Raw genomic sequence first — 55,527 nt, 5'->3', positions numbered from 1 at the left:
ACAACCAGTTCCGGCCTCACAGCTCATTGAAAGGACTCACACCTTGCCAGATGGACGAGCAATCGCAACTATTCAACACCGCCGATTTTTCCACTTCTGACCGGTCTTAAATTTGGGTGGACGTCATTAATTCAAATTTTCTATCTCAAACCTGTTTGAAAACAGGGGAGCCGACACAGGGATCTTCAATGAATGAAAACAATTAAAAGTTAAAATTACAAAGAGAAAGGATTCAAATCTATAATATTGAGCTTGTCAAAAATTAATCGGATAGGTGAATTTGTTCGCTGTCTGAATTTTTTTGTGGCCTTATAACACCCATGGAAGACCACATGGATATTTATCTTTCATGTACTGATTGCCCTCAAGAATATAATCTGGAGCAATTGGACCTTGTTTTTTTAATCTATAGTTTAGTGTGTACATTTTAGAAGATGAGTATTTAGGGAAATTAACAATCAATTGGTGAAAAAAATAACGATCTGCTCGTAATGGATGATACCAATAATGTGCGGTTTGAGCTATTGTATTTCTTTTAAAGGCATAACAATTAGTGTCAACATAGCTTGGCCATTTTTTCTTTATACCGGAAAATGGTGTATAATCACCAATACTTTCACAATTGTCATCGGCTACATATACTTGATCATAAGTATAAATTTTTCTCATAGAAAAGGCCCAATCTATGTTGCTGAACTCCATTAGAGTGATTAAAGAATTAGCATGATCTGATTCCCACCAATTGTCCTCATCAAGGAAAAAAATATAATCAGAGTTTACAAGCAAAGGGAATGAAGCATAGATGCGGTGTCCATTCATACCTTTTTTACCAGTATTAAATGGTAAAGTTACAATCTTACATCTCTCACTATTAAAATGACTAGAAATTAGTCTCACCTCTTGTTCATATTCTATTCCATCTACAACTATAAGATGTAAAATTTCTTGAAAGCTTTGTGCTAAAACGCTTTCAATTGCTTTGAATAAATAAGGACTACCTGTTGATGGTGTAATGACAACAGCTTTGGGCGATGTTGAATGAACAGTTCTAATAATATTGTCTACTTGTTCGTATACATTATTGATAAGTATGTCATTTGCAGAGGCCATTCTAATTTGTTATAGGTTAATTGTTGAACATACCTATATATTATAGGAATAGTATATACATTTCTAACCATCCTCTTTTCGATTATAGTAATATTGAATAGCCCACTGGTGTAGATTATATTTTGATGAGTCTTTATCATTCCATTCCCAGCAGCCCTCAGAATTTATAAATATGTCCTCATATGGATTGAATTTGAATTGAGCTAATTCTTGATTCCTTTTCAAATATTGTCTATTAATAATATCTCCATGCCACAAATGAAGAATTGTACCTGGAATAAATCCTATTTTACCTGAGATTTCTTGATAAATAGCTTGAGCCCATTCATAAAAGTGTTTAATTGCAAAATCGTTTTGTCCAAAGATTTGAGTCATACAGTCTGAATAATAGTCCCCACAAAAAGCATGTGCCATAATGTGATCACCACTACCTGATATACTTGCATCATATAGGCCATTTTTTGTTATTATTTCTTTGCGTATTGCCCACGCAAAACCTGTATGTCCATGTGAATTGAAATCGCAAGCTGGTAATTGATTAGAACGCTTTTGATAAACAGATGCAAAACTTTCCCATTGGTCACCTTTTCCTTCATAATATGAACAACCCTTAGGTAGTCTAATTACAAATTCAAAGGGTTGGACTACTGGATAGGTGTCTAAAAGCTTAGAGGTTTCTACTATCCACGATTCATTTTCAAAAAGAATATCACAATCGATCCATGCTAATTTCGTGCAATTTTTAGGTAATGCTTGTATTGCAACATTAAGCAACCTTTCCTTTTGCCATAATACTGATTTGGAACGGACTTTCAGAATATTAGGAGAATTGGGTAAGATGAAAGGCTGGTCATTGAAGGCGCATTCAATAACTAAATATTTTATACAACTTTTTTCTAAAGAATCAATAAACAGATTAAAGTTATTATGCTTTGTTACATAATTCTGAGAATTAAAGAAAGTTGTTATTACCCAAAGATCATCGACCGGCTTATAAATTTGAGAAGGTCTTATTTCATATAAAAAGCTATTTGACTGACCCATAATTCTAATTTAATTAAAAAATAATCTAGTCTAATATCCACTTCTTTTGCTTTGATATTTGCCTTCCCATTTTGGAATATTAGAAACTTTTTTACAAAAAACCGGATTCGAATTTCGATATGCTTCTACAGCAAGCCGTCTTGCAGAAAATTTCTCTTTTAGACCTTTCTGTCTTAACTCATATAATGTAATATCTGCGCCAATAGGTATAAAGCATGGTTCAAATGAACTTTCATGTTCAAAAATAGACTCAACTATTTTTCCTTTTATTATACCCCTATAAACATATATATACATGGTATCGTGATATCCTAATGAAGTTATCCAGCACGCATCACTATTATTTGGAATACTTTTTATTTTAAATTTAGTTTCAACTAATTCGTGTCCTTCTATTTCGAGAACAGTATCTTCTACAAGAGTAAAGGATACTGAATTTAATATTTTATATGTAATTACTTCATCTATAGATCCTAGGACTTCATCTACTTCTGGCCCTAATCTGACTTCTATACCAAATTCTTGGTATTCTCTAGCCTTATGAAGATTTGATGTTAATATGAACATGGTTTTAAGATATAACTCTAATTATTTGATGAAAATATATTAATAGCTTCTTCTGGGTCTTTAACTATTATGTAGTTTGCTTTATTGTTGCGATTATGACAAAAATAAGTTTGCGTTTTTTTTAATAAATCTATCAGAGGATTCCAATAACCATTTGTATTAACAATAAAAATAGGTTTTTCGTGAATACCAAGATATGACCAAGCCAGTTGCTCCGCAATCTCTTCTAACGTTCCAGGGCCACCAGGCAAGGCAATAAATGCATCTGATAATTTAAACATTTGCATCTTACGCTCATGAAAGTTGCTAACTTCGATATATTCATTGATATCATAAAGTGCATTTTCAACATTAACTAATGAAGTTGGTATTATACCAGTTACATAACCTCCTCTATTTATTACAGCTCTTGCAACTGTACCCATCAAACCACTACTTCCACCTCCATAAACTAGGCCTAATCCAGCTGCTGCAATTGCATTGCCTAGTTGACTTGCTACCATTGTGTATATTGGGTTTTTACCTGTACTTGAGCCACAGTAAACGCAAATTCGTTTTATCTCTATTTTATTTATGAATTTTATCATATTTCACAAATAATTATTCATTATCTATTAATATAGGTGCTCTGGAAAGTTGGTACAACATCAATTAAATTATTAAGTAATACATAGCGCGAATTGAAATTATATGGAAGAAATTGTTCAGTTTCCATATTCTCAAATAGTTGTATTAATAAACTCCAGTAACCATCAAGATTTATCAGATAAACTGGTTTTGACTGATAGATTCTTTGTAGCCAAGTGAGATATTCCATTAGCACTTCAAGTGTACCAACACCACCAGGTAATACAATGAGACCATCAGAGTTTTGAAACATACGCATCTTACATTCATGGAGACTATCAACAGAAAAGTATTCATCAGCTGGATCTAAGAATTTTGTATTTTGAATAGAGGTACTCAGTTCGAAATTGGTAACATGCCCACCTTGCACTTTGATAGTCTCCGCTATGAGATCTATCAAATCATTTTTGATTATATGATGCACAAGTCCAATCTCTGCTTTAATCATTTCTTTAGCGAGATGACTTACAGATTCTTTAAGATTTTGATCAATTTTGGTAGGTTGATCACCAATTACACAAAGCCGACTTCCAAATTTTCTATTAGTATCCATCTTAAATACTCTCAGATTTATATGTGAAAGAAAGCATATTCGTTATCATATTTAACTATGTTGCTCAAATTCAACGCAGTAGTTTTACCTCGTATATAGTTTGCTACTAGTTCAAGTTTTTGATTCCAGTCGCTTTCAAGTAAAGGATATCCCTGATTCTTTAAATTAGGATGTGAAATATGAAAATCTGCCATTGAAGATGACATATAAACATGTGGTTTAACGAATGACTCAGACCGCAGGAATAGGGTAATTGCGGGCTGAAGCTGGGCAACAGATGCATCAATTTGAACATCATGAATTGTATTACATGACATAAAATAACTATCACCTGCATTCAGTTCAACCCGATCTTCTAACGTAGAAACAGAACTTTTTTCAGAATAAGCATGTGGAGGCCAGACACCATGCACATGTTCAAGTATTATACCATCATATCGACCTTTTTGGAATTCAATCTTTTTCTTATCTACTAAGAGCTCTGATCTGTGTTGTGTATAGATGGATTGATGAATTTTTCCTATAACAACTACAGATGCAAAGTCAAAAGGGTGGGAATGTGGTGGTTCTGTAATTATGTTTTGCAAGGTTCGATGCCCGCATAAAAATCCTTTAGCATTTGGGTTTGGTTGCCAAATATGCATGCTAAGTGACCACGCTGAAACAGGTGTTTTACCTAATAGTTCCTGAACGCCGTGTTCAGCAGTAACTACACTGCTGTTATGTTCTGTGCTAGAAAGAATAAGCCGCGTTTGGCCACACCACCCATAAACTGCATGTTTGGATGACTTCCGTGAAGCTTCGCTTAATGCTTGTTCTTGAGTGCCTTGGCGCTGGGATGAATCACGAATCATATCTAAAAATGTTGCAAAAATTTCTGGCTGCCCAAGAACTTGAACAAATGTGTTCATACAAATTAATCGCCATTCACTTCTAGGTATAGATCGTATGGAATCTAGTATTTTACGAATTTCAGTAAGAGGTTCAACCTTATGAGGGTTATTTAACCATCGTTCTCTTATTGAGAGAATTGCAGTTTGAATAGTAGATTCTGGTATTAAATCTTTTAAATAATTACGAATATCACAAAGTGACATTCTATCAGCGCTTATGCTAGGGCATGAAGCAGGAATATGAGGGAATCCTAATCTCGTATATTGAAGCATTTTACTTATATTTAGACTAGAGATAGTATTTCTTTTGCCACAAGTACAGGACCAAGACGTGAATTTTGTAGCTTATTTTTTTCACTTTTCCAGTCAGTCTGTATTTTTCCAGTATGGAAGTCTTCGAAAATATTTAAAAATTTTTTCCATATAGGATCTTTAATAAGGAATTTATTGGTTCTTTTAACTTCATTAATCCTTTCTAGCTCCGGCATGTTTTCTCTCAAACTATGCGACATTTCTAAATTTTCAAAGTTTGCTCCTATTACTTTACTAAAATTATTTAAGATATATTTTAGCTGTAAGTATTGGCTATAACTTTGCGGTGGTAAAAACATTACATTCTTCTTTAAAAAATAATTTTCATAGAATCCGTGTAATCCAGCACTTGAAAGAACAATATCTGCAACCCTCAATTTTGACATGTATTCGTGAGGACCTAAACATGTAATTATTAGCTGTGAATTTTCATATTTTTTAAATTCATTTTCACGAAATTTATTGCCTCCACCGCAAATAAGAATATTGTATTGCTTCAATTTTTTCTCTTTCGAAATGTATTCAATTAACTTTTGATAGAACACAGGAAAATCATATAAGCTTGAGTCAATACCTCCTAATGACACCAATAAAAACGGATGCTTAACTATATGTGGTGGAACATCAACGTCAATTAAAGGTGGGACTAACATGAAAATGTCTGAAAAACCAAACCTGTCTAATTTAACATCAGTACAATGAAATTCTTCTATGAAATATTTCATTACATCTAAAGCTTTAATTGGTAATTGATTCCACATCCAGAATAATGTATCAATAAAAACGCATTTAAATTCTGCCTGTTTTGCAATTAATACCGCCTTTGGATAAGTATTGGCTATAATGAGACAATTTGTACTATTTACTTCACTATTACATTCGATAAATGAAGATTCTGACATATCCTCGACAAAATAATTTTCATCAAATATATTACTCTTGACTGCTAATTGATGAGACGTTCCAGAACCCATAAAAATGATTTTTTTTTGTGGATCAAGTATTTTTAGTTGACGAGCAATAGCAATGCTTGAAGAAATTGGTCCAAATCCAAACGGTTCTGCTAAAAAGATATAATGTTCAAAACTGGTATTCATTGAATTACTGTTAAAGTTATTTACAACTGAAAGGATGGTAATTTCTAATCTATTTTAAGTTTCCATTTATTTCTACAGTGGACTCATTTATTTTGGACTCTGCTTTTTAATTTTTATTCATCCCAATTGATAAACCTCATTAATATTAGCTTATTTCCCTATTGTCAGCAATACCTTATTTGAGGTATTTTTCACTCTAAAATGCAAAATGTTTGTACTTACAAGAAGGCAAATTTGGTAGTATCATTATTGTTGGTTGATATGATAGGTTATATGCAGTTAGTAGAGGTGAAAACAACTAAAATATCTTGAAGTCACTTTCCAGTTGATCGTTGCTGATCTTATTTAGATTTAGACGTTTCATATAAGGAATCTTACCTTCAGAGGTTAGATTATATATGGTAGAGCGGGCGAGGCCAGTGAGCTGCATGGCTAGTTCAATACCTCCTATTTACTCTTTATTTAAAGAATATTCTTTTGAGCTGATCAGCTCTTTATGTAACTCATATAACATATCTTCCAGTCGCGAAAGTCTTGCTATTAATTCCTCAAAGGATTCGGTATGGTAAAGTCAAAAGGAGGTGAAGATTATTATGGGTGTTGCCCTAAAACAAGAAATATACTTTACTACCCTGATTCCGTTTGAAGGATGGTTCATAACGGATATAGCCAAAGGCACTCAAGTCCCGAATACATTTGTGATAGGTAGCCGAAGCGGAGATTTTGGCTATATCCATAATCTGGTAGCTGAATACCTGTATAGGATTTGTATAGTGATTTATTTTCCAGAACTGAAGCAGAGCAGCATAAATCCCAATATGTGTAATGCTAATGCGTGGATCTTTTTCGATAGCTGTAAAAAAGGCAGATAATGGTTCCAATGTATCCATCCCTTGTAGGCATTAACCAAGTGAGAGTCCATTCCTCTTAGCTTTACCAGGCTGCAATTGGATCGTTTTGGCTATTCGAGCTGATTGTGTTTCTCGTTTCTCATTTTTTTGTTCCAATACAGAACTCAGGCTTACTTTTTTCATTTGGGCATCGTAAAGCGTAATAGACTTTTGTTGAGGATTGGCTTCAATGAAATACTTCTGTTCCAGATTTCCTTTCTGGAGAAAAACCATTTGTCGATTGCCATTTACTAGCTCTGTGAACAGCTTATCCATTAGCTGTTGGTTTTGCTTTTGTTCCAGAGGCAATTCTTTCAGTACCTGCTTTAAATCATAGCCATAATCTGCACGAAATTCTTTCATTCGATAATTACCCATCGCATCCTTATCTGTAAAATCAAGCTGCAGCCATTTATCTTGTTTGGCCTCTAGTTTGGACGCTTCGAGCTGAAGTGCTCTGCCTGATAAGAGATTATAGGCTTGATTAGCTGTAATAGTAGTTGTATTGTTTGGCCGGAATGTTTGCTGACGATTTTGTACAGACTTATTGTCAGATTGAAGCATCGCCTGATACTTCTCAAACTGATACTGCCCATTTGTATCTTTATGAAAGGATAGTTGGAAATTCATCCGTTCTTTTTCACTGACATAATAGGACACAGGGATTTTAAATTCGGGTAATCCCTTTTTGATACTTTCTTCTACTTGTGGAACCACCTGACCAAAGCCAGCTTTGTGAATCAGATTTTTTAAAGCTTCTGTGTTTTGAACTATCTGTTTCTCTTCCTTCTGAGCAATATATTTTTGTTGGATAGGTTCGACAGTCAGTTTTCGTAGTAAACGCAACCATAAGTTTGGATAGAGTTGTTTTTCAATACGATTTTGTTCTTGCTTTAAAATACGAATCGCCAGCTTTTCTTCCGGATTGTCAGAGTTTTTATATTTGGCTGCAATGCGATTGTAGTATTGGAGTTTCTCTTTTAAGAAATCCCGATTGCTCGTTACAGTAAAAGAAAACATCTGGCTAAACCGTTCTTCTTTCTGTTTCCACTGATTCAAGTCTGCTTCTACACGGTTTGAGACATGTTCTGTTTGCATAGTAGTAAGTGTCTGAGAGTTGAAATACTTAAGTATACATGTGTTGTTAGGCTGCTTATTTCTCTTCTAACGCTAGAGTGCTATTTGTTAGAGGAGTTGCTTTAATTGGCTATTGGGATAGCCTTTACCAAGGTTCTGTTTTTTATCCGAAGATGTAAATGTCGTCCACCATTTTTCTCACTACTCTCAATCAATACATATTTCTGATCAGGAATGGTGAATTTGTCTAATGCAATCACCCAGGTTTGTTCAGAGTGAGCTTTGATGGTCTCTGTAGAGTCAGCCCAGGAATAGATATAAATCGGAGATAATTCCTGCTCTTGTGTGGCTGTACGCTTTGCCTGTTTCTGATCGTGGATGCTAAAACGAAGCTGATCCATTGTGTAATTGATGGCGGTCTGATTGTGTAGTCGAATACGACAGTAAAGTACCTCACCCTGAATATAAATTCCTTCCAGATGAAGACTAATGCCAAAGCGACGATCCTTCTTTCGATGAAATAGTTGCTTTCTAGTCAGAATCTGCTGGCAGGTTGATTTTAACTGTGCTTGAGTGGAATGCATTTCAGAAAAATGAACCTTCTCTGATAGCTTATTGGATGCGGGATAAGAAAGCATGAGAACTGTTGGATTCGGGGCATAGTTAACGAGATAGGAATATACATTTCCATCTGTTGTAATAACAGTCAGATTGGTTTGCTCCATCTGTTTTTGAGCTGCCTTAATCCAGAGTACATTTTCAACGCCACTCGCTTTTTGTGCCAGAATATCTTGACTGCCCCGATCCACACTTTTAATTGCATAGGGAAAAATTAGTGTGGTTGTTTTTTGATGTGTGACAGAAAGTGGATACGAAGTCAGAATAGTAGGAGAGGTAGATTGACCCAATCCTTTACTAGAGATTAGTAATAGGCTAATGATAGCCAGATGAATAGTTTTCATAGTTGTTAGTATTAATAATAGTGTATTTACTTATTGTCCTTGCTTTTCATCATGCAGAAAAAGCCGATAGCCTGCTTTTACTGTGACTTTGATAAGCTTGGCTTTGCGACTTAACAGGTTCTTCGCCGCTTCAATACCTGCACTGGTTGCTTGTGCGCCCAAAGAGATGTCCATTGTATTGAGGTTAATGCCTTGCAGCATTTGATTGGTGGATTGTTTGGCTACATCTCGGGTAATGGCTCCTGGCACGTAAATACCTTTGAGCCCATCTGTGTCATAAACCGATAATTCAATTGGAAAAAGAAGGTTTTGGTACCGAAGGCTTTTGATACTTACTTCCAGCCTTTCTCCATTCAGAGAAGCTATGCCGTAGAGATATTGATCTTTGGGAATACAAATGCCATTGATATAAATCGGTTGAGTAAGCCGAAGCTTTACTGTTGAGCCATTGGTCAATTGCTGATTTTGCGCCATGATAGCTTCAATAGCTCCTGACAGAGTAGTTGAGGTTGTTGGTTGCTCCGTTAGTGGCTCTGGATTGAGAGAGTAAAATCCATTACTAGAACTAGGGGTTACTTGCTGGCTTGGTACGACATTACTTAGGAGTGAAACTGGATTTGTATCCATTGACGAAGAAACAGCAAATACCTGATTGGCCTTTTGCTCAGAAACCTGTCTGATTTTTTCCTGCATTCGTTCGGGATGTTGAATATCCAGAATCTTGTCCAGCATCCCATTGATTTGTGTCATTTCCGGATCTTCCTCTGCTGGCTCACTGACGGTTTGCATCATCTTTTCCAGTCGTTCAATATCTGCTGTATTTGTAACGGAAGATGATAGGGCTGGATTAGTAGAAACATTGTCTTGATATTCTTTACCATCCGTCATAGGTGTAGAGGCATCTTTTGCCAATACCGCATTGAGTTGATTTATCTTGTCATACACTTTAGCCTCACTAGAAGTGGGACTCATGTTTGTTTTCATGGCTTGCTGTTTGAAAGATCCCTGAATAGATGGAGACAGCAATTCTGAAGTAGTTATAGATGTATGACTATTGCTATCAGGCTTGTAGTAGGGATCGTTTTGAATCTGTTTTAACCGCTTGATAGAATCTATCTGTGCCTGATTGTAATAACTCATTTTATCCAGAGCAGAATTGGCTAGTAAAGCCGGTTCCGGTAACTGCATATTGAATCCAAAGGAATCCGCTTCTTTTTGAGATGAATCAGTCTTACCTCCTCCCAATGACCAAAACAGTAGTGTTAGAAAAGGAAAGACCAGCAAGGGTAATACAATCAGGAATTTGCGTTGTTGTAATAGATGAGAAGATGGATGTGTGGCTTTCATAGTGTTACTAGGTTAAAGGATTATAGGAAATAGAGAGTTGTTTGATAAGCTGATTGGAGATCATCAATGATTTTCGACTTTAATGTCTTTATTCTCAAGTGTTTTCCAGCGTTCAATCAGAAAGCCATGTGGGTTATTATCACTGCGGGCAACATTTCGTAGAAAGCCTTGGGTGACTAGGCTGCGATGGACTGTACTGGTTGCTCGTATTAACCGTTGAGTAGCATAGCAATGAAAAGGATACGGATGCTGCTCAAGATCTACCACTATACTATATCAGCTTGCCCAGGCTTTTCAAAAGGAAAGCCGATGTCCTCCAGCTTGAAGATGTCCGGCGTAATGAAACTATCCAAGTAGGAGCAGTTATAACTTATGATTACACAGGCAAATTTTATTATCCGGCTGAAAATGATTTTACCCTTTCAAAAGAATCAAAAACTTTTGAGATCAAAAATGGGTCCACCATCAATCAACTGATTGATGTAAGCATCTATACTGATCTGCTTGGGTTATTAGGTAGAAAACCAAATGGAATTCTACAAACGGAGATCAGTGGAAACTTCATCAGCAATACCAGCAACGTGCCAAACACAAATATTATCTTTCATAACTTTGTCAGGCCATATTTTCGTCTTACAAAGTACGACAGCCGTTTTGCCCAGTTGGATTCAACTAACGGTTTTCCTACTCCGGAGGCCCGAAACACTGTCAACCGAACTTACCTTAACCAGATAGCCTATCTGCAAGCTGGTTTAAAGACCAATATCGTCAGTTTTGGTATTGGTACAAATCAAAAAGTGCATGTCAATGCTGGAGTCGAAATGGGACTTGTCAATGCAGATAGTATCTTCAAGCGGGATATAACTTTGTTCAGTTTTTATCCAGAAGTAAGTTATTCCATTGTCCGGATGAAGAATTTCTCTATGGAATGCTCTGCTAAACTATTGCGGCAAAAGCTCACAGATGATTCTCCTTTTGAGAACAATGGATACGAGTCGCTGCTTAACACTCAAATAACCCTGTTTTATTTTCCTTTTTCGAACCCGGACAATAAGATTTTTCTTAGATTCAGTTATTTTGATAACCTGACAAGTGGTAAATATAACTTTTCTCAGTTTCAAATTGGTTGGAAAGCGACTCTTTTTACCAGGAAAAACGCCGAAAATTAGTGTATTAAGAAACTTATGCCGTTGGTTATGCCAAATATAACAGACACCAAAAACCTTCCGATCTATAATTGTCATGCACATATTTTCACTGGAAAGCATGTGCCTCCCTGGTTAGGGAAAAAGATAATTCCATGGCCTTTTCCTTATCTGATTTCGCTGCCACTGGTGCTTCCATTGATTAAGTTACTCTCACATCACCGGAAGTACCATATACCCCGTATACTCGACAAGATAGCCCGCGACTTGCCATTTGCTTTCAATCAACTATGGCTGCATCATCCGGTTACGTATTTTATTGCCCGGATGATAAGCACAATAATTACCTGTATTGCTCTATTGCTGTTAATATCGTATCTGAATTACAAGGTTACTGATATAGAATGGCTAACTATCTGCATTAATTATCCAAGGCAATATATTCCGTTCTTACTTCAGATTCTGATTGTTCCTTTTGGATTGCTGGTCATCCCTTCTGGCCGTAAATTGCTGTTGCTTTTGCTACAATTCCTACGTAAGATCCCGGGGCCTGCTACCTGGGAATTATTTCAACGTTACCACACCCTTGGGCGTTTTGCTTTACATGCTTCACAGAGAGGTATATTTGAAAAGCTGATTAGTTATTACCCTGAAGGCACCCGCTTTCTAATTCTGCCAATGGATATGACCTACATGGCAGCTGGGGGAGTTTCAAAAAGCTATTATTCCCAATTACTTGAGTTAAGAATACTTAAAAGGACTCATCCAAAAAGAGATCAATTACTTCCCTTCGTATTTGCAGACCCTCGGAGATTGGCTGAGCAACCTGCTTATTATGATATCATTCATGGGTTGTTTGATAATTGTGGATTTACAGGAATCAAGATTTATCCAGCCTTAGGATATTATCCTTTTGATAAGCATTTGCTCAAACTATTTCTGTGGGCAAGTCAAAACAGTATTCCTATTGTTACGCATGCTATACGTGGAATCATTTTCTATCGTGGGTTAAAGCAACAGACCTGGAATTACCATCCTGTATTTAAAGATTCACAAGGACAGCCTCTTAAACTTTATTCCTTCCAAAACGTGGATTTTATTAACAATTTTACCCATCCACTTAATTATATATGTTTGTTTGAAGAGCCTTACTTGAGGCAGGTATTAACTTATTACAGCTTGTTGCAACCTCTCGACGCCTTTACAGTAGAGTTACTATCCTTATTCGGATATACTAATTCGCAAACTCCTCTGAAACATGATTTAAGTCAGCTCAAGATGTGCTTCGGCCATTTTGGCGGAGAGAATGAATGGAATCGATACTTAACCAATGATAAAAGTTATTTTGACAATCTTTTTGCGTCCAATTCAGCTCAGACCTACCCTTTTATGCCTGATTATGTATCGAAGAATATACAACAGTTATGGCAAAGCACGAGTTGGTTTTCAATTATCCGCAACTGTATTATGAAATATGACAATGTATATGCGGATATCAGTTTCACTTTGCATGAACTAAACATAATAACTCTTTTGAAAGAATGCCTGACTATACCTAAGCTTCAAGACCGAATCTTATTCGGCACCGATTTTTATGTAGTCAGTCATAAAAAAGCTGATAAGGAAATATGGATAGATAGCAAAAGTGATTTTACGCCAATGGAACTGGATAGACTTGCCAGACTCAATCCACAAACTTTCTTATACTAGAGTTGCATACTAAGCTATTCCAAGGGTATAGTTAAATAAAAAGGTGCGAATAAAAGTTTCTTTGTGAACAAACTTGCTGTCTTATACTAGGAGATGTTTGCGGGGCATTTACATTGGAAGCAAAATTTCATCTTGCTTGCTGTCCTGTTTGTCCGAAAACCAAACTTTCCCAGGCTTCTGTGGCCTAAAATCTTCAGTGGCCGGACTGCATAGCCTACTTTAAATTAATCAGCTTTTCCTGAAAATACAGAACTCAGATTCATTACACGTATTCTCTTTATGTTCCTTACCTAGATTAATCCACAGATTTCCAGAAAATACGATCAACAGTCTCCTATAACCCCATGTAATAAACATCTTGCTAAACGGTATTCTCCTAAGTCGGAAATTCCCAAAAGGTAAGTTTTTAGACTGAAAAAAGCGTAAAAAATTTGTTAAAAAATATGTAAAATTTATAAGATCGGCTATCCTGTCGAAACGGAATTATGTGCTTTTACGGCTGTTGAGAAACAAAAAAGGAATCCTTGGTGAGTACTTTCCATCTACATCCGAGTTTATGAGACGGCTGAAGTTGCTCCGAAGTCGGTTTTTACAGATCATATTTTTTAAAGTAGTCAACCTCTATTTCGAATATAAAACCGCTAAAGGATGGTAGCTACTTATCTAAGGCACCGATCATAGTGAACCAACGGATTTTTATTCGCTTCGCTCTTCAGCTCTGGTGCGATCTATAGCTTAAAAATACCTCATTTGAGGTATTGGATAATAACAAATTACATCCGTTTTTGTATCCCAATATTTATCACACATTGGTGTCTGTCTTAAAATAACGTAAAAATGGTTGATGGCTGTGAGCAAAATAAGCTATTTGATTTATAACTATCTGTAACTCATAAAATAGTACAAACAGCAGAATTTTTATCTATGCCAAACTTATATGAAAATTAGAAATCTGGCTCTAATCATAGTATTAATTACTTTAGCCGCTTGCAAAACGGTAAAAATTAATAAGGACGGCTTTGCCTGGAAATCATTTGATTCATCGGAACGAGACCAGCTAGTTGATCTAAGTAACTATGCCTCACCCAATGACCGTGACAATCAAAATAAAAATAAAATAGTTATTGTTTGTGCAAGTGGTGGTGGCTCAAGAGCAGCGGCATTTACAACAGGAATAATGTTAGAGATGGAAAGAATTTCGATTAATTCAACAGATAATTATCCTGAAAGTAACGTCTTAAATGAAATTGACTATTTTTCAACTGTTTCTGGTGGGGGTTGGGGTGCGTCTTCTTATATTGCTTATCTTTATCAAAAGAATAAATATAGTACTGCAGAATATATAAAAGCAATAGCTGACTACAATAAATCTTTACCATCATGGGCTACGCAAACTCAATCAATTGAAAGTTTTTCGACTTTTAACTCTTATGAAAAATATTTAGCTAATAGGTCAGACTTTCGTTACTATAAATATCAAATACCTTTAATCTTGACTTTTCGGTTCGGAGCTGCAAAGTCAGATAAGATCATGACTAATCGTTTAAATGCAGGTTATTTAGGATGGAGCTATAGGGAGTTCATTGAATCTAGGACATGGCCTTTTTTGCATCCTGTTGATACAACATATACTACTGCTGATGAAATTATGCTTGGTGACGTTTTTAAACCAAAAGGAGAAAAATGTTATATGCCTCTTCTGATTGCCAATACAACAAATATCGATAATTATAAACTCGTACCTTTTACCCCTGATAGATTGAATTATTGGGGTGTAAATGAGTACACGCATTATTTAACTGGGTCTCAGTTACTACCATCTCCAGATGACATAAACCAAATTCCACTTGCGAGTGGAATTAAGGCAAGCAGTGGAATACCCTTTGCACTATCATCTTCTACTTTTCGTGCCCGAAAAAGAGATAATTACTCACAGCAGAGTATCAATTATTATTTGCATCTACAAGATGGTGGTATAATTGATCAGCAAGGAATGCATACTGCTAAATCAATCCTTTTAAGCTCTAATATTGACAAGAAAGAGAACCGAATTGTGTTCATTATTGATGCCTCAAGCACAGGTATCGAAAACAAGAAGAAATTTAAAAAAAAGAATGCAAGTAGATTTTATAATCTATGGCGGGTGGTAGCGCCTTTCTCTACTCCTGATGCACAGTATGCACTAACAAGAGAAAGAGTTAAATTGTTTGAGCAGGAATACAATTGTACGGTGGTTTATCTAGGAACCGAAATACTATTAGATCCATCGATAAATTATAAAAACAGAATTCAACCAAAGTCATTGCCACGAAGAAAGAAAAATGTTGAAGAGTATTTTTATTCAAAGTATAAAACGGTAAAAGATAGCACAACAGAGTTTCTCAATTTTGACATAAATGAACGCACTTTGCTATATTCATATATTAGTCAAAATGTGTCAACTTGGTTTGCATCCAACGGGGCCAAATTCAAAGGTAGACTGCTTCATGACGATAATAGTACTGCGAAAATTATGTTCTTGGCAGGAAGAGGGGTAGTTCAATTAAAACGATCAGAAATTGGAATACTGTTTAATAGGTGATTTACAAGGTAGCTCAAGATTAATAATTGAGCCATCTTATTAGAATGTCTCAGAAATAAGGAATATCAGTTATTAACGAGCTTATTTATGTACAATGCTTTCGCCTGAACCATCGTCAAATGCCATACCACTCCTCCACGGCTAGTAGGATCCTGCCAGCGGTTCAGTTCTGACATCATTGCTTGTACCATCAATGGCCCTCTTGGAGTATCTTACTAATCGCAAGCGCCATTTGCAAAGTAAAACCCTCAGCCACTTTTATGATTCACTGATAGTATTTTCTATCCATTCTTCCCTGCTGTACACTCTGCGTTTGGTAACTATCTACCAGTGACTCTTTGTAAGCATATTGATCTGCTCCATTCAGGCTCAGGAAAAGCGATCACCAGGTGCAATATCAGTTTGTTTTCCTTCTCTGATTTGGTAATGACCAACGGACATTGACTTATCTTCTTTTCCTGTGTAAATTTTTTGTGGCAGATTCTGGAGCAGTAATACTTTTGAATGTATTGGCAGGGCCACAGATGTATGGCAAATTGTAGGGTGAGAAAAAATGCTTGCGATTTTTATAGTCGTAAGTATTTGATAATCATCGTCATTGTAGGGGCTCTAGTCTTCTGATCCATAGTCAGTTGATTTTATGGAATACTTCCAAATTTTCCATATATTTTTCTATTGAGAACCTATTATAGAACTACTTGATAGTTTTGTTCTTTGAATATTTCTTTACTTTCAAATCTATTTCTGCTGTCGTTTTCTTTTTCCCTGCTAAAATCCAAGTTTGTAGCTCTTGTTTAGAGAAATACAATTTCTTACCCTTTTTGAAAAAAGGAATCTGTCGTTTTGAGGTTAACTCATAGATAGTTGCCTTTGCTAAGCTGACAAACTGAGCTGCTTTATCAATTGTTAAGATCTCATTTGGTTCGGGTTGTGAAGAGTGAACCTGATTAGATTCTTCCTGGAGTACGAATCGCATTTCCTCTCGGATCAATTCCCGTATTTGTGAAAGCGGAATAGGAAATAGAATGATATTTTCCATTATGGCAGAGATTAGTTTTGCCACAAAAGAATCAAACAAATAGGTAATATAAACACAACCTGAACCCAACTTGGGTTGGATTTTTTGTTTTTCTTATTATTTATTGATTGAATAGAATCACTTGAGGAGCAGTTTTGGAAATTTAGCAACTTCTTCCACTTTCTTCTTATCTACAATTTTAGCATATACCATTGTCATATCAATCTTTGAATGAACTAGCATTTCTTTCATGGTATACAAGTCAATCCCATTACTTATCCCAATAGTTGCAAAGGTATGTCGGCCTGCATGAAAGTGAAGATGTTGTTTGAGACCAGCTTCCTTGCCCCAACGAGTCAGGTGCTTGCGTAAGGTACTTTTATTGATAGTTAGTTTGTAAAATATAAGATCGTTGTTTTGTTCTTTTTCTAGCGAGTTGAGAATTTCTTTGGCGTTTTCAGTGAGAGGGAGAATGGCTATCTTTTCGGAAGTCTTTGCTGGGCGTAAATAAATTCTATTGTCACGAATATCAGACCATTTGAGTAATCGGATGTCTGAAATGCGTAATCCTGTAAAGCAGGAAAAGAGAAATGCTTCCCGGATGTGATAGCCAAACTTGGTTGGAGTTTGGATAAGGAGTTTCAATTCATCTATGTCTAATGTAGTACGCTCAACATCCTGGAGTTTGGGAAGCGTTACTTTCTGCATAGGGTTTATTAGCAAGAACCCTTTATCAATGGCAATGTTCAGAAATAATTTCAACGCCTGAAGATAAGCTCGTGCCGTATTCTGACTTACATTTTTAAGTAAATAGCTTTTCAAATCCTCGCACCAGTCACGGGTAATCTCAGCAAAGGTTGGTTGCTTATCTCTTAAGAAGATTTTAGTATGTTTCAGAAGAGCAAGATTGTAATCTACATTTGTAGTTTTTCGTTTAACCTCTCTTGTCAGAAAGGTGAGATAGTCTGCTTGTGAGTCAGCTTTCTTTTCTATGAGACCATAATTGCCATTTAGGAACTCTAGTTCTTTTTTAGCTTTTATCCCTTCTGCATATAAGACGGATTCTTTATCTGCTTCTTTAAGACGCTTTTTTACACTATAGTCTTCGGATACATAAATTTTTAGAAACTCATATTCCCGTTTCATTTTACCTGTAGCATCCTGAACATAGATATCAAGGTAGATGGAATACTTTCCATTTTTGAGAGGTTTGTAACGGATCGTAATCATAAGACTAAGGATTAAGATGTCTTTGTTCTATTCCTCCGAGTAACAAGGGAGTAACAAAAGTAACAAAAATAACCCGAGAAAAGCAAAAATAACCCCAAAAGCCCTAAAATGAAAAACCGCTCAAAACTAGGTTTTAAGCGGTTTTAATAGGCTTTTTCAGTCGGGATGACTGGATTCGAACCAGCGACCCCTTGCACCCCATGCAAGTACGCTACCAGGCTGCGCTACATCCCGAATCGAACACTTTCTTCACGAAAGCGGGGTGCAATATTATGGAAAATATCAGATACTCTCTAAATTTTTTTAGAAGTTTTTGTTTTATCTGTCAAAAAGTAAGAATGAACTATTTGTCCTTCCGGATCATAGATTGATAGCTTTTGTATAATTCCTGAAACTTGTTGTATGTCTGATGCAGAGTAGACAAGCTTTGTTTTTGTTTTTGAATTTTGTTCTGGAAAATCTCACGTCTTTGCAGACTTACATGAAACTTCTCTTCTCCCTGTACTTTAAGGGCAATCAGGTGGCTGATGATATTACTGTGAACAGGAAAGTCTACACCGCTTTCTACTGCGAATTGTTGTGCTTCCTGTAACATGTTTTCTTCTTGAAGCAAAGAGGCTGCTAATTGGGAGGTGGATGTGAATAACATGGTAGTAATGGTTATATATGACAGATAAATTACAGATGTAAGTTTTTTTGTATATATCCGCTGAAATTGACAAAAGTGACCGCAGAAATTCTCTTTTTTTACAGAAAATCGCATTTTTATAAAATGAGGTGATGACAGAAAAGGCGCAGAAATTGAATAAATTCAGGAGAGGAGAAATGAAATAAAAGATTATACAATCGCCAACTACCTTTAATTCAGTGAAGTTGTGGTTACATAGTATTATATATATGCTGGTCAGGAACAAATATTTCAGCTTATGAATATTTTTTTGAATACTCTTTTCTTTCATTTTCGCAAAATCTTGATACTTGTCCTTTTCCATTTTTTGTTTTTTCCTTCCTACCTTTGATGTAGTCTATTGTAGTGTTTACAGATTTATTGAGGATACATGGCTATAATCCATGACATTTTAAAGCAATATTGGGGATATGATGCTTTCAGACCACTTCAGGAGCCTATAATTCAGTCTGTGCTGAATAAAAAAGATACGCTGGCTTTGCTGCCTACTGGAGGGGGGAAATCTATTTGTTTTCAAGTACCCGCAATGGCAATGGAGGGTGTTTGCATTGTGATATCACCACTGATTGCTTTAATGAAAGATCAGGTAGAAAATCTGAAAAGAAGAGGAATAGATGCGGCAGCCATCTACTCGGGTATGACCCGGCGAATGATTGATATTACACTAGATAATTGTCGGTTTGGCTCTGTAAAATTTTTGTACGTTTCTCCGGAACGTATTCGTACAGAAATATTTATAGAACGTTTCCGGCAAATGAAAGTATGTATGATTGCCGTGGATGAAGCCCATTGTATTTCACAATGGGGATATGACTTTCGACCTCCTTATCTGCAAATTGCCAAACTACGTGAGTTGGTGCCTGCTGTTCCTATCATTGCATTAACAGCAACTGCAACAGAGGAAGTACGAAAAGATATTATTGAAAAGCTGATTTTACGCGAGGCCTCTATATTTGCTGGTAGTTTCGCCAGAGAGAACTTATCCTATTCTGTTTTTTCACTGGAAGATAAAGAACGAAAAATGGTGGATATACTACAGAAAGTACCTGGTTCCTCTGTAGTATATGTACGTAGCCGCAAACGGACACATGATTTGGCAAACTGGCTGAGTCGGCAAGGGATCAGAGCTGACTATTATCATGCAGGATTAACAAATGAAGAACGCGCTGCCAGACAGGACAACTGGATTAAAAATCGGACACGGGTCATGGTTGCCACTAATGCCTTTGGAATGGGGATTGACAAGCCAGACGTGCGAACTGTTATTCATATAGATATACCCGCTAACCTGGAGAGCTACTATCAGGAAGCCGGACGGGCTGGGAGGGATGGTAAGAAAGCCTATGCTGTGGCACTATATAATGAAGTGGATCTGGAGAATATGAAGACTGCTCTGGAACAAAACTATCCATCTATAGATATGCTAAGACAGGTGTATCAGGCAATAGCGAATTATTTTCAGGTGGCCGCCGGTGGAGGGTATCTGGCTAGTTATGATTTTGATTTTGAGGACTTTTGTAAAACATATCAATTACCGGCGCAGGAAACGTTTTATGCGATAAAGCGTCTGGAAGAGGAGGGTTTCGTTCAACTGACAGAGGCTTTTAACAATCCGTCAAAAATTCTGTTTACTATAGACAAAAAAGGACTCTATGAATTTCAGGTAGCCAACAGTATGTATGATCCATTGATCAAGACTATACTGCGAATGTATGGAGGAGATATTTTTAATAATTTTACAATGATCTCTGAGAAAAAGCTGGCCGATTACCTGCAAACAGATCCTGCTACTATTGAGCGGTTATTGTTGTATCTGCATCAGTCAAATGTGCTGATTTATGAGAAACAGAAAAATAAACCTCAGCTTATCTTTACTACTGTTCGGCATGAGGCTGCCCGGCTTCCATTGGATGTGAAACAACTGACATGGCGTAAAAACAGAGATGAAGAAAAACTTCAGGCTGCTATTCGCTATGTAAGTGAAAACAGAAGATGCCGTACCTTGCAGTTGTTAGAGTATTTTGGGGAATACATAGAGACAGAGTGTGGAGTCTGTGATGTTTGTTCGCAAAAACGAAAAAGTGAAAAGCCTGCTAAGACACAACAGTACAGAGTGCAGATACAGCAATTACTGAATAGTAATGCAATGCCTGTTTCCGAACTTATTCGTAGTCTGGTTGTTGCAAATGAGAGTGAGGTGTTGGAAGTACTACGCGAGATGATAGAAATGAATGAGATACAATTGATGGATAATAACTACATAAGAAAAGTATAGTACCAGAAATTGATGAGTAATGTGCACATAAATAAGTAGGCATAATTACTGTATACAATATATGAAGTATTCCTTCGGAACATACTGGATTAGATAAAATATCTGATTGATGAACTATCATATATTGATAATGAATTATCATCCAATTTGTTTTTCGAAATATATCCAGTATTTTCACCCATCACGAAATAAGGAAGCATTGTCACGATCCGTTACTATAGCAGAAAACGAACTGATAGTCATGCTAAAACAGCATGATCGTAAAGGGTTTGAGTATTTGTATGATAAATACTCGGGAGCCTTATACGGGGTCGTATTACGTATTGTTAAATCAGAAGAAATTGCAGAAGATGTAGTACAGGAAGCTTTTGTTAAGATTTGGAGGAATGTTTCTTCCTATGAAAAGACAAAAGGTACTTTGTTTACATGGATATTAAATATTGCCAGAAATACGGCTATTGATAAGGTGCGTTCTCAGGATTTTAAACAGAACTCCAAAATCCAGGATGTAGACCAAAACGTAAGTATGGTAGATAAGCAGGCGAATGTTAATCAGGAAATAGACCATATCGGACTGGAGAAGTATGTGCTTCAGCTAAAACCTGAACATCGTCTGATTATCGAATATCTGTATTTTAAAGGATACACACAAAGTGAAGTTGCTACAGAACTGAATATGCCATTAGGTACGGTTAAAACACGTGTAAAGATGGCAATTAGTCACCTGAGGGAGCTTATTGATGAGAAGATAGACTTCCCATAACTTCTTTTGTCTGAATAGAGTTAAACTACAGGACAGTGTTGTCACTCAGGATCGTTTTAGTAAAGAGAAATCATCGGTTACTTGTTATTGTTAAATTAAATTAAATTGGACATTCAGACTTACATATCGTCTGGTATACTTGAAAGTTATGTACTAGGCCTGACTTCTCTGGAAGAGAATCAGGAAATAGAGGCATTGGCTGATGAGCACGAGATTATTCGGCAGGAGATTGCATCTATACGCGGTGCCTTAGAGGCATATGCTTCTCAGTTTGCACAAACACCTCCTCCTTCTTTGAAAGATAAGGTGATGAATAGACTGGATTTTCTGGAAGCAGAAGAAAATGATTCAAAAGCCTCTCTGGCCAGTCCGTTTCTTAGTATAGAGAAAACAGAGGAAGAAGACAAAGAAACGTTTATTTCTGAAGATGTGATTGCATATGCAGAAAATATCCAGAAACAAAATCGGTTTAGCTATTGGGCTGTTGCCGCAAGTATTTTGCTCGGCTTTAGTATTTTGGGTAATATATATTTATTCTCCCAATGGAAGCAAACTGAAACTCAGCTGGCTCAGATAACAACCGAACGGACTGAATTGGCTCTGCACAATCAAGAGCTTGAACAAAAAATGAAGCCAGCCATGATGACGGCTTCTGTTGTGAGTAATCCCGACTACAAGGTAGTGAATCTGCAGACAACAGATCCTAAAATGAATGCTGAGGTAATTCTGTACTGGCATCCTGAAAAAGGCAATTTGTACATTGCAGCCAATAAGCTTCCTCCTTTGCCTAAAGGGAAGAAATATCAGTTGTGGGCCATTGTAGGAGATAAAAAACTGGATGCCGGCATGTTTGCACCTACACAGGAAAAAGGACTATTTACGATGAAGTCTATTCCATTGCAGGCACAGGCTTTTGCGATTACATTGGAGGATGAGCAGGGAAGCCCTGAACCTACAACAAATCCGTATGTGGTAGGAAAAGTATAAGCATTGAATTCCACCAAGAAAAACGGGCATGAAGATTAGTTTTCTTCATGCCCGTTTCTTTAATGATGCGTTCGGTTAATTAATTTCTTCTACACGTTTCTTATATCCTAACAACTCAAAGAGAGTTTCCCAGTAATAGGTTACATTCGGATTGTTTTCTTTTGAGGTACTGGTAGGTTCAAATGGCAATACAAAATGGATAGTAATTTTGTCATACGGGATAGAACCATAGTCTTTTTTCAGTACCGCTGCATCTGTTTTTGCCCACTCTGTTGCCTGCTCACGGGTTTGTGGTGGAGTAGTGTGGAAATCACGGCGATTAGTACCTTTGGCACTTTCAATCATATCACTCAGGTAATATACATTCACTATGGATGATGTATCTGCAATCCGTTTTACTACCTCCAGTGTCCCCCAGATATCTGTTTGCTGATTGGTGGCAGTAGCATTTTCAGTAAGTAGATGTTTAAGTGCCTGATTCTGAAATTCTGTTCTTTCTTTGCGTAAGGTAAGTTCAAAGTCATTGACAATTGCTTCCTTATCAGTAGGATTCATATCTGTAGTGTCTTCACTTACAGCTGCCTGGCTGGTTCCACTGAATGCTTCTGCTTTGATTGTATTTTCATGTATATAGTAGATATCCAATCGATCACCTTTGCTTCTGATATTAGTGGCTACCAGATTTTTGAGTGTCCGATTGTACTTTTGAAGTGCAAATTCTGTAAATCCGCCACCCGCACTTGTTGATTTATCCAGAAATACAATACTTTGAATAGGTTTGGGTGGAGCTGCTTTTTTGTCAGAATCTCCTCCACAGGCTGTAAGCAGAATAAGCCCTGCTACAGGAATGCTTTTAGTCAAAAAATTCATATTCATTATATGTGCAGAAATTTTACTGAATTAGATAGAAAGAAATAAATATATCGCTGCCTGTACAGACAGCGATAGTATATAAAAAGATAGTTAATCTATGAATGAACGGCCTGTCCATTGGCGTTTACAATATCAACGTGGCCATTAGGGCGTTGTTCAGTACGTTGTTCTACTTTACCCCGTACATATCCATCATTGTATTGAGAAACTCTTCTCTCTACATCGTATAAACCTTGCTGGTCTGTAAGATCACGAATCTCAGCACGAACCGTCTTAATTTCGGATTGCAGCTCTTCAGGTTTAGAAAACATAGCCAGGTGATTTTCACTTATGGCTTTCTGTGCTTTCTCCTGAGATAGTTGTGTTTCCACTTTCTCAAGTTCTTTCTGAGTACGTTTCTCCAGGCGTTTCATTTGTCCGATACGTATAGGAATTTGTACCCAGCGTTTCCAGTACGTTTGTACAATAGGTGTGCCTACACCCAGACAAACCGCTCCTGATACCGCAAATAGGATACCTGTGAGCACAAAAGACCACGCTCCCCAGGGATCATTCAACAATTCCTCATTCAACTGAATACGTTGTCTGCGCAAGCTGTCAAGTTTAGCTATCAGAGTAGGGCTATTGGTTCCGGCACCACTTTGCAGATACGTAGCTTCGTTGTTTAAAAATGCTTTCATTTTGTCTACACGAAACGCATCATATCGGTAAAGCCCAAGAACTGCCATAGTAGTTAAAGCAAAAAACAGCAATACCATCTTAAAGTAGATATATCGTTTATATTTGCCTTCCTGATAGTAATGTTCGATCAGCCGTTCGTAGGCTGGTTTGAGCAACAGTGATAAGGCTGCAAGACCACCTGCAAAGCTCCATGCTTCAAAGCCCTTAAATCCAAAGGCATAGGCTACAATATCTTTAGAGATAATCAGATCACCTGTAATGAACAGCAATCCGGCAAGTACATAAAACAAGCCTATCAGGAACGGATTATCATTACGTGTATTTTTGCGAAGTTCACGTAATTGTTCTTTTTCTATGCCTGCTTTGTTCGCTGTATCTCTAAGACGGTCTGCCTGTTGCTCTTTCAATGGTATATGATGTGTATGTTGCTGGGATTTCTCAATCCACTGAGCTGATTCTTTTTGAGCTTCCTGCAACTCCGTCTCCAGTCTGGCTAATTCGCTTTTCCGGTTCTGAAGTTTTTCAATAGACTGATTATATAATACCTGACTGGACAGAAAACTTTCGTAGTGTTTCTTTTCCAGATCCAGCTTCCCATTGTCAAGTCCATGGGAAAACTCATTGTTGGTTTCGTCTGCGTTCTGTAAGGATGATTGTGAAGACATCTCGAGGTTATTTATGTGATATTCGTTTTGCTAGAATTATAGTATAATTATAGTGACTTCAATGCTCAGTATATCTATGCACTCTAAGACAAAAAGCAAGCCAGAGCTTAACTTTCAGAATTGGATGCTAAAGACAAAAAGATAAAATAGCAGAAAATAATTACATTGTAGAAAATCTGGGCATTGAAGGGGATTTATGTTATAAAACGGTGCAATTTTAAAATTTATTGGTTATACGAAATAAAAAAAAATAGGTTTCCTGAATACATTTTTTATCTTATCTCTGATAATGAGTCTATTATGTAATTTTTATTGTTTTTTGTGGGTATAATCTTACACAAATAATTTTTTTCATAAAAATGCAGATTTGCGTTTACTTTTTTCATAGTTTTAGTATCTATAGTTGTAAATCGGTTTAGCTGTAGCAAACCTTTCATAAAGAAATAGAGAGCATACCTTACCTGTCAATAGTACCAAGTATTCATCCTCAACACTTTCGCTTATGGACTTAACAACTACCATGGAAAAACTGGCACTTGAAATTGATGGCCGCTTTGTAGAGTATTCATACAAAAACACGATTATTACTGTACCATTAAACAGAGATCGTTTTCAAAGCGTAACCGGATATCTGATTGATCGTCCACAGGGTACTATGCTTGAGTTTATGTCTACAGTTTGCACACTACGCCCTGAAATTGATCACCGGGCTATGTTGGAACTGAATCAGGAGTTATACTACAGTAAGGTGATGATTCATGAAGGTTTTCTGAAAGTGGCTGCTGCTGCTTTGTTTGATCATTGCACAGAGGATTTAGTAAAAGATATGATTATGGAAGTTGCCTACGTGGCAGATGATCTGGAGATGCGTATAATCGGACATGACATTTATTAATATATTTGGAGAAGAGATATTCTATACTATTTAATTGAAAAGCCCCAACCAGGGCTTTTTTTGTTTGTGGGTACTAACTTTTTTATCCGGTATTTTTGGTGCAGATTTGCCAGACAGCTTTTCTTTAATCACTGAAAAGAGAAACTTACTGCGTTTGATAAAATATTTTGGTTCTTACTAATGGGTAGTGTCACATTTTATCAGTCAAAGGTTACTGTATCCTTTGAAGAAATACGATCAGGCTCTTTGTCTGAAAAACTGACAGAATATGAAAGTATTGCCTGGCAGTTCTGTTATGATTGGTTGACAGGCAGAAAAACGTTTACTATCCATACATCAGGTTCTACAGGTATACCCAAAGCCATAGAGCTAGACCGAAAGCAGATGGCTGCCAGTGCTCTTATGACAGGCAACACGCTGAAATTGCAATCCGGATACACTGCCCTGATAAATCTGAATGTTCAATACATTGCTGGCATGATGATGCTGGTGAGAGGTCTGGTACTGGATTTACACCTCACTATCCTGGAACCTTCCTCGTTACCTGTTGCAGATCTGCCTGTAGAAAGTCGATTTGATTTTCAATCGTATGTGCCTTTACAGATTCAGACTATCCTGGAGAAGGCTTCTGAAAAAGTAGCTATTCTGAATATTGCTAAAGCTATTATTATAGGAGGAGCACCTGTTTCATCTCTGCTGGAAGATATGCTTCAGCACCTTTCAGCACCTGTTTATCAAACCTATGGTATGACAGAAACTGTATCTCACATTGCTTTACGAGGTTTAAATGGATCTACTCACCATGATTATTATACTGCGCTAACAGGTGTAACCTTTGAAACAGATAATCGGAATTGCCTTATCATTCATGTGCCCTCACTAAATAATGATCCCATTATAACAAACGATGTCGTAGAACTAGTATCAGATACCGCTTTTCGTTGGAAAGGCCGATACGACAACGTAATTAATTCTGGTGGAGTAAAAATTCAGGCAGAACATGTAGAGCAAGTAATGCAAGATATTCTTACCGATATGCAACTGCATCAGCGATTTTTTATCAAAGGAATGCCTCATCCAAAACTAGGAGAATATGTAGCACTCTTTCTGGAAATAGAGGATCTATCACCTGAAAGCAAAGAGCTTATCTTGCAAAAAGCCAAAAGTTTATTATCCAGATATGAGGTCCCCAAACAAATATTTTGTGTAAACCAATTTGCACAAACCCCTACTGCTAAGGTAGATAGACAGAAAACTGTTTTACCTTTTCTTTGATCTTTTTTAGGCTATTCTAATGTAATTAATTGGCTTGTTCATTATTTGTGTGTCTTCTCAATTCTGAAGATTATAGATGTCAGTCTGACATCTATAATCCTCGGAAATGTCCCTTCTCAGAACTTCTTATAGTATTGAGTAGATTTAGAAATTTCTAATCTCAATATGCCCTGTTCTTCCTTCATTCTACAAATTAGATAAAGATTTTATAAGAATTCTGATTTCTACTATACGCTGATATTTATAGTAAGACTTTGATAAATTATATTTCATAAGGATTATGTATTTTTTGTATTCTATCCTTACTGTCCATAAATAATAGTACTGTAATACATAAATATCAGATTTAAAGGTAAATAATCTTTTTAGTGAATAGTACTTTATCATGAAGTGTTTGTTTGTATTTTTTGTTATATGACTATATCATATTTAAAAAATTAAATATTAATCCTGAAGTTTATCTGAAAAGCGGGAATAATTATATTTTTTTTATTTTTTTTTAAATTATAGTGGTTTTTCTATATTTGCGTACCATACACTACGTATGCTTAGACACAATTGAAGTAAGTATCATTTTGAGAGTATACCCTGTACAGTCAAAAAGATTATTTTTCACATCAATCACCCCTTTTATTACTTGTTATGAGCACAATTGGTACTTCACAAAAATCAGGTAATCTGCCCGATGATGGACATAGATCCATTTCGTTCAGATCCTCTCCTTTGAAATTTCTATGGCTTTTGATTTTGTTATTGAGCACAACTGCATATGCACAAAAAACAGTAAGTGGTAAGGTAACAGATGCTGCTGATGGTTCTGGTTTACCAGGCGTAAGCGTATCTGTAAAAGGAACCACTACTGGAACTACTACAGATGCAAGTGGAAGTTATAGCTTAAGTATACCTAGCGATAATACAACCTTGGTTTTTAGCTTTGTAGGATATATAACTCAAGAGATTGCAGTTGGTAATCGTTCTTCAGTTACTGTATCTCTTGCTGCGGATGTTCAGTCTTTACAAGAGGTTGTTGTAATCGGTTATGGAGAGCAACGTAAACAAGATGCGACTGGTGCTGTTCTTGCAATAGGTCCTAAAGATTTTAACAAAGGGGTTATTGCCTCGCCAGAACAATTACTGCAAGGGCGTGCTGCTGGTATTCAAATTACCCCTGCCAGTGGTGAACCTGGTGGTGGTATAAACATTCGTATTCGGGGAACTACATCTGTACGAAGTGGAAATGGTCCTTTATTCGTCGTAGATGGTGTTCCGTTGGATGGTGGAAATGTATCTGAGGGCGGTAGGGATTTTGGTGCTGGAACACAACCTTCCAGAAACCCATTGAACTTTTTGAACCCTGATGATATTGAAAGTATGTCCGTATTAAAGGATGCTTCCGCTGCTGCAATCTATGGTTCACGAGGTGCTAATGGGGTAGTTATCATTACTACCAAAAAAGGTAAAGCTGGGCAAGAAAGTCTGAGTTTTTCTGCAAATGCCAGTGTCGCTTCTGCTTTACGAAGATATGATCTTTTATCTGCTTCTGAATATTTACCAGCTTTGGAGCGTGCTGGCGGTAATCCTTCTGGTGGAGGTGTAAATGGTGGTGCAAGTACGAATTGGCAGGATCAGATTTTTAGAACTAGTATTTCTCAAAACTATAACTTAGGTTATAGTGGAGGAAATGAAAATTCTCGTTATCGTCTCTCTTTGGGCTATTCTGATCAGCAAGGTGTTATAAAAAAAGCAGGCTTAAATAAACTAACAGGCCGTATCAATGCGAGTCATGATTTATTTAAAGATAAAGTAGTAGTTGATTTACAACTTACAACTTCTGGTGTTAAGGACATTTATGTTCCAAATGGAGGGGCCGGTGCACAGGGAAACTTAATTGCTGCTGCATTACAAGCAAACCCAACATATCCTATCTTTGATAATCAAGGACGGTACTATACTCCAAATGGATATAATCCACAGACTGGTACTCCAAGTGGTGACTATCGTAATCCTGTCGCCATGTTGAATTTAATTGATGATTATTCAAATACATATAGGACATTAGGAAATATAAGTGCTACATGGAAAATAATTAAAGGCTTATCCTATAAAATCAATTTTGGTATTGATAACTCAACTTCAGAAAGAAGAACCTCAATCTTCCGTAATATTCCTGGATTTAATGATATTCCCAATAATTCTGGAAGGGCTACAATTCAAAATAGAGGCCGTCGTTCTCAACTGATTGAACATACACTGAGTTATAATAATAAAGTAGGATTTGGTACTCTTGATGCAGTAGCCGGATTTGCCTATCAGAAATTTGAAAATATAGGAAGTTTTGTTCAGGCACAACTTTTCCTGCCTGATGCAGATCAGTTATTCCCATATGCTAATAACATAAATGGGGTTAATAACAATGGATCTAATAAGGCATATTTTGCTGGTTCAGATCGGAACCAAAGTGAACTGCAATCTGTCTTTGGGCGTGTGAATTATTCTATTCTTGATAAATATTTGTTAACTGCTACTCTTCGTGTAGATGGTTCTTCTAAGTTTGGAAAAAATAACAAATATGGATATTTTCCTTCTTTTGCCGCAGGTTGGAAGATTGCACAGGAAAGCTTTATGCCAGAAGGCTTGTTTGATGAATTAAAACTTCGTGCAAACTGGGGAATAACAGGAAATCAGGAATTTCCAGCCAATATTACAGTGGGACGTTACCAATTTGATCAAACAATTCCTTCTGTTTCGAGAGATATTACACCTAATGCTAACCTTAGATGGGAGCAAACCACTGCATGGGGAGTTGGAGTAGATTATGCGTTAATGAATGGTAGACTTTCTGGTACCATTGAGTATTTCAACAAAAATACAACAGACCTCCTTTTTGAAGGATTCTATGCAGCTCCAGCTCCAGCTCGTTCCCGTTGGAGAAATTTGCCTTCTAATGTTATAAATTCTGGTCTGGAATTTAGTGTAGCATATGACATTTTTCAAAGTGGAGAAAGTAAGTTTGGTTGGAATCTTGCCTATAATATGACTTTCTTAAAAAATGATGTTCAAAACTTTAATGGATTTTATAAAACAGGCAATATTCGTGGTTCTGGATTATCGGGTGTAAATGCACAACGTATTCAAAATGGATATCCATTGTATGCATTTTTCCTACCAACATTTATTGGCTATAATGATGCTGGATTAGGACAATATACCAGTACTGAACTAAATAATGAATATGTAGGAAGTCCTTTTCCTAAATTTACATTTGGGGTAACTAATAACTTTACTTATGGTAAATGGAATCTAAGTTTGTTTGTTAATGGTTCAACAGGGTTTTATGTATATAATAATACAGCTAATGCTTTATTTACAAAAGGACGCTTGAAAAACGGATTTAATGTTACCAAAGATGCTGCTAACAGTGCAGAAAGTGGAATAAATGCACCATTTCCTTCTACTCGTTTTCTGGAAAAAGGAGATTTTGTCAGATTATCCAATTTGACATTGGGATATAACATTCCTTTACCACAAGGAGGATATGCTAAAAGTTTAAGAGTATCTTTAACAGGTCAGAATCTGTTATTGTTTACTAAATATTCTGGAGTTGATCCTGAAATCAATGCAGATGCTAGCATTGACGGTATTCCATCTCTAAATATTGACTATACTAATTTCCCAAGCCCAAGAATTGTTACATTGGGAGTAAATGTTGAATTCTGATAGCTGGATTAGGAGTCTATCTTACATTTATTGATAGTTTTAACTAAAATCTAAAATGAATACTTTACAATATAAAATTTCACTAATTCTGGCAGGAGGGCTATTCTTAGGAATAGTAGGGTGTACCGACTTAGACGACAAAGTATTAGATCGGCCTACCACATCTTCTTCTGGCTCAAATTTAGATCCAACTGCGTTATTAAATGGCGTATATGCTCAATTGAACCCACTTGTATCTCAAGAGAACGTATATGCAATGGAAGAGCATACTTCAGATGAGATGATGGGGCCTACCCGTGGTACTGACTGGGATGATTTTGGAACTTGGAGACGTTTACATCAGCATACTTGGGACGCTAATCATAATCAGATAACAAACGCTTGGGATGTTATAAATACAGGTGTATTTAGGGCTACTGAAGTTATCGCTGCTACAGAAGACGGAAGCGTTATTGAAGCTCAGGCACGTTTCTTACGAGCCTTCTTCATGTTCTATGTAGTTGATTTATACGGACAAGCTCCTTTCCGTGAAGCAAGCGATGGGTTTGATGTAGACCCTAAAGTGCTAACTAGAAGCGAGGCTACAGATTTTATTATTCAGGATTTAGAAACTGCATTACCTATTCTACCAACAATAGGTTCTGGTAGTAACGCAACTCCGGGAAGAGCTACTAAAGAAGCTGCACATTTTCTTTTAGCAAAAGTTTATCTTAATAAAGCTGTATTTAAACAAAATCCGGAACAACCCGCAGGTCCTTATACATTTGCTCCTGCTGATATGAATAAGGTAATTGAGCATACAAATGCAATTATTAATTCGGGTAAGTTTCAATTAGAACCACAAGGCGAATATTTTGATAACTTTCATTGGGACAATACGAACTTATCAAAAGAATTAGTTTTTGTAATACAACAGGAGAAAGGAGCCCCTGTTGCAGATGTGCGTAGTCGTTATTATATGACATTGCATTATAATCAAACACCTAGTGGTTGGAATGGCTTTACTACTCTTGCTGACTTTTATGGAAGTTTTGAGGCTCAGGATGACCGTCTGGGTGGTGCATATCCGGGCATGACAGACAAACTCGGTTACAATGCTGGCTTTCTAGTTGGACAACAAAAAGGCCCATCTGGAAATAATCTACAAGATAGAGGAGGTAGTCCTTTGGTTTTTACACCTGATGTTAATTTGTTATATTCAGATGAAAAACTTGGAATACGAGTTATTAAATATCTTCCAGAGCCTGGTAACATAGATCAAGGTGGACACGACTATGTGTTCTTTCGTTATGCTGATGCTTTGTTAATGAATGCGGAAGCAACATTAAGAGGTGGCACAGGTGGAAGTCCTGCTGCAGATCTTGTTAATCAAGTAAGAAATGCCAGAGGCTTGTCTAATTTGTCTTCTGTTACTGAAGCTGATTTATTAAAAGAAAGAGGGCATGAACTGTATTGGGAAGGATGGAGAAGAAACGATCTGATTCGCTTTGGTACTTTCCTGGAACCGTTTGATCAGAAACCAGCTAAATCCCCTGATCATGTTGTCGTGTTTCCTATCCCACAACGTGCATTGGATACCAATCCAAACTTGAAACAAAACTTTGGTTATTAAAAAATAGGAATATAAAGTAAGTCAAAACAGCAACCAGAGTAGGTTGCTGTTTTGATTATAAATGCTCTATACAAATATTTTAAGTTTGTTTGTCTCCCGGATAATCCTCTTCTTAGAAAAGTTTATGCCGATCAGGCTAATCAATACAACCACTTTTAACAAACTATACAGCCTGATTTTATTCCGAATGAAAGCTTTACATTATATCTTCGTTCTGTTATGTGTGTCTTTTCTTGCTTGCCAGAAACAGAAGAAATCTGCTTTATTTATACAACAGAACTCTCAACATACAGGAATCACTTTTGCTAATCAGCTTACAGAGACAGAAGCACTCAATATCCTGAACTATGAGTATTTCTATAATGGAGGTGGGGTAGCTGCCGGAGATTTTAACAATGACGGAAACATAGACCTGTATTTTACAGGAAATATGGTTGACAATATATTATATCTCAATACAGGAAATCTTCAGTTTAAGGATATTACCCAGGCTGCTGGGGTAACTGGCCGAAAAGGAGGATGGAAAACGGGAGTAAGTCTTGTGGATATCAATTCGGATGGCTGGCTGGACATCTATGTATGTTACTCTGGAAATCTGGGATTGGAGCAACGTCGCAATCAGTTGTTTGTTAATAATGGTAATCTGACCTTTACTGAAAAAGCACAGGAATATGGGTTGGATGATTCAGGCTATACTACACAAGCTGCCTTTCTGGATTACGATCTGGATGGAGATTTAGATTGTTTTATCCTCAACCATAATCTGAGGAGTTACGAACGCAATCCGGATGCCTCTGTGATGCGGAATAAACGGGATGATTATGCTGGTGACAAGCTTTTCAAAAATGAAAATGGCAAATTTACAGAAGTAACAACTGAGGCGGGTATTAAAAGTAATCCACTGGGTTTTGGATTGGGACTAGCGATTTCGGATGTAAACAAGGATGGCAGACCTGATATCTATGTGGGCAATGATTATGTGGAAGATGACTATCTCTACATCAATCAGGGTGATGGTACATTTAAGGATATGCTACAGGAAACACTGGACCATACGTCCCGTTTTACAATGGGAGTGGATATTGCGGATATAAACAATGATAGCCGACCCGATATCTTTACACTGGATATGCTTCCAGAAGATAATCTTCGTCAAAAGCTATTGGCCTTTCCTGACAACTGGAATAATTACCAGTCTATGCTCGCCAATGGATTCTGGCATCAGAATATGCGGAATATGCTACATCTTAATCAAACTGTAAATATTTCGAGTTACAATAGTGTTGGCAAAGTTTCCTATAGCGAGATTGGGCAAAGTGCAGGTATATCCAATACAGACTGGAGTTGGGCAGCTTTGTTTGCAGATTTTGATAATGATGGATGGAAAGATTTGTTTGTCACCAATGGAGAAGTGAAAGACTTTACCAACTCTGATTTTATCAAGTATACAGCTGATGAAGAAATGAAAGCTTCTGCCGGACAGCCCCATGAGTCACTGATGGAACAAATCCATAAAATGCCTTCTTCACCTACACATAGCTACATTTTCAGAAATAATGCCAATCTGACCTTCACAGATGAATCAGTAAAGTGGGGATTTGAGAAACCAACTATTGCCAATGGAGCTGTCTATGTGGATCTGGACAATGATGGAGATTTGGATATTGTCACTAATAATAACAATGAACAAGCTCGAATCTATAAAAACACAAGCAGAGATATAAACGAAGAGAATAGCTCAGACGCAAACCAACCAAATAAACAGGCAGAAAGTAGTTTTCTAAAGATTAAAATTAAAGGCCCGAAGCAAAACCCATTTGGAGTACATACCAAAGTTTATGTAACCTCTGATTCTCTGACACAATACCAGGAAGTCTCTCCTGTAAAAGGCTTTCAATCTTCTATGTTTGATGTGTTGCACTTTGGGTTGGGAACAAATCATAATCCGGTAAAAATTCATGTTGAATGGCCGGATGGAAAATGGAAGGATTCTACGATTACTGTAGTAAACAAAACTATAGAGATTAGCTATGATTTGTATGCTTTCCAACGCATAGTACATACATCCATAGATAATAGTCTGTTTCAGGAAACCCCAGATATACTACACTACACACACAAAGAAAATTACGCCAATGATTTTGCCCGTCAGATTTTACTTCCTTATCAGTATTCGTATTCGGGTGCACGAATAGCTAAAGGGGATATCAATAAAGATGGATTAATGGATCTATACCTGGGAGGAGCGAGAAACCAGGTTGGTAAGATTTTTCTGCAACAAAAAAGTGGTTTGTTTAGTGAGATTCGGACAGATGCTTTTGTACAGGATTCAATCTATGAAGATAAAGATGCTGTATTTTTTGATGCTGATGGCGATAAGGATCTTGACCTGTATGTAGTAAGTGGAGATTTTTCACAACGTAAAAATACTATGATGCAACAGGATCGGTTATATATCAATGATGGAACCTGTCACTTTTTACAAAGTAAAACGGCATTGCCTGCAGAAACTGCCAATGGTTCCTGTGTAAAAGTATTGGACATTGATAATGACAAAGACCTCGATTTATTTATAGGCGGAACTGCTACACCTAATGAATTTCCTGCCGCAGATGCAAGTTTCATACTACTAAATAATGGGAAAGGTAGTTTTACATCTGTCCCTCTTTCTCATTTCAAGCTGGGCTTAGTAAGTGATGCTTTTGTGATGGATATGAATAAGGATGGCTTTTCTGAAATCATTATCGTTGGTGAATGGATGTCACCCAAAGTCTTATCCTTTAAAAATGGACAGGCCACAGTACAGGATTTGCAGATCAGAGATGCACGATCTGAACAACAATGGTTGAACGGATGGTGGAACCGCATTGCTGGAGATGACCTGGATGGAGATGGAGACTTGGATCTGGTACTGGGTAATTTAGGAAACAATTGCCAGATGAAGCCTTCTGTTACCTACCCTATGAGAATGTATGCAGGAGATTTTGATAAGAATGGCATTATAGATCCGGTAGTGAGCTATTATATTCAGCAAAAACAATATCCTGCTATTAGTAGGGATGAGTTACTGGAACAAATTGTTTCTTTGCGAAGAAAATATACCAATTATCAATCCTATGCAGAAGCTACATTGGAAGATGTCTTTTCTGAAGGTGAATTGAATAATGCTATGACCTATCGCATTGATTTTACAGAAAGTTGTGTATTGGAAAATACTCCTCATGGATTTGTTTTGCATTCATTACCTTCTCAGGCTCAGTATGCTCCTGTATATGCGATTGCCATAGAGGATATTAACAAGGATGGAAAGAAAGATCTGCTTCTGAGTGGAAACAATTCGTATTATCACCTTCGGATTGGAAAGATGGATGCTAACCACGGGTTTGTATTCCTGAACAAAGGAAACTTTCAGTTTGACTATGTAAGCCAGTCTCTTTCTGGTTTAAATGTTAAGGGAGATGTGAAAGATGTGCAAGTTATAAATAATTCTACCTGGATATTTTTTGTAAATAATGCGCCTGTACAAGTCTATCAGCAAAAGGATGTAAGGCCATTGTAATACTATTGGATATGCAGTTTTATTCCATTTTACTAAAAACGAACCGTTTATTATGCGAAAAATAGTTTGGTTATGTGGGGTAATAGCATTGGGAAGCTGTTCGACTAAAAAAGAAGCGCCCAAAGACCCACTTTTTGAAGCACTACCTACCGAAAAAACGCATATTGATTTTGTCAATAAAGTAGATAATACCTCTGATTTTCACATTTTCAATTACCGTAATTTCTATAATGGAGGAGGAGTCGCCATTGGTGATATTAATAATGATGGCCTGGCAGATATTTTTGTTACCTCCAATTTTGGCGATAATCAGTTATATCTGAACAAAGGTAACTTTGAGTTTGAGAATATCACATCAAAAGCTGGCGTTGCCGGAAAACGTGCCTGGAGTACCGGTGCAACATTTGCCGACGTGAATGGCGATGGTTTACTGGATATTTATGTATGTAATTCAGGGAATCGCAAGAATGATGATCGGGCCAATGAGTTATTTATCAACAATGGCAACCTGACCTTTACAGAGAAAGCAATGCAGTATGGCCTGGATGATCAGGGATTTTCCACACATGCAGCTTTCTTTGACTATGACCGGGATGGTGACCTGGATATGTATCTGCTCAATAACAGCTTTACACCTATCAGCATTTTACGTGATGCCAATATCCGTTTGCAGCGTGACAGACTGGGAGGACATAAATTCTTCAGAAATGATGGAGAGCGGTTTACCGATGTAAGTGAACAAGCCGGTGTTTATGGTAGTCTGATAGGTTTTGGTCTGGGTATCACAGTCGGAGATGTTAATAATGATAACTGGCTGGACATCTATATTTCTAATGACTTTTATGAAAGAGACTATCTTTATATCAATAATCATGATGGAACTTTTACAGAGTCTCTGACCAAAGAGATGGATCACATCAGTCTCTCATCTATGGGGGCTGATATTGCAGATATCAACAATGATGGCAATCTCGACATTTTTGTAACAGATATGTTGCCAGGTAGTGATACTCGTCTGAAGACCATGATGACATACGAAGACTATGATCGGCAACGGTTGTTGGTGTCAAAAGACTTTCACTACCAGTTCAACCGAAATATGCTGCATCTGAATAATGGAGATGGAAGTTTTAGCGAGGTTGCTGCTTTATCCGGAGTGCATGCTACAGATTGGAGTTGGGGGGCTTTGCTGTTTGATATGGACAATGATGGGCTAAAAGACATTTTTGTAGCCAATGGAATTGCCAAGGATTTAACAGATCAGGACTTTGTAAATTATCTGGGTAGTGAAGAAACAATGCGGCAGGCATTGGAAACTGGCTCGACTAACATTCCAGATCTGATTAATAAAATGCCAGTACAGCCCATTCCCAACTACGCTTTTAAAAACGAAGGCAATCTCCGTTTTACGAATACGGCTTTTGACTGGGGATTAGCAGATCCTAATTTTTCCAATGGATCAGCTTATGGCGATCTGGATAATGATGGAGATATGGATCTGGTAGTAAGCAATATCAATTCGCCACTAAGTGTCTTTAAAAATAAAAGTTCAGAAAAGCTTAAATCACACTACCTGCGAATAAAGTTAAAAGGATATCCCAAAAACCTGAGTGGTATTGGTACTAAGGTATGGGTACATCAGCAGGGTACTACACAATACCTGCAACAGATGCCTAACCGGGGATTTCAATCGTCAGTAGATCTGGTGATGATCTTTGGTCTGGGAAAAAATCCCAAGATAGATTCTCTCACGGTTGTATGGCCGGATGATAAAAAACAGATACTCACCCATGTAACTGCAGATAAAGATTTGACGCTTGATCATGCTCAGGCAAATCTGGTCTGGAAACCAGATGCATCTGCTAAAACAACTTCGTGTTTTGTAGATGCTACTGTAGCTTCCAATCTGAATTACGTTCACAAGGAAAGCAACTTTGTAGATTATAATAGGGATGTATTACTCAAGCAGATGTATTCTACTCAGGGGCCTGCATTGGCAACCGGAGATGTCAATGGAGATGGTTTGGAGGATGTATATATGGGAGGAGCCGCAGGACAACCCAAGAAATTATTTGTGCAGGGAAAGAACGGAACTTTCTCAGATACCCAAATGCCTGCACTGGCTCTGGATTCACTTTATGAAGATGTAGACGCTGTATTTTTTGATGCCGATGGCGATAAAGATCTAGACTTATACGTAGTAACAGGAAGTAATGAGTTTCTCAATGGCTCTCCTGAACAGCAGGATAGGTTGTATATCAATGATGGCAAAGGCAATTTGACCAGAGATACCAGACTTCCATCCATTGCTGACAATGGTTCCTGTGTAGCTGCTGCCGACTTTGATCAGGATGGTGACATCGATTTGTTTATTGGGGGAAGAATGATTCCGGGTAAATATGGCTATGATGCGCCCAGTTACCTGTATGTCAACGATGGTACAGGTAATTTTAAAAATTATACCAAACGCTATCTACCTCAGAGCGAACTGGGCATGATTACAGATGCTGTATGGCAGGACATAAATGGAGATAAATATCCTGAACTTATTCTGGTGGGCGACTGGATGCAGGTTACCATCTTTGAAAACCAGAGAGGGAATAAGTTGGTACGTGAAAGTAAATCGGCAATTCCTGACTCAGAGGGTTGGTGGACTCGTATCAGGATTGCTGATATTGATGCAGATGGGGATATGGATTTTATTCTGGGTAACTGGGGTATTAACTCCCGTGTCAAGGGAGATACTGCTACTCCAGCGAAACTATATGTATCTGATTTTGATAAAAACGGAAATGTAGAGCAAATCATTACTTGTGTAGCGGAAGATGGTAAGAGCTATCCTATGGTACTAAAACACGATTTGCAGAAGCAGATACCTGAGGTGAAGAAGAAATTTGTGAAGTACACAGACTTTGCAGGAAAACAAATCGATGAAATCTTCAGCGAAGAACAATTGCAATCTGCCGTTGTAAAGCAAGTAACCAATGCCAATACCAGTTTGCTGATCAATAACGGCAATTTCCGGTTTTCACTGAAAGCTTTACCATTAGAAGTACAGTTTGCTCCTATTTTTGGAATAGAAACCTTGGATTACAACGAGGATGGCAAACTGGATATCTTGCTTACAGGCAATTTCTATAATGTAGTACCAGAAATGGGACGTTATGACGCCAATCATGGGTTAGTTCTGGAAGGAAAAGGAAAAGGTAATTTTGAGGTGATACGTTCTGCACAATCAGGTTTCTATACACGAGGTCAGGTGCGTCGTATGCAGAAGATCAAAACAGCAGGTGGTAAGGAATATATTATTCTTGCCAAAAACAATGATCCACTTCAGGTAATAGCAGTTAAAAAGCAGGGAAGGCTGCAGTAGGGAAGAAGTACAAACATAAACCACTCATTTTCACGATTAATAGTATGTCATATTTATATAATAGGATTGCAGGATTAGCCTGTTTTTTACTGGCTCTCTATAGTTTTACAGCGTGCAATCCTAAAAAGACCAACGAGAATGCCTTATTTCAGAAACTGGATTCTACACAAACGCGGATAGGCTTTACAAACAAACTACCCGATTATGATGAAAAACTGAATATACTGGAATATCTGTATTACTACAATGGAGCAGGGGTATCAGCCGGAGATATAAATAATGATGGATTAACGGATTTGTTTTTCGTTTCCAATCAGGGAAAAAATAAACTGTATCTCAATAAAGGAAATATGCAGTTTGACGATATTTCCGAAAAGGCAGGAGTGGAAGGATTTGCTGACTGGAAAACAGGGGTAACAATGGCTGATGTAAATGGCGATGGCCTGCTGGATATTTATGTATGTGCAGTTGGAAATTACAAGGGACTAGAAGGTGCCAATGAGTTGTTTATCAATAATGGTGATCTGACCTTTACTGAAAAAGCAGCAGATTATGGACTGGACTTCACAGGTTTTGCTACACAGGCTGCTTTTTTTGATTATGACAAAGATGGAGACCTGGATATGTATCTGCTGACCCATGCTGTACATACGGCCCGTAGTTACGAATATGTTTCAACCCGTGTATTTAAAAACAACGAAGCAGGAGACTACTTGTTTGAAAATACAATGATCAAAACGAGTGGAGATACATCAGCTTCAAAGAATACAAAAAAGTTTGTAGATGTAAGTGCAAAAGCTGGAATCTATCAGGCTTTAATGGGGTATGGATTAGGCATTGTGGTATCTGATCTGAACAACGATGGATGGGATGACATTTATGTTGCCAATGATTTTCATGAAGATGACTATTACTATATTAATAATCATAATGGCACCTTCACCGAAACTGTAAAAACGGCTATCCCACACTTGAGTCGTTACTCTATGGGAGTGGATGCTGCTGATATCAATAATGATGGCTTTTTTGATCTTATGAATCTGGATATGTATCCGGAAGATGAGGTAACTGAAAAGTCATCAATGGGTGAGGATCCGCTGGATATTTATTTAAACAAACTGAGTTATGGGTATCATCATCAGTTTAGCCGTAACTGTCTCCAACTTAATTTCTCAGGCAAACGGTTTGTCGATGTGGCTGCATTGGCGGGTGTTGCAGCTACCGACTGGAGCTGGTCACCCTTGCTGGCTGATTATGATAATGATGGGATAAAGGATTTGTTTATCACAAATGGTATTGTGAAGCGGCCTAATAATCTGGATTATCTCAAATACATTTATACAGACTCAATCAAGTATGCTATGATGAACGGGATGAATGTGTATGATAAGCAGGCTATTACACAGATGCCAGAAGGCAAAGTACATAATTATATCTTCAAAGGGACATCTTCTCTGCAATACCAGGATAAATCTGCCGATTGGGGGATGGGAGAATCTACTATTGCGAATGGTGCAACCTATGCCGATCTGGATAATGATGGCGACCTGGATCTGATTACCAACAACATTAATGAACCTGCCAGTATCTATCGAAATCAAACTCGAACAGGTGAAAAAACAGAAAATACCTCCTCACCAAAATACACAGAGACAAACTATCTGAAGGTAAAGCTACAGGGAACAGCTCTCAATACTTTTGGAGTAGGTGCTAAGGTGACATTAATCCATAAAGGAAAAAAGCTGGTGCAGGAACTGATGCCTACCCGAGGCTTTTTGTCTTCTGTAGATCCTGTTCTGGTTTTTGGACTGGGGCAAACAACAACCCTGGATAGTGTGATAGTTATCTGGGGAAATGCAAAAGCAGAAGTGAAAACTCAGGTAAAAGCGAATCAGCTTCTGGTATTGAAACAGACAGATGCTCAGATAGAAGAAACAGCGCTGTTTTCACCTGCACCAACGCCTGTTTTTCAGGATATAACAGAGCAGCTAAAGTTGGACTATAAACACAAAGAGAATTCGTATTATGATTTCAACCGGGAGATGTTGATGCCATTTAAAGTTTCCACAGAGGGACCTGCATTGGCAATCGGTGATGTGAATGGAGATAATCTGGATGATTTCTATGTGGGAGGTGCCAAATGGCAATCTGGTAAGTTGTTTGTGCAAAAGGCAAACGGGAACTTTACTGCAAGTCAATTCAATGCTGTGTTTGGGGCCGACTCAATTTATGAAGATGTAGATGCTGTATTTTTTGATGCCGATGGCGATAAAGATTTGGATTTGTATGTGGTAAGTGGGGGAAATGAGTTTTATAATACTATGCCTGAACAGTTTGACCGAATCTATCTGAATGATGGCAAAGGCAACTTTAGCTGTGGAAAGGATAATCTGCCTCCTATGTATACCAATAAGTCTTGTGTGCGTCCAGTCGATTTTGACCAGGATGGTGACCTGGATTTATTTGTAGGTGGAAGGGTAGTAGCCTACGCTTATGGTAAGATTCCTGATTCCTATTTGCTGGTGAATGATGGCAAAGGGAAGTTTACTGATAAAACTACTCAACTGGCTCCTGATCTTCGGAAGGCGGGAATGATTACAGATGCTATCTGGACAGATATTGATAAAGATAAAGATTTGGATTTGTTAGTCGTAGGTGATTGGATGAGTCCAACAATTTTTGAAAACCAGAAAAACACATTTAAGAAGGCTGCGCTGTCATTTAGTCTGGAAGGTATGGGCTCTCAAAAACAGAATACCACCTCCCTGAATGGTTTCTGGCAGTCTGTAGCTGCTACTGACTTTGACAAAGACGGGGATTTGGATTTTGTACTGGGTAATTTGGGAACCAATACAAAACTGCGGAAAAGCGGTGATGCGTCTGCACTCAGAATGTATGTGAAAGATATAGATCATAATCAGACCCTGGATCAGATCGTAACCTATAATCGGGGAGATGACTGGTTTACTATTGCATCTAAAGATGAACTGGGGAAACAATTGCCTTCTGTTATCAACAAAAAATTCAGGGATTTTAAATCATTTGCTGGAAAACCTCTCAATCAGATATTCTCAGATAAAGATCTGGACAGTGCTGAAGTTAGAGAAGTAAATATATTTGAAAGTGTATATCTTGAAAATGCTGGAAAGGGACAATTTAAGGTCAAAGCGTTGCCTGTAGAAGCGCAGTTTTCTAAAATATTTGCATTTGCCATAGAAGATGTCAACTCTGACACCAATCCGGATGTGTTGCTGGGTGGTAATTTCTATGGTATTAACCCGTATCAGGGTCGTTATGATGGTAGTTATGGCTTATTGCTGGAAGGAAATGGCAAAGGAGGGTTTCATTCTGTCCTTCCAACACAGTGTGGATTTTTCTTGGAAGGAGAAGTCAGAAGCATTAAAAAGTTGAAAACCAACGAAGGAAACATTTTCTTGGTAGCAAGGAATAACAACTCTCTACAAATACTCAAGGAAGTAAAACCTTTACCCTCTGTGGCTAAAAAATAGAGTATCGTTACAATGGATTGTGGCAGGTTGTATTTAAACCGAATCCGCATCTATGCTTTTGGAAAGAGTATAGATGCGGATTTTATTTTTAGAACTCTTTCTAAGTTGGTTTATTATTCCTTTCGTCATTCTTCTTGCGACTCCTTCATTTTTTGCTTGCTTTTATTCATCATTGTTATAATCCAGAACATTTCTCTTCCTATCACCTTGTTACTTTTTTCTTGCCAAAAAACAGGACATCAAATGAGAGTTTGGTGAGCCAGTCTGTGTGTGAGCAAAAAAGGGCACTTTCTACCGAAACTCCCCCGCACAGAGCCATGGGCTTTCCCTTATCTTGTCCCATATCTTTTCTAGAAATATGGTTTGTAAATAAAGAAAAAATACTCTTCCTGTCCTTCTGAAAGGAACATCCACACGTTGTCCTCCTGAAAGGATCTCTTGACAAATAGAGCCATGCTTGGTGTATGAGTGAAAAATACCCTCCTAATCCACAGGCCGCCGGTCTTGCCACGGGATCCTTACAGGAGGACAAAAAAGGGTTTTAGGGCACAAAAAAGAGATTATCCCCTAAAAGCTGCAAAATTGAAAAAGTTATGGGACAGGATAAGGGACTTTCCTCGCGGCAGAAAGAGGCCTAGCGCACAGCTACAACCTTTCGCAATTAAAGGGAGCAGCTCTATTTACAACAGAAAGATAATCTCTTATAACTTAACTAGCACATGATACAAAGCGATTATTAGTCACTTCAATCGTGTGTGGTAGTGTAGGTGCGTTGGCAATCCTTTTCCCGCGAGGTTGGCCTTCGGCTTGTGGGCGGGAGGTTCGGGAAAAGGTGCCCTTTTTGCTCACGCACAAATCTGGCTCACCAAATTCTCATTTGGTGCCCTGTTTTTTGGGCAAGCAAAAAATGAAGAGATCTGTGGAAGAGTGATGTAAGGTAATATCAACTAATCTGGGAAAAGACAAGCAAAAAATGAAGAAGCCTAGGGAAGAATCATGGAAAAGATTATAAACAATGATGAATACAAGCAAGCAAAAAATGAATAGATCAAGTCCGGTAATCTTAGAAAACAAAGGAAGAAGGGTAAGAGACAAAAGCCAGAGCCTATACTTATGAAAAGAATGTAAACTCTGATTTTTTTATGAAAGAATCTATTTAATAAAGATTTCGCCGATAAACAGGCCCTTTTACATTCGTAATCCAGTATGTATGAATCGTTTGTACAAGCTGATGAAGTCCTTCCTCAGTAGATGGCTTAATTAAATAGGCATTCACTCCAAGATTATAACTTCTCACTATATCTGTGTCTACAGATGAAGAGGTAAGGGCTATAATAGGAATAGTTCTCAATGCAGGATTGCTTTTTACTTCCCTAATTACTTCAAAACCATTTTTTAGTGGCATATAAATGTCGAGAAGAACCAGCGACGGGAGTTGCGGGGTTGTTTCAAGATAGTGTATAGCCTCCTGTCCGTTGGCTACACCTATAATCTCACAGTTGGAAATTACCTGTGTCAGCAACTGAATCAATAACTCTCGGTCTTCACTATCGTCCTCCACTACTAAAATAGGGTGAGTAACGAGTTTGTTTTTCACAAAAAATAAAAGGTGGTGTAAGAGTAGATTATTATAGCAAATATACCTATAAACTTCATTAACCAAAATAGTGTCTTTTCAGAAGATTTGATTTTCCGTTTAGTGAAGAGTTTACCTTAGATGTAGTAACTAGACTATAGAAAAAGAGTCCAGGCCAAAAAATGGACCAGGTCGCAGCCCGGACTTTATCTTTACTGTCTTAATTTAGTTACTATCAACTACCTCACAGACACAAGGTATGAGTGATATGGATGATTGCTGCTTTTCATTTTAGGTATGTAATCTAAAATGAAAAAACTGATTACTAATATAGATTAGTATAGTTGTTTCTATAAGGTATAAGTTAGTTGTAAAATATTATTTGTGTGTTACAGGTGTATTTTCTTTTTCTACAGAGTCCATTGAACAAGGATGTATCTTTTTACTGACAAGTACTGAGTTAAGCCAGGTAAGATACACAGATTGAATTACTTCCAGCAGATCATCGTATGAGTCAGGTTTTACCATATAGTTGTCTGCACCTAGCTGATGTGCTTCAGATACATAGTGTTCTGTACGGGCAGTCGAAAACATACACACACAGATCTGTTGCCATATAGGATGTGTTTTCACTTCTTTAAGTACCTGCAATCCGTTTTTTCTGGGCATATTGACATCCAGTAACATCAATCCAGGCAGATCCTTTTGTATGTCTGATTGAGATTCAAGTTTGTAGAGATAATCAGTTACCTCACTGCCATCCTTAAAAAAGAGGACAGGATTAGGTATGTTTTGTTCTGCAAATGCCATCTTCAATAATAGGCGGTCGTCGGCATCGTCATCAGCTACCAGGATAGGTAATGACATAAGTGCATCATAATCACTCACTGTATAATAAGATTAGTATGTTCATAAAGGGATATAAAAGCTTATACTTTGCGAGACATTATTCAATATAGAAACCTATATACTGCATCTAACTACAGCGTAGTGTATCTATGAAACTTCTACAATGATAGAATATATGTGAACATATTCTGAGAATAATGCCTGCGCCAACTGGTAAGCCAATCACAATAACTTAGAATACGATTGATAGCTGGGTTAATTCTGGTAGAAGAATTTATAAAAAACTATGCGCAGGTTGTTTCTACACTTTGAAAGAGAATTAAGTAAAAGAGAAACAGGTATTTATAAGGAACCTTGTTATAGATTGAGCAACAGAGAAGACCTTTCCTAAGGAAGGTGTGTAGATTTTTTTCTACATATTCCTTAGGAAAGGTTTCCCCGCTAGTGTAAGCTAATCACATTAATGCGAAAAAAGTGAAGTCAGCGAAAGGTTTGATTTTTTCTCTGGCTGAGGCTTATTCGCTATTGGTGGTATCATAGATTTTACCGGAAGAGATATAGCTGCTGTTTGCATTACATCGTATCCATATATATCCGGACAAAAATACAAACGACCCTGGCGAACAAAAGCCGTTAGATAGAGTGTGGTAACCGCAATTGGTTTTTTCAGATCTATTTTTTCTGGCGTTATGGCTGTATCACCTTCGTCCTCAGCTTCATTATCTAACATTGCAAGCTGAGTTTGTTCTATAATCTTTTCTTCCGTCCACTTGCCTGTGCTTTTCAGAAGATAATAGGCCAGTTTAAGCGGATTTTCAACCCGAACACATCCATGACTATAGGCTCTATCTTTGACATTGAAAAGACCTTTGGCTGGCGTATCATGCAGATAGGTATCATAATGGTTTGGAAACAAGAACTTAACTTTTCCCAACGCATTTTTGTCTCCTGGCTTTTGAGCAATTTTATAGGTAAAGTTATCCGTAGAAATGGTATCCCAGTCAATCATGGAAACATCAACCAAGGGTGCACCTTTTTTCCAGGATTCATACACTTCAAATTCATTTTCTTCCAACATTTCAGGTGTCTGCCGGATTTGAGGCAGCATCTCATTGACAGCTATGGATTGAGGGATTACCCAGTCCGGATTCAGAATAATCTGTTCAAGCGTATCTGTAAGTATGGGAGTTGGTTTGTTAGGCTTTCCTACAACAATCCGGGTTTCCCACACCTGTTTATCCTGATCCCATACCCGAAGGCTAAACTCCGGGATATTAATCCATACACTCTCAGAAGGATACTGCCTAGGAAGCCAGCGAAGGCGTTCCAGATTAAGCGCTACCTGCTGAATACGTTTTTTCAAAGGTACTGCTAGTGCCGTACGGGTTTCTTTTGTCAAATTACCTGTAACCTGCAAACCATAACGGGCCTGATAACTTTTGACTGCATCAACTACCGTCTGATCATATACGGTACTTGCGAGATTTGTTTTGGATGCCTCCAGATCCCCTTCTGCTATCAATCGTTGTTTCAACTGTTTTACAGCCGCACTGTTACTACCCTTATGCAAGGATTGATTGATGGTTACAGCAGGCCATCCTCCTTTTTGTTCTTGTATGCACAGATCCACAAACTTTTGCTTAAGAGCTTCATAGGAATAATATTGATTAGATGGAAGCAATTGTGTCAATGAGGCTTGCAGATGATTTTCTTCTAGAGCTTCCTGCAGATTTTTAGACAAGGCATACGGGTAAGAGACAGACTGCCACATGGTGTCAATTTTACCTGGATCTACTCGCCCCCATAACATATGCGATGCATATACTAGATAAGAGGCAGTTGCTAGTCTATCCAGATGGGCAACATCTTCCGGTTTGCTTTTGAGTGTGAGTGTACTACGTAGTTTACGCAATGTATCCAACTGGTAAGAGGTAGTATCAAATCCTTCCTGACCAGACTGAGATAATACAGTTACTAGAGAATCTATTAAAGCTGTATTTCCTTTTTCTCCAACCCATGCCGGAAGATACATCCGGTTTGTATAAAATGTATCCATTACCGCAACTAGAATATTTCTGCGAAACTCCTGTGGAAAGTATCGGCGGGCAGTTTCATTATTCAGTGTAATACTTAAGGGTTTGGATGCATCTTCTTTCAACGCTTCCCAGCGATCAGTGCGACTTCTGAGCAACTGACGAACAGAAGGAATTGTCAGTAATAACGCAAATACTCCCACAACAGCTATCCCTGCCAGAATGCCCTTTTGATGTTTCTGAACAAAAGGTGAAGCAAGGATAATCTTTTTCCAGTGAACAAACCAGGTATATACTGACTGCCACCCTTGTTTTAATTTTTCTTTAAAAGATACACGGGGTTGAGGCGAAGAATACCTGTCTGCATTATTGTCCGAATGATTTATTTCTTGCATAGTTTTCATAGTACATAGTCAGAAACACTATTCAAGAAAATAATGCCTTTTGTTTTTGTAAGAGTAATAGATTGATTTTGAGGTTTTTTGTTGAATTTTAATAGAAGTGATGCAACGATTACCTAAAAGAGTGATGCTTGTTTTCTACAAAAAAGTGGAAGTTTACTCATGCATACAGGTATAGCTATAGATGTACTCCTGCCAGGAGTGAGTTGATTATCTCAGGAAAACGTTATCTTTCTGCCATCAATCCACCTGATACAGATTTATGATTAGTCGGTCTACATGGCTGCATTTACGCATCCCGTTTTCATTTTTTTTGTTGCCTATATTTATTTTTGCTGTGAGTGTATCGCCACACCCAAGTATCTGGAAAACCTTACTTGTATTTTTTATTCTCCACTTTCTGTTGTATCCGGCCAGCAATGGGTATAACAGCTATTATGATAAAGACGAAGATAGTATCGGAGGATTAGAAAAACCACCTCCTGTGAGTAAAGAACTCTGGTATGTTTCACTGATACTGGATGGGATTGCATTGTTGGCAGGGATCTTTCTGGGATGGATATTTGTGACAGGTTTGTTTGTGTATGGACTAATATCCAAACTCTATAGTTATGATAAGGTTCGTCTTAAAAAATATCCGATTCTAAGTTGGATACTGGCTAGTTTCTTTCAGGGAGCCTTTACGTTTCTAATGACTTATCAGGCCATTAATGCCTTGCCGCTGGATGCATTGACAGATAGTTCAGTAATTATTCCTGCATTGCTTTCTACAGCTTTTCTGGGTGGATCATATCCCATGACTCAGGTATATCAACATGCTGAAGACGCCCGGCGAGGGGATATGACGCTGAGTCGTCTTCTGGGTATCAGAGGAACTTTTATCTTTGCTGCAGTAGCCTTTCAGTTAACTTCACTAGGATTCTGGTATTACTTTCAGACCTACTATGAAGGGATGTATTTTGTGTGGTTTATCCTTTGTCTGGCTCCTGGGTTAGTACACTTTCTGGTATGGACTGTTAAAGTCTGGAAAGATAAAAAGTTTGCTAATTTTCGTTCTACTATGCGACTTAACTGGCTTACAGCTACAGGTATGAATCTGTTTTTTATCGTTGTAGGTATACTCATTCATATAAAGAATTGATAACTAGTTATCCAGTTTAAAATTATGGAAACAGAAGCTCTTACTTCAGACCATCAGGTTTTCGAAGATCAGTTGTTGCCTATTTTTGAACAGCAGAAAGCATACGCACAGGCTTTACTGATCTCCAGTGTAGAACAACGTAAGGAAAAGCTAAAGCGATTACGTCAGTGGATTCTGTCTAATCGGATAGCTATCCAGGAGGCTTTGTCCAGAGATTTTCATAAGCCGGTATTTGAAACAGACATCACTGAAATATATAGTACAAAGACTGAACTGGACCATGTCCTTGGACAATTGCACAAATGGATGCGCCCTGCAAAGGTAGGCACCCCTCTGGTACTGATAGGAACACGTTCCAGAGTCATGTATGAACCTAAAGGAGTAGCACTGATTATCGCTCCCTGGAACTATCCTTTTTATTTGCTAGTCAGTCCACTCATATCGGCAATTGCTGCGGGATGTTGTGCCATCCTGAAACCCTCCGAAATGACACCTGCTACCACATCGCTGGTTAAACGGATGGTCGCAGAATTATTTGAGTCCAGAGAAGTAACCGTTGTGGAGGGCGATGCAACCGTGGCCACTGCTTTACTGAAGTTGCCTTTTGATCATATCTTCTTCACAGGAAGCCCACAAATCGGAAAAGTAGTGATGCGGGCTGCTGCTGAGCATCTGACTTCTGTAACGCTGGAACTGGGAGGAAAGTCTCCGTGTATTGTAGATGCAACAGCCAATATCAAAGATGCTGCAGAAAAGATCGCCATAGGAAAGTTTCTGAATGCAGGGCAGACATGTATCGCTCCAGATTATATCCTGGTGCATAAAAGCAAAGAAAAAGAACTGGTACAGACCATACAGGCTGTTATTACACAATTTTACGGGGCAGATCCTGAAACCTCACCTGACCTGGCCCATATTATTAATAGCCGGCATCTGAATCGTTTACAAGGATTGATTTCAGATGCTGTAGCTAAAGGGGCCACTCTTGTTGTGGGTGGTAAAGCCAATGCAGAAACACGCTATCTGGCACCAACCTTATTAACAGGGGTAACACCTGACATGCAGGTGATGCAGGAGGAGATTTTCGGTCCTGTACTACCTGTGCTGACATTTGAGCACATCAATGAGGTAACTCACTTTGTTACGGAGAGAAGTAAACCGTTGGCTTTGTATATATTTAGCCAGGATCGGCAACAGATTGAGTATGTGTTAAAACATACTAGTGCAGGAGGTGTTTCCGTAAATGAGTGTCTGATGCATGTATTGCATCCTGACCTGCCATTTGGAGGAGTAAATACGAGTGGCATTGGCAAGTCGCACGGTTTCTATGGCTTTGTTGCTTTTTCAAATGAAAAGGCTGTATTGCACCAGCGAATCGGATTAACCAATTACAAGCAATTTTATCCACCTTATACACAAAAAGTTAAAAAGCTCTTCGGTCTTTTGTTAAAGTGGTTATAGCGTAATACAAGCCAACACAATCTAATCCCTTATAATTATTAATATATGACAACTGTTGCAGAAGCTCAAAAAAGCATTATTTCTCAGGCAAAATCTTTTGGTGAAGAGACTCTCCCGTTAGAAAAGGCTTTAGGTAGGGTATTGGCACAACCTATTCTGGCAGACCGCGATTATCCTCCATTTAACCGCTCCACAATGGATGGATATGCAGTACAGGCTGCTGATTTTCTGGATAAGAAACTTTCTCAGTTGCAATTGGTGGAGCGTATTCATGCAGGAAGTGTTGGAACACAGGAAATACATTCAGGAACATGCAGCAAAATTATGACTGGGGCTCCCGTACCAAGTGGAGCCGATGCTGTAGTGAGGGTAGAAGATACCCAGGAAACTGGTGGACTGGTGACATTTAACATAGAGACTGTTCGTGTAGGACAAAATATTGCCAGACAGGGGGAAGATGCTCAGTCCGGGCAGGAAATCCTGTCCAGCAGGTCAGTAATTACACCACAGGTAGCAGGCGTACTTGCTGTCACAAGCAATGCACAGGTAACAGTAGCCAGATTGCCTAAAATAGGCATCATATCCACAGGAAATGAGGTAGTATCATTGGGTACTCCTGTACAATCGCATCAGATACGGGATTCCAATGCCTGGGTGGTACGAGGCTTCTTTCATTCCTATCAGGTAGATGAAATATCAACTACATTAGCCAAAGATGACAAGGTTGTTTTACAGGAAACAGTTGCTGGTTTTCTGGCTGACAAAGACATTATTATCCTTTCTGGTGGTGTTTCCAAAGGAGATGCCGATTATGTACCGGAGATATTACAATTATTGGGTGTACAACAGATTTTTCACAGAGTACGTATTCGTCCGGGTGGACCGATCTGGTTTGGCACTACTCCGGATGGCAAAGCTGTATTTGGGCTGCCCGGCAATCCAGTATCAGTACAGGTAGCATGCAAAGTGTTTATCGAACCTTATCTCCGAACTTGTCTGGGACTTCCATTGCTTTCTCCGCTATGGCTTCCTTTCTCTGGCAACCGCACTAAAAAGACGCCATTTGACGAGTTTTTTCCGTGTGAATTGATTACAGGCAACGGACAAACAAATGTACAAGCCGTTCGCTACAATAGCAGTGGTGATATTGCTGCTACTGCCAAGAGTGATGGCATCGTCTTGCAACCCGCAGAGACAGAACAACTGGCAGATAATGCTGTGGTTGCTTTTTATAAATGGTAAATAACAAAGTTTTTAGATAGATGTCTGATTGTGTATAGAATAGAATTTTAAGTAGCAATAATTTTTTAAATAAAATATAGATTAATTTTAAATAGTGTTTTTTATGGAGTAAAACGATTGGTTTTGTATTCTGTAAATAGGATTTTTTTGTATCTTTAAAGCTATTAAGGATTGTTAAAGGATCTTTTAATTTACAGCTATGAGACAAAAATACTTTCTGGAAAATGCGATTGATAAACACCGTTATGCATACTATGATTTGGTGAATTCTGATATCCGACTAGATAAGGAAATTCGTCTGATGAAGAAACGTATTGCTAAAATTGCAGTAGATGAAGTTAAATATCAGGCACGTCAGCAGTTTCTGGATAGCTATCTGGCTGAGTTAAAGGATATAGAAGAACAGTTTCAAACATCGGGTCAACCAGAAAAATACAAAAGACGTAAACTGAAACAACTACAAAAGGAAATAGATAAAACACGGGGACGCTGGTATGCCAATCGCTGGCATCTAAGTGTAGTCTATAAGAATAAACGTAAAGACAATGTAGTTAAGCTACTTCTCAAAGAAAATAAACAGGCTGAAATACAAGTACGTATCCAGCAGACTAAACAGACATTGGAACTGTTGTTGCAAGAGCAGCAGGCAGAGCAGGCTATTTTTAATGCATATGCTGAGAAAGTACTGGCGGACCATGTCAAAGAAGCAGATGTAACCGAAACAGAGTTTGTTGCTACTGCTACTGAAGCTGTAAAAGAGCAGATCGAGACACTTTTTGTCATCTCTTTGGCTAATACTTCTTATGCACCTGCTATCCTTCCTATTTTGCTCTATATCCTGATGATAGAAAGGCAAAAAGTCCTGCTCCAAAGCCATATGTATCGAAACGTCTGACAATGTAAATGGCAGAGAGTAGATAGGTAGATAAAAAAGCTAGACAAGCGATAAAAAAATAGTGTCTTTTTGACTTAAGTTACAGACAAGATACAATACAGGTTAATACATTTATCCTGTTATCGAACTTTGTCAAATACTTAACTATCAGTCATATGAATACAAACACGAGAAGTTTGGATCGTTCCATTCGCTTTTGGGTTGACCTGCTGATTGGTGCTTCTGGCAGATATTTTCAGAGTTGTTGGGAACTAGTGGCAGTTATTCCTTAAGTAACAGTGTTTATGAGTCAATGTCCTTTATATACAATGCTAGGTATCAGTAGCCATCCATTAAAAAAACAAAAAAAATAAACGGACTGAAAGGCTTTCTAAAGGATACCTGTTATTTTTGAAGCGTTACTATGGTCTTTCTATCTGAATAGAGGATCATTATTTCTTTTTGTGTTAATCTTCAATGATATGTCCCGTTCCAAATTTTCTGCTATACTTCATGAAAAATGTCCACGTTGCCGTGAAGGAAACATTTTTACTTATCCTTTGAGCAAGGTATCACGTTTTTCTATTACCAATGAAAATTGTCCTGTATGTAACCTGCGTTATGAAAAAGAACCTGGTACATTTTATGGTGCCATGTACGTGAGTTATGGATTTAATGTAGGGATGGTAGTTGCCTTGTTTATTGCCACATTTACGATAGGTAATGATCCTCATCTGATGTGGTATTTTATTGTAATCATTCCTGCTCTGATTCTTGCAGCTCCGTTTTTCTTCCGTTATTCCCGTGTACTTTGGTTATACTTCTTCTCAGATGTCAAGTATAATCCATCACTGGCTGAAAAAGCACAAGGGACAATATGATGGTGTGTATAGAATATAAGTTTCATAAAAATAGCCCAAATTTATAATTGGGCTATTTTCATTTTCCTACCTGACTGTTGGTTATCACTCTAGGAGTAAAAATTCCAACACAATACCTTATCGGTTTCTACATCATATAACAATACTGTATCATTTCCATCTGTAAAAAACTCCTCTCCGGCAGTTCTTCCAAGAACGTCAAAATGGTTCGCTTTCTGAGTAGCGCTCTGAACACTGTCACCCAGAATATAGTCTAATTCTTTTGTCGTTACAGGATATACAACCGGGCTTTTTGTTTTATTTGAAGCCCACCCATCTATGATACTCCTGAATTTTGCAAAGCTCCCATACAATTGAAAATGGAGCTTGTTGATGGAATACTCATAAAAGGTTTGTAGAAAGTAATCTATATCAAAATCCTTTATTTCATCAGATGTAAGAGTTTGTTTTAGTGTAGAGATATAGGTTTTGGTCTTTGTACGGTTTTTCAAATAGTCTTTCCCATTCTGTTCAAATTCTGCTTCGAGCCTGGGAAATAGTAACTGAGCTTGTGCATACCCCTTGTACAATCGAACATCTCCTGCAAAGTGATATTTTCTATCTACTATATCAAATAGGGTGTAGCTGGTATTATTTTCCTTTGTAACATAATCTTCGTTCATCCACAGCCCATTGGATGATACAAAATGGAAAAGATGATTGGGATACTTGTTTTTGTTTTCCACTGTGCACAAAGGATAAAATATTCCTTTCAGTGTCTCATCTGCAAAAACATTGGTAAATGAAGGATAGAGGTTAATATCAAGGTGTGTACTCATGAATACGAATGCTAGAGGTTGTTCTGTGTTTGAAAAGAATGAATACAATTACAAGATTGGCTTGTCTGAAACGAGTCCGGTTGATATATCTAATGTAGTTAATGTAGCTAGTAACACCTGATTGCCAAAATAGTTGCTTTTAATACGTCCTCGCAAATGGTAGCCTTCTATCTGCCGTATTATTTCACCAGATGAGCTATCTACTACATAGTCGGCTCCCCACGGATTGGTTTCTGTAGCACTGGCACTTAAGCATAGTAGTTTTCCATCTTCACTACTGAATATATCCGACGCATTAATCTCTCCTCCCTTTTTCCCCAGATAAGTAAAATCTTTTTTCCAGATTATCTGATAGTCTCTATCAAGGCTGTATAGGCTGTTGTTAGCAATGGCATATATACAGGATAAGTCCGGCGAAAACTTTACATTGGAGATACGAGCTTTGGTGTCTACTGTAATAGTATCTGTTTGACCTGTTTTGAAGTCAAATACACAACAGGTGCCTTTTAAGCGCTCTACGGGTGCTATGAAAATATCAGTATGGATATCGAGGTCACCTTCATACAGGCGTATCTGATGAGGTAATTCCGCTACTATTTGTTGGGAAGTCAGATCATAACAGAAGGGCTTTTTTTTGCTGGCTACTATCAGCAATTTATCGCCAGAGGTATTAAAGGCTGTGTCAAATACATAGTAACTACTCGTGTTGTATACTACCTGATTTGCCTGATAATCAATTACTGAAATTTCTTTTTTGGATGCTCCTCTCTGAGTAGTAGGCTTCTCAATAATTATTCGTTTGCCATCAGGCGAAAGACTAGATGCTTCCCAATCATCATACTCTATCAGATGCTGTTGTTGGTATGTAGAAAAATCAACTATCAAAAGTTCTTTGGGCTGTACAGGTTTGGATTTTCCGAAAAGCCCGACTTTTGCTTTTCTGTTCACAATAAATGGCTGGCTACTCATATACAAGTTGTTGGGTTTGTATTGTAAGCATATGCTGGTTTGAATTTTTCTCCCAAAGGCAAGTATTGGTAAAATAAAAAAAGCGTTACAAACATAGGTTTGTAACGCCATATTACTATTGAAGTTGTTTAGTAAAAGGAAAGGATTCCCGAAAAAGAGTGAATTTTGAGATGCGAACCAAAAAATATCACTCTAAATGGAAATCCTTTCGAAAGATACGATACGCACCTATATAGTTGCAAATTTA

41 protein-coding genes and 1 tRNA gene are annotated in these 55,527 nt (G+C 37.7%); 18 read left to right on the top strand and 24 right to left on the bottom strand.

Annotated elements, in window-relative coordinates; translation table 11 throughout:
• Positions 1–309 precede the first annotated feature (309 nt).
• From QNI15_RS35615 to QNI15_RS35560, 13 genes are all read right to left on the bottom strand, one after another.
• Positions 310–1,110 carry a glycosyltransferase family A protein gene (locus QNI15_RS35615; protein WP_314036674.1) on the bottom strand — a complete coding sequence of 267 codons (801 nt, stop codon included), beginning with the start codon at positions 1,108–1,110 and terminating at the stop codon, positions 310–312.
• A gap of 63 nt (positions 1,111–1,173) precedes the next feature.
• Positions 1,174–2,154 (bottom strand): hypothetical protein, encoded by a 981-nt coding sequence (locus QNI15_RS35610; protein ID WP_314036672.1) that lies wholly within the window; start codon positions 2,152–2,154, stop codon positions 1,174–1,176.
• A gap of 30 nt (positions 2,155–2,184) precedes the next feature.
• Positions 2,185–2,721: a non-canonical purine NTP pyrophosphatase gene (locus tag QNI15_RS35605; protein ID WP_314036670.1), complete on the bottom strand. Its 537-nt coding sequence runs from the start codon at positions 2,719–2,721 to the stop codon at positions 2,185–2,187.
• A gap of 17 nt (positions 2,722–2,738) precedes the next feature.
• Positions 2,739–3,308 carry an LOG family protein gene (locus QNI15_RS35600; protein WP_314036668.1) on the bottom strand — a complete coding sequence of 190 codons (570 nt, stop codon included), beginning with the start codon at positions 3,306–3,308 and terminating at the stop codon, positions 2,739–2,741.
• 20 nt (positions 3,309–3,328) lie between these two features.
• Positions 3,329–3,901: an LOG family protein gene (locus tag QNI15_RS35595; RefSeq protein WP_314036666.1), complete on the bottom strand. Its 573-nt coding sequence runs from the start codon at positions 3,899–3,901 to the stop codon at positions 3,329–3,331.
• 17 nt (positions 3,902–3,918) lie between these two features.
• Positions 3,919–5,067, bottom strand: a complete 1,149-nt coding sequence (locus QNI15_RS35590) for a hypothetical protein (RefSeq protein ID WP_314036664.1) — start codon at positions 5,065–5,067, stop codon at positions 3,919–3,921.
• Positions 5,068–5,078: 11 nt separating this feature from the next.
• Complete coding sequence (locus tag QNI15_RS35585; protein WP_314036662.1) at positions 5,079–6,203, bottom strand: hypothetical protein; 1,125 nt, start codon at positions 6,201–6,203, stop codon at positions 5,079–5,081.
• 298 nt (positions 6,204–6,501) lie between these two features.
• Entirely contained in the window at positions 6,502–6,633 is a 132-nt protein-coding gene (locus tag QNI15_RS39045; protein ID WP_390902237.1) for a helix-turn-helix transcriptional regulator, read from the bottom strand.
• 175 nt (positions 6,634–6,808) lie between these two features.
• Positions 6,809–7,093, bottom strand: a complete 285-nt coding sequence (locus QNI15_RS35580) for a hypothetical protein (protein WP_314036660.1) — start codon at positions 7,091–7,093, stop codon at positions 6,809–6,811.
• A gap of 12 nt (positions 7,094–7,105) precedes the next feature.
• Complete coding sequence (locus QNI15_RS35575; protein ID WP_314036658.1) at positions 7,106–8,191, bottom strand: hypothetical protein; 1,086 nt, start codon at positions 8,189–8,191, stop codon at positions 7,106–7,108.
• Between the two features lie 101 nt (positions 8,192–8,292).
• The gene (traN, locus tag QNI15_RS35570) at positions 8,293–9,132 is read right to left on the bottom strand and encodes a conjugative transposon protein TraN (protein ID WP_314036657.1); all 840 of its coding nucleotides are present in this window, start codon (positions 9,130–9,132) and stop codon (positions 8,293–8,295) included.
• 30 nt (positions 9,133–9,162) lie between these two features.
• Positions 9,163–10,479, bottom strand: coding sequence for a conjugative transposon protein TraM (gene traM, locus QNI15_RS35565; RefSeq protein WP_314036656.1), 1,317 nt, complete (start codon positions 10,477–10,479; stop codon positions 9,163–9,165).
• Positions 10,480–10,542: 63 nt separating this feature from the next.
• Positions 10,543–10,746: a hypothetical protein gene (locus tag QNI15_RS35560; protein WP_314036654.1), complete on the bottom strand. Its 204-nt coding sequence runs from the start codon at positions 10,744–10,746 to the stop codon at positions 10,543–10,545.
• Positions 10,747–10,760: 14 nt separating this feature from the next.
• On the opposite strand from QNI15_RS35560, the gene QNI15_RS35555 reads away from it, so the two are divergent.
• From QNI15_RS35555 to QNI15_RS35545, 3 genes are all read left to right on the top strand, one after another.
• A complete protein-coding gene (locus QNI15_RS35555) occupies positions 10,761–11,648 on the top strand; it encodes a hypothetical protein (RefSeq protein ID WP_314036651.1) in 888 nt (295 codons plus the stop codon).
• A 27-nt stretch (positions 11,649–11,675) separates the two neighbouring features.
• Positions 11,676–13,334, top strand: coding sequence for a hypothetical protein (locus QNI15_RS35550; RefSeq protein WP_314036649.1), 1,659 nt, complete (start codon positions 11,676–11,678; stop codon positions 13,332–13,334).
• Positions 13,335–14,271: 937 nt separating this feature from the next.
• Positions 14,272–15,915 carry a patatin-like phospholipase family protein gene (locus QNI15_RS35545; protein WP_314036647.1) on the top strand — a complete coding sequence of 548 codons (1,644 nt, stop codon included), beginning with the start codon at positions 14,272–14,274 and terminating at the stop codon, positions 15,913–15,915.
• A 694-nt stretch (positions 15,916–16,609) separates the two neighbouring features.
• On the opposite strand, the gene QNI15_RS35540 is transcribed toward QNI15_RS35545, so the two are convergent.
• The 4 genes from QNI15_RS35540 to QNI15_RS35525 form a co-directional block, all read right to left on the bottom strand.
• Entirely contained in the window at positions 16,610–16,954 is a 345-nt protein-coding gene (locus tag QNI15_RS35540) for a helix-turn-helix domain-containing protein (protein ID WP_314036645.1), read from the bottom strand.
• 117 nt (positions 16,955–17,071) lie between these two features.
• Complete coding sequence (locus QNI15_RS35535) at positions 17,072–18,163, bottom strand: site-specific integrase (RefSeq protein WP_314036643.1); 1,092 nt, start codon at positions 18,161–18,163, stop codon at positions 17,072–17,074.
• A gap of 160 nt (positions 18,164–18,323) precedes the next feature.
• Positions 18,324–18,397, bottom strand: a tRNA-Pro gene (locus QNI15_RS35530).
• Between the two features lie 109 nt (positions 18,398–18,506).
• Positions 18,507–18,812 (bottom strand): hypothetical protein, encoded by a 306-nt coding sequence (locus QNI15_RS35525; RefSeq protein WP_313999392.1) that lies wholly within the window; start codon positions 18,810–18,812, stop codon positions 18,507–18,509.
• 409 nt (positions 18,813–19,221) lie between these two features.
• Between QNI15_RS35525 and QNI15_RS35520 the strand changes: the two genes are divergently transcribed.
• From QNI15_RS35520 to QNI15_RS35510, 3 genes are all read left to right on the top strand, one after another.
• Entirely contained in the window at positions 19,222–21,126 is a 1,905-nt protein-coding gene (locus QNI15_RS35520) for a RecQ family ATP-dependent DNA helicase (protein ID WP_314036641.1), read from the top strand.
• 130 nt (positions 21,127–21,256) lie between these two features.
• Positions 21,257–21,889: an RNA polymerase sigma factor gene (locus QNI15_RS35515; RefSeq protein WP_313985279.1), complete on the top strand. Its 633-nt coding sequence runs from the start codon at positions 21,257–21,259 to the stop codon at positions 21,887–21,889.
• A gap of 105 nt (positions 21,890–21,994) precedes the next feature.
• Positions 21,995–22,876 carry an anti-sigma factor gene (locus tag QNI15_RS35510; protein WP_314036639.1) on the top strand — a complete coding sequence of 294 codons (882 nt, stop codon included), beginning with the start codon at positions 21,995–21,997 and terminating at the stop codon, positions 22,874–22,876.
• A gap of 75 nt (positions 22,877–22,951) precedes the next feature.
• Here QNI15_RS35510 and QNI15_RS35505 read toward each other — a convergent pair whose 3' ends face one another.
• Entirely contained in the window at positions 22,952–23,746 is a 795-nt protein-coding gene (locus tag QNI15_RS35505) for a hypothetical protein (protein ID WP_314036637.1), read from the bottom strand.
• A 98-nt stretch (positions 23,747–23,844) separates the two neighbouring features.
• Positions 23,845–25,095, bottom strand: a complete 1,251-nt coding sequence (locus QNI15_RS35500) for a hypothetical protein (RefSeq protein WP_314036635.1) — start codon at positions 25,093–25,095, stop codon at positions 23,845–23,847.
• A 502-nt stretch (positions 25,096–25,597) separates the two neighbouring features.
• Between QNI15_RS35500 and QNI15_RS35495 the strand changes: the two genes are divergently transcribed.
• The 7 genes from QNI15_RS35495 (at position 25,598) to QNI15_RS35465 (ending at position 43,035) form a co-directional block, all read left to right on the top strand.
• Entirely contained in the window at positions 25,598–25,990 is a 393-nt protein-coding gene (locus QNI15_RS35495) for a hypothetical protein (protein WP_313985289.1), read from the top strand.
• A 180-nt stretch (positions 25,991–26,170) separates the two neighbouring features.
• A complete protein-coding gene (locus QNI15_RS35490; protein ID WP_314036633.1) occupies positions 26,171–27,265 on the top strand; it encodes an AMP-binding protein in 1,095 nt (364 codons plus the stop codon).
• A gap of 642 nt (positions 27,266–27,907) precedes the next feature.
• Complete coding sequence (locus QNI15_RS35485) at positions 27,908–30,982, top strand: SusC/RagA family TonB-linked outer membrane protein (RefSeq protein ID WP_314036631.1); 3,075 nt, start codon at positions 27,908–27,910, stop codon at positions 30,980–30,982.
• Positions 30,983–31,037: 55 nt separating this feature from the next.
• On the top strand, positions 31,038–32,594 hold the full coding sequence (locus QNI15_RS35480) for a RagB/SusD family nutrient uptake outer membrane protein (RefSeq protein ID WP_314036629.1): 1,557 nt from the start codon (positions 31,038–31,040) through the stop codon (positions 32,592–32,594).
• 187 nt (positions 32,595–32,781) lie between these two features.
• Positions 32,782–36,153, top strand: coding sequence for a VCBS repeat-containing protein (locus QNI15_RS35475; RefSeq protein WP_314036627.1), 3,372 nt, complete (start codon positions 32,782–32,784; stop codon positions 36,151–36,153).
• Between the two features lie 52 nt (positions 36,154–36,205).
• A complete protein-coding gene (locus QNI15_RS35470) occupies positions 36,206–39,526 on the top strand; it encodes a VCBS repeat-containing protein (RefSeq protein WP_314036625.1) in 3,321 nt (1,106 codons plus the stop codon).
• A 44-nt stretch (positions 39,527–39,570) separates the two neighbouring features.
• Entirely contained in the window at positions 39,571–43,035 is a 3,465-nt protein-coding gene (locus QNI15_RS35465; protein WP_314036623.1) for a VCBS repeat-containing protein, read from the top strand.
• Between the two features lie 1,156 nt (positions 43,036–44,191).
• Here the strand turns inward: QNI15_RS35465 and QNI15_RS35460 are convergent.
• The 3 genes from QNI15_RS35460 to QNI15_RS35450 form a co-directional block, all read right to left on the bottom strand.
• Complete coding sequence (locus QNI15_RS35460) at positions 44,192–44,632, bottom strand: response regulator (protein ID WP_313985305.1); 441 nt, start codon at positions 44,630–44,632, stop codon at positions 44,192–44,194.
• Positions 44,633–44,989: 357 nt separating this feature from the next.
• Positions 44,990–45,478, bottom strand: coding sequence for a response regulator (locus QNI15_RS35455; RefSeq protein WP_313985308.1), 489 nt, complete (start codon positions 45,476–45,478; stop codon positions 44,990–44,992).
• A 442-nt stretch (positions 45,479–45,920) separates the two neighbouring features.
• Positions 45,921–47,888, bottom strand: coding sequence for a L,D-transpeptidase family protein (locus QNI15_RS35450; RefSeq protein ID WP_314036621.1), 1,968 nt, complete (start codon positions 47,886–47,888; stop codon positions 45,921–45,923).
• Between the two features lie 268 nt (positions 47,889–48,156).
• Between QNI15_RS35450 and QNI15_RS35445 the strand changes: the two genes are divergently transcribed.
• The 5 genes from QNI15_RS35445 (at position 48,157) to QNI15_RS35425 (ending at position 53,493) form a co-directional block, all read left to right on the top strand.
• The gene (locus QNI15_RS35445) at positions 48,157–49,035 is read left to right on the top strand and encodes a UbiA family prenyltransferase (protein ID WP_314036619.1); all 879 of its coding nucleotides are present in this window, start codon (positions 48,157–48,159) and stop codon (positions 49,033–49,035) included.
• A gap of 24 nt (positions 49,036–49,059) precedes the next feature.
• On the top strand, positions 49,060–50,496 hold the full coding sequence (locus tag QNI15_RS35440; RefSeq protein WP_314036617.1) for an aldehyde dehydrogenase family protein: 1,437 nt from the start codon (positions 49,060–49,062) through the stop codon (positions 50,494–50,496).
• A 45-nt stretch (positions 50,497–50,541) separates the two neighbouring features.
• Positions 50,542–51,738 (top strand): molybdopterin molybdotransferase MoeA, encoded by a 1,197-nt coding sequence (locus QNI15_RS35435; protein WP_314036615.1) that lies wholly within the window; start codon positions 50,542–50,544, stop codon positions 51,736–51,738.
• Between the two features lie 199 nt (positions 51,739–51,937).
• Positions 51,938–52,633 (top strand): hypothetical protein, encoded by a 696-nt coding sequence (locus QNI15_RS35430; RefSeq protein ID WP_314036613.1) that lies wholly within the window; start codon positions 51,938–51,940, stop codon positions 52,631–52,633.
• 461 nt (positions 52,634–53,094) lie between these two features.
• A complete protein-coding gene (locus QNI15_RS35425; protein ID WP_313985322.1) occupies positions 53,095–53,493 on the top strand; it encodes a DUF983 domain-containing protein in 399 nt (132 codons plus the stop codon).
• Between the two features lie 89 nt (positions 53,494–53,582).
• Here QNI15_RS35425 and QNI15_RS35420 read toward each other — a convergent pair whose 3' ends face one another.
• On the bottom strand, positions 53,583–54,311 hold the full coding sequence (locus QNI15_RS35420; protein WP_314036611.1) for a hypothetical protein: 729 nt from the start codon (positions 54,309–54,311) through the stop codon (positions 53,583–53,585).
• A gap of 48 nt (positions 54,312–54,359) precedes the next feature.
• Positions 54,360–55,280 (bottom strand): hypothetical protein, encoded by a 921-nt coding sequence (locus QNI15_RS35415; RefSeq protein WP_314036609.1) that lies wholly within the window; start codon positions 55,278–55,280, stop codon positions 54,360–54,362.
• Between the last annotated feature and the right edge of the window lie 247 nt (positions 55,281–55,527).

Origin of the sequence: Xanthocytophaga flava (assembly GCF_030068545.1) — a bacterium.
GTDB lineage: Bacteria > Bacteroidota > Bacteroidia > Cytophagales > 172606-1 > Xanthocytophaga > Xanthocytophaga flava.
The sequence above is the reverse complement of the archived record's forward strand: the minus strand, read 5'-3'. Positions and strand labels throughout refer to the sequence as shown.

Coding starts and splice junctions, on each gene's coding strand:
- QNI15_RS35615 (WP_314036674.1), bottom strand. CDS start 1,110: ATGGCCTCTGCAAATGACATACTTATCAATAATGTATACGAACAAGTA.
- QNI15_RS35610 (WP_314036672.1), bottom strand. CDS start 2,154: ATGGGTCAGTCAAATAGCTTTTTATATGAAATAAGACCTTCTCAAATT.
- QNI15_RS35605 (WP_314036670.1), bottom strand. CDS start 2,721: ATGTTCATATTAACATCAAATCTTCATAAGGCTAGAGAATACCAAGAA.
- QNI15_RS35600 (WP_314036668.1), bottom strand. CDS start 3,308: ATGATAAAATTCATAAATAAAATAGAGATAAAACGAATTTGCGTTTAC.
- QNI15_RS35595 (WP_314036666.1), bottom strand. CDS start 3,901: ATGGATACTAATAGAAAATTTGGAAGTCGGCTTTGTGTAATTGGTGAT.
- QNI15_RS35590 (WP_314036664.1), bottom strand. CDS start 5,067: ATGCTTCAATATACGAGATTAGGATTCCCTCATATTCCTGCTTCATGC.
- QNI15_RS35585 (WP_314036662.1), bottom strand. CDS start 6,203: ATGAATACCAGTTTTGAACATTATATCTTTTTAGCAGAACCGTTTGGA.
- QNI15_RS39045 (WP_390902237.1), bottom strand. CDS start 6,633: ATGCAGCTCACTGGCCTCGCCCGCTCTACCATATATAATCTAACCTCT.
- QNI15_RS35580 (WP_314036660.1), bottom strand. CDS start 7,093: ATGGATACATTGGAACCATTATCTGCCTTTTTTACAGCTATCGAAAAA.
- QNI15_RS35575 (WP_314036658.1), bottom strand. CDS start 8,191: ATGCAAACAGAACATGTCTCAAACCGTGTAGAAGCAGACTTGAATCAG.
- traN (WP_314036657.1), bottom strand. CDS start 9,132: ATGAAAACTATTCATCTGGCTATCATTAGCCTATTACTAATCTCTAGT.
- traM (WP_314036656.1), bottom strand. CDS start 10,479: ATGAAAGCCACACATCCATCTTCTCATCTATTACAACAACGCAAATTC.
- QNI15_RS35550 (WP_314036649.1), top strand. CDS start 11,676: ATGCCAAATATAACAGACACCAAAAACCTTCCGATCTATAATTGTCAT.
- QNI15_RS35545 (WP_314036647.1), top strand. CDS start 14,272: ATGAAAATTAGAAATCTGGCTCTAATCATAGTATTAATTACTTTAGCC.
- QNI15_RS35540 (WP_314036645.1), bottom strand. CDS start 16,954: ATGGAAAATATCATTCTATTTCCTATTCCGCTTTCACAAATACGGGAA.
- QNI15_RS35535 (WP_314036643.1), bottom strand. CDS start 18,163: ATGATTACGATCCGTTACAAACCTCTCAAAAATGGAAAGTATTCCATC.
- QNI15_RS35525 (WP_313999392.1), bottom strand. CDS start 18,812: ATGTTATTCACATCCACCTCCCAATTAGCAGCCTCTTTGCTTCAAGAA.
- QNI15_RS35520 (WP_314036641.1), top strand. CDS start 19,222: ATGGCTATAATCCATGACATTTTAAAGCAATATTGGGGATATGATGCT.
- QNI15_RS35515 (WP_313985279.1), top strand. CDS start 21,257: ATGAATTATCATCCAATTTGTTTTTCGAAATATATCCAGTATTTTCAC.
- QNI15_RS35505 (WP_314036637.1), bottom strand. CDS start 23,746: ATGAATTTTTTGACTAAAAGCATTCCTGTAGCAGGGCTTATTCTGCTT.
- QNI15_RS35500 (WP_314036635.1), bottom strand. CDS start 25,095: ATGTCTTCACAATCATCCTTACAGAACGCAGACGAAACCAACAATGAG.
- QNI15_RS35495 (WP_313985289.1), top strand. CDS start 25,598: ATGGACTTAACAACTACCATGGAAAAACTGGCACTTGAAATTGATGGC.
- QNI15_RS35490 (WP_314036633.1), top strand. CDS start 26,171: ATGGGTAGTGTCACATTTTATCAGTCAAAGGTTACTGTATCCTTTGAA.
- QNI15_RS35485 (WP_314036631.1), top strand. CDS start 27,908: ATGAGCACAATTGGTACTTCACAAAAATCAGGTAATCTGCCCGATGAT.
- QNI15_RS35480 (WP_314036629.1), top strand. CDS start 31,038: ATGAATACTTTACAATATAAAATTTCACTAATTCTGGCAGGAGGGCTA.
- QNI15_RS35475 (WP_314036627.1), top strand. CDS start 32,782: ATGAAAGCTTTACATTATATCTTCGTTCTGTTATGTGTGTCTTTTCTT.
- QNI15_RS35470 (WP_314036625.1), top strand. CDS start 36,206: ATGCGAAAAATAGTTTGGTTATGTGGGGTAATAGCATTGGGAAGCTGT.
- QNI15_RS35465 (WP_314036623.1), top strand. CDS start 39,571: ATGTCATATTTATATAATAGGATTGCAGGATTAGCCTGTTTTTTACTG.
- QNI15_RS35455 (WP_313985308.1), bottom strand. CDS start 45,478: ATGTCATTACCTATCCTGGTAGCTGATGACGATGCCGACGACCGCCTA.
- QNI15_RS35450 (WP_314036621.1), bottom strand. CDS start 47,888: ATGCAAGAAATAAATCATTCGGACAATAATGCAGACAGGTATTCTTCG.
- QNI15_RS35445 (WP_314036619.1), top strand. CDS start 48,157: ATGATTAGTCGGTCTACATGGCTGCATTTACGCATCCCGTTTTCATTT.
- QNI15_RS35440 (WP_314036617.1), top strand. CDS start 49,060: ATGGAAACAGAAGCTCTTACTTCAGACCATCAGGTTTTCGAAGATCAG.
- QNI15_RS35435 (WP_314036615.1), top strand. CDS start 50,542: ATGACAACTGTTGCAGAAGCTCAAAAAAGCATTATTTCTCAGGCAAAA.
- QNI15_RS35430 (WP_314036613.1), top strand. CDS start 51,938: ATGAGACAAAAATACTTTCTGGAAAATGCGATTGATAAACACCGTTAT.
- QNI15_RS35425 (WP_313985322.1), top strand. CDS start 53,095: ATGTCCCGTTCCAAATTTTCTGCTATACTTCATGAAAAATGTCCACGT.
- QNI15_RS35420 (WP_314036611.1), bottom strand. CDS start 54,311: ATGAGTACACACCTTGATATTAACCTCTATCCTTCATTTACCAATGTT.
- QNI15_RS35415 (WP_314036609.1), bottom strand. CDS start 55,280: ATGAGTAGCCAGCCATTTATTGTGAACAGAAAAGCAAAAGTCGGGCTT.